Annotated in this window: 54 protein-coding genes, 2 pseudogenes and 1 other annotated feature (1 of these 57 running past the window's edge); of the genes and pseudogenes, 47 read left to right on the top strand and 9 right to left on the bottom strand. The window is 44.0% G+C overall.

Annotation, left to right across the window (positions count from 1 at the left end; all coding sequences use genetic code 11):
- The 9 genes from ABVF09_RS04415 to ABVF09_RS04375 all read left to right on the top strand — a co-directional run.
- Nucleotides 1–709: the 3' portion of a polyprenyl synthetase family protein gene (locus tag ABVF09_RS04415; RefSeq protein WP_026569994.1), read on the top strand. 176 nt of this gene lie to the left of the window's left edge; only the last 709 of its 885 coding nucleotides appear in the window; the start codon falls outside the window, past its left edge; the stop codon is at nt 707–709.
- Nucleotides 710–1,440: 731 nt separating this feature from the next.
- A complete protein-coding gene (locus ABVF09_RS04410; RefSeq protein ID WP_026569995.1) occupies nt 1,441–2,016 on the top strand; it encodes a hypothetical protein in 576 nt (191 codons plus the stop codon).
- A gap of 169 nt (nt 2,017–2,185) precedes the next feature.
- Complete coding sequence (dxs, locus tag ABVF09_RS04405) at nt 2,186–4,078, top strand: 1-deoxy-D-xylulose-5-phosphate synthase (RefSeq protein ID WP_371068695.1); 1,893 nt, start codon at nt 2,186–2,188, stop codon at nt 4,076–4,078.
- Between the two features lie 3 nt (nt 4,079–4,081).
- A complete protein-coding gene (locus ABVF09_RS04400) occupies nt 4,082–4,909 on the top strand; it encodes a TlyA family RNA methyltransferase (RefSeq protein ID WP_035426691.1) in 828 nt (275 codons plus the stop codon).
- Nucleotides 4,910–4,993: 84 nt separating this feature from the next.
- Nucleotides 4,994–5,443: a transcriptional regulator AhrC/ArgR gene (ahrC, locus tag ABVF09_RS04395; RefSeq protein WP_026569998.1), complete on the top strand. Its 450-nt coding sequence runs from the start codon at nt 4,994–4,996 to the stop codon at nt 5,441–5,443.
- Between the two features lie 35 nt (nt 5,444–5,478).
- Nucleotides 5,479–7,212: a DNA repair protein RecN gene (gene recN, locus ABVF09_RS04390; RefSeq protein WP_026569999.1), complete on the top strand. Its 1,734-nt coding sequence runs from the start codon at nt 5,479–5,481 to the stop codon at nt 7,210–7,212.
- Nucleotides 7,213–7,533: 321 nt separating this feature from the next.
- Nucleotides 7,534–8,811, top strand: a complete 1,278-nt coding sequence (spoIVB, locus tag ABVF09_RS04385; RefSeq protein WP_371068694.1) for a SpoIVB peptidase — start codon at nt 7,534–7,536, stop codon at nt 8,809–8,811.
- Between the two features lie 290 nt (nt 8,812–9,101).
- Entirely contained in the window at nt 9,102–9,890 is a 789-nt protein-coding gene (gene spo0A, locus ABVF09_RS04380; protein ID WP_026570001.1) for a sporulation transcription factor Spo0A, read from the top strand.
- 711 nt (nt 9,891–10,601) lie between these two features.
- Nucleotides 10,602–11,954, top strand: coding sequence for an aspartate kinase (locus tag ABVF09_RS04375; RefSeq protein ID WP_153461523.1), 1,353 nt, complete (start codon nt 10,602–10,604; stop codon nt 11,952–11,954).
- A 251-nt stretch (nt 11,955–12,205) separates the two neighbouring features.
- Here the strand turns inward: ABVF09_RS04375 and ABVF09_RS04370 are convergent, their stop codons facing one another.
- Genes ABVF09_RS04370 through ABVF09_RS04360 form a run of 3 tightly spaced genes read right to left on the bottom strand, consistent with a single transcriptional unit; the run spans nt 12,206 to nt 15,121 of the window.
- Nucleotides 12,206–12,940, bottom strand: coding sequence for a 3'-5' exonuclease (locus ABVF09_RS04370; RefSeq protein WP_237648570.1), 735 nt, complete (start codon nt 12,938–12,940; stop codon nt 12,206–12,208).
- A gap of 1 nt (nt 12,941) precedes the next feature.
- Nucleotides 12,942–14,852 carry a DUF294 nucleotidyltransferase-like domain-containing protein gene (locus ABVF09_RS04365; RefSeq protein ID WP_371068693.1) on the bottom strand — a complete coding sequence of 637 codons (1,911 nt, stop codon included), beginning with the start codon at nt 14,850–14,852 and terminating at the stop codon, nt 12,942–12,944.
- A gap of 32 nt (nt 14,853–14,884) precedes the next feature.
- Nucleotides 14,885–15,121, bottom strand: a complete 237-nt coding sequence (locus ABVF09_RS04360) for a DUF2627 family protein (RefSeq protein WP_026570004.1) — start codon at nt 15,119–15,121, stop codon at nt 14,885–14,887.
- 268 nt (nt 15,122–15,389) lie between these two features.
- Between ABVF09_RS04360 and ABVF09_RS04355 the strand changes: the two genes are divergently transcribed.
- From ABVF09_RS04355 to ABVF09_RS04300, 12 genes are all read left to right on the top strand, one after another.
- A complete protein-coding gene (locus tag ABVF09_RS04355) occupies nt 15,390–17,465 on the top strand; it encodes a sigma 54-interacting transcriptional regulator (protein ID WP_371068692.1) in 2,076 nt (691 codons plus the stop codon).
- Nucleotides 17,466–17,507: 42 nt separating this feature from the next.
- Nucleotides 17,508–18,410: a bifunctional enoyl-CoA hydratase/phosphate acetyltransferase gene (locus ABVF09_RS04350; RefSeq protein ID WP_026570006.1), complete on the top strand. Its 903-nt coding sequence runs from the start codon at nt 17,508–17,510 to the stop codon at nt 18,408–18,410.
- A gap of 14 nt (nt 18,411–18,424) precedes the next feature.
- Nucleotides 18,425–19,519, top strand: a complete 1,095-nt coding sequence (gene bcd / locus ABVF09_RS04345; RefSeq protein ID WP_026570007.1) for a branched-chain amino acid dehydrogenase — start codon at nt 18,425–18,427, stop codon at nt 19,517–19,519.
- Nucleotides 19,520–19,550: 31 nt separating this feature from the next.
- Nucleotides 19,551–20,639, top strand: coding sequence for a butyrate kinase (buk, locus tag ABVF09_RS04340; RefSeq protein ID WP_026570008.1), 1,089 nt, complete (start codon nt 19,551–19,553; stop codon nt 20,637–20,639).
- Between the two features lie 15 nt (nt 20,640–20,654).
- Complete coding sequence (lpdA, locus tag ABVF09_RS04335) at nt 20,655–22,079, top strand: dihydrolipoyl dehydrogenase (RefSeq protein ID WP_153461515.1); 1,425 nt, start codon at nt 20,655–20,657, stop codon at nt 22,077–22,079.
- A gap of 19 nt (nt 22,080–22,098) precedes the next feature.
- On the top strand, nt 22,099–23,091 hold the full coding sequence (locus ABVF09_RS04330) for a thiamine pyrophosphate-dependent dehydrogenase E1 component subunit alpha (RefSeq protein WP_026570010.1): 993 nt from the start codon (nt 22,099–22,101) through the stop codon (nt 23,089–23,091).
- 12 nt (nt 23,092–23,103) lie between these two features.
- Complete coding sequence (locus ABVF09_RS04325; RefSeq protein ID WP_153461513.1) at nt 23,104–24,087, top strand: alpha-ketoacid dehydrogenase subunit beta; 984 nt, start codon at nt 23,104–23,106, stop codon at nt 24,085–24,087.
- Between the two features lie 39 nt (nt 24,088–24,126).
- Complete coding sequence (locus ABVF09_RS04320; RefSeq protein ID WP_371068785.1) at nt 24,127–25,377, top strand: dihydrolipoamide acetyltransferase family protein; 1,251 nt, start codon at nt 24,127–24,129, stop codon at nt 25,375–25,377.
- Nucleotides 25,378–25,549: 172 nt separating this feature from the next.
- On the top strand, nt 25,550–25,804 hold the full coding sequence (locus tag ABVF09_RS04315; protein WP_026771195.1) for a hypothetical protein: 255 nt from the start codon (nt 25,550–25,552) through the stop codon (nt 25,802–25,804).
- 82 nt (nt 25,805–25,886) lie between these two features.
- Nucleotides 25,887–26,120 (top strand): hypothetical protein, encoded by a 234-nt coding sequence (locus ABVF09_RS04310; protein WP_371068691.1) that lies wholly within the window; start codon nt 25,887–25,889, stop codon nt 26,118–26,120.
- Between the two features lie 181 nt (nt 26,121–26,301).
- Complete coding sequence (locus tag ABVF09_RS04305; RefSeq protein ID WP_026570015.1) at nt 26,302–26,733, top strand: BrxA/BrxB family bacilliredoxin; 432 nt, start codon at nt 26,302–26,304, stop codon at nt 26,731–26,733.
- Between the two features lie 96 nt (nt 26,734–26,829).
- Nucleotides 26,830–27,780 (top strand): aromatic acid exporter family protein, encoded by a 951-nt coding sequence (locus ABVF09_RS04300; RefSeq protein WP_026570016.1) that lies wholly within the window; start codon nt 26,830–26,832, stop codon nt 27,778–27,780.
- Nucleotides 27,781–27,845: 65 nt separating this feature from the next.
- Here ABVF09_RS04300 and prli42 read toward each other — a convergent pair whose 3' ends face one another.
- Entirely contained in the window at nt 27,846–27,983 is a 138-nt protein-coding gene (gene prli42, locus ABVF09_RS04295; RefSeq protein ID WP_152525507.1) for a stressosome-associated protein Prli42, read from the bottom strand.
- A 327-nt stretch (nt 27,984–28,310) separates the two neighbouring features.
- Between prli42 and mce the strand changes: the two genes are divergently transcribed.
- The 8 genes from mce to ddlA all read left to right on the top strand — a co-directional run bounded on the left by mce (nt 28,311) and on the right by ddlA (nt 36,528).
- A complete protein-coding gene (gene mce / locus ABVF09_RS04290) occupies nt 28,311–29,129 on the top strand; it encodes a methylmalonyl-CoA epimerase (RefSeq protein WP_371068690.1) in 819 nt (272 codons plus the stop codon).
- Entirely contained in the window at nt 29,130–30,677 is a 1,548-nt protein-coding gene (locus ABVF09_RS04285) for an acyl-CoA carboxylase subunit beta (protein WP_371068689.1), read from the top strand. It abuts the gene before it with no gap.
- Nucleotides 30,678–30,776: 99 nt separating this feature from the next.
- Nucleotides 30,777–31,904: a M20/M25/M40 family metallo-hydrolase gene (locus tag ABVF09_RS04280; protein WP_026570019.1), complete on the top strand. Its 1,128-nt coding sequence runs from the start codon at nt 30,777–30,779 to the stop codon at nt 31,902–31,904.
- 228 nt (nt 31,905–32,132) lie between these two features.
- A complete protein-coding gene (locus tag ABVF09_RS04275; RefSeq protein ID WP_026570020.1) occupies nt 32,133–32,558 on the top strand; it encodes an OsmC family protein in 426 nt (141 codons plus the stop codon).
- Nucleotides 32,559–32,745: 187 nt separating this feature from the next.
- Complete coding sequence (locus ABVF09_RS04270) at nt 32,746–33,192, top strand: RrF2 family transcriptional regulator (protein ID WP_371068688.1); 447 nt, start codon at nt 32,746–32,748, stop codon at nt 33,190–33,192.
- A gap of 74 nt (nt 33,193–33,266) precedes the next feature.
- Nucleotides 33,267–33,764, top strand: coding sequence for a Crp/Fnr family transcriptional regulator (locus tag ABVF09_RS04265; protein WP_026771200.1), 498 nt, complete (start codon nt 33,267–33,269; stop codon nt 33,762–33,764).
- A gap of 262 nt (nt 33,765–34,026) precedes the next feature.
- Nucleotides 34,027–35,067, top strand: coding sequence for a DUF2332 domain-containing protein (locus ABVF09_RS04260; protein ID WP_026570022.1), 1,041 nt, complete (start codon nt 34,027–34,029; stop codon nt 35,065–35,067).
- A gap of 360 nt (nt 35,068–35,427) precedes the next feature.
- The gene (gene ddlA, locus ABVF09_RS04255; protein WP_026771202.1) at nt 35,428–36,528 is read left to right on the top strand and encodes a D-alanine--D-alanine ligase; all 1,101 of its coding nucleotides are present in this window, start codon (nt 35,428–35,430) and stop codon (nt 36,526–36,528) included.
- A gap of 56 nt (nt 36,529–36,584) precedes the next feature.
- Here the strand turns inward: ddlA and ABVF09_RS04250 are convergent, their stop codons facing one another.
- Nucleotides 36,585–37,100: a DinB family protein gene (locus tag ABVF09_RS04250; RefSeq protein WP_371068687.1), complete on the bottom strand. Its 516-nt coding sequence runs from the start codon at nt 37,098–37,100 to the stop codon at nt 36,585–36,587.
- Nucleotides 37,101–37,220: 120 nt separating this feature from the next.
- On the opposite strand from ABVF09_RS04250, the gene ABVF09_RS04245 reads away from it, so the two are divergent.
- Nucleotides 37,221–38,072, top strand: coding sequence for an alpha/beta fold hydrolase (locus tag ABVF09_RS04245; RefSeq protein WP_153462841.1), 852 nt, complete (start codon nt 37,221–37,223; stop codon nt 38,070–38,072).
- Nucleotides 38,073–38,170: 98 nt separating this feature from the next.
- The gene (gene coaA / locus ABVF09_RS04240; RefSeq protein ID WP_035426696.1) at nt 38,171–39,112 is read left to right on the top strand and encodes a type I pantothenate kinase; all 942 of its coding nucleotides are present in this window, start codon (nt 38,171–38,173) and stop codon (nt 39,110–39,112) included.
- Between the two features lie 261 nt (nt 39,113–39,373).
- On the opposite strand, the gene ABVF09_RS04235 is transcribed toward coaA, so the two are convergent.
- Nucleotides 39,374–39,523 carry a hypothetical protein gene (locus ABVF09_RS04235; protein WP_153462799.1) on the bottom strand — a complete coding sequence of 50 codons (150 nt, stop codon included), beginning with the start codon at nt 39,521–39,523 and terminating at the stop codon, nt 39,374–39,376.
- A 57-nt stretch (nt 39,524–39,580) separates the two neighbouring features.
- Here ABVF09_RS04235 and ABVF09_RS04230 point away from each other — a divergent pair.
- From ABVF09_RS04230 to ABVF09_RS04165, 14 genes and pseudogenes are all read left to right on the top strand, one after another.
- Nucleotides 39,581–39,979: pseudogene (locus tag ABVF09_RS04230) on the top strand (VOC family protein); the annotation flags it as partial.
- 502 nt (nt 39,980–40,481) lie between these two features.
- Nucleotides 40,482–40,958, top strand: coding sequence for a GNAT family N-acetyltransferase (locus ABVF09_RS04225; RefSeq protein ID WP_026570026.1), 477 nt, complete (start codon nt 40,482–40,484; stop codon nt 40,956–40,958).
- Nucleotides 40,959–41,374: 416 nt separating this feature from the next.
- Complete coding sequence (locus ABVF09_RS04220) at nt 41,375–43,333, top strand: aconitate hydratase (protein WP_371068686.1); 1,959 nt, start codon at nt 41,375–41,377, stop codon at nt 43,331–43,333.
- Between the two features lie 17 nt (nt 43,334–43,350).
- Nucleotides 43,351–43,524: a hypothetical protein gene (locus ABVF09_RS04215; RefSeq protein ID WP_202616121.1), complete on the top strand. Its 174-nt coding sequence runs from the start codon at nt 43,351–43,353 to the stop codon at nt 43,522–43,524.
- Between the two features lie 301 nt (nt 43,525–43,825).
- The gene (locus ABVF09_RS04210; protein WP_268744584.1) at nt 43,826–44,368 is read left to right on the top strand and encodes an RNA polymerase sigma factor; all 543 of its coding nucleotides are present in this window, start codon (nt 43,826–43,828) and stop codon (nt 44,366–44,368) included.
- Nucleotides 44,355–45,389, top strand: a complete 1,035-nt coding sequence (locus tag ABVF09_RS04205; protein WP_371068685.1) for an anti sigma factor C-terminal domain-containing protein — start codon at nt 44,355–44,357, stop codon at nt 45,387–45,389. Before ABVF09_RS04210 ends, ABVF09_RS04205 begins: the two co-directional genes overlap by 14 nt.
- 110 nt (nt 45,390–45,499) lie before the next feature.
- Complete coding sequence (locus ABVF09_RS04200; RefSeq protein ID WP_371068684.1) at nt 45,500–46,471, top strand: glycerophosphodiester phosphodiesterase family protein; 972 nt, start codon at nt 45,500–45,502, stop codon at nt 46,469–46,471.
- 76 nt (nt 46,472–46,547) lie between these two features.
- Nucleotides 46,548–47,012: a DinB family protein gene (locus ABVF09_RS04195; RefSeq protein WP_371068683.1), complete on the top strand. Its 465-nt coding sequence runs from the start codon at nt 46,548–46,550 to the stop codon at nt 47,010–47,012.
- A gap of 174 nt (nt 47,013–47,186) precedes the next feature.
- Nucleotides 47,187–48,005, top strand: coding sequence for a GNAT family N-acetyltransferase (locus ABVF09_RS04190; RefSeq protein ID WP_371068682.1), 819 nt, complete (start codon nt 47,187–47,189; stop codon nt 48,003–48,005).
- An 18-nt stretch (nt 48,006–48,023) separates the two neighbouring features.
- Entirely contained in the window at nt 48,024–48,512 is a 489-nt protein-coding gene (locus ABVF09_RS04185; RefSeq protein WP_237648624.1) for a GNAT family N-acetyltransferase, read from the top strand.
- A gap of 57 nt (nt 48,513–48,569) precedes the next feature.
- Complete coding sequence (locus ABVF09_RS04180; protein ID WP_371068784.1) at nt 48,570–50,033, top strand: carboxylesterase/lipase family protein; 1,464 nt, start codon at nt 48,570–48,572, stop codon at nt 50,031–50,033.
- A 9-nt stretch (nt 50,034–50,042) separates the two neighbouring features.
- Complete coding sequence (locus ABVF09_RS04175) at nt 50,043–50,216, top strand: hypothetical protein (protein ID WP_153462793.1); 174 nt, start codon at nt 50,043–50,045, stop codon at nt 50,214–50,216.
- A 16-nt stretch (nt 50,217–50,232) separates the two neighbouring features.
- Nucleotides 50,233–51,205, top strand: a pseudogene (locus tag ABVF09_RS04170) (quinone oxidoreductase family protein).
- Nucleotides 51,206–51,290: 85 nt separating this feature from the next.
- Nucleotides 51,291–52,148 carry a helix-turn-helix transcriptional regulator gene (locus ABVF09_RS04165; protein ID WP_153462789.1) on the top strand — a complete coding sequence of 286 codons (858 nt, stop codon included), beginning with the start codon at nt 51,291–51,293 and terminating at the stop codon, nt 52,146–52,148.
- Here ABVF09_RS04165 and ABVF09_RS04160 read toward each other — a convergent pair.
- Both ABVF09_RS04160 and ABVF09_RS04155 read right to left on the bottom strand, forming a co-directional pair.
- Nucleotides 52,086–53,324 (bottom strand): MFS transporter, encoded by a 1,239-nt coding sequence (locus ABVF09_RS04160; RefSeq protein WP_153462787.1) that lies wholly within the window; start codon nt 53,322–53,324, stop codon nt 52,086–52,088. The genes ABVF09_RS04165 and ABVF09_RS04160 overlap by 63 nt on opposite strands.
- Nucleotides 53,325–53,573: 249 nt before the next feature.
- Nucleotides 53,574–53,945: a carboxymuconolactone decarboxylase family protein gene (locus ABVF09_RS04155; RefSeq protein WP_026771209.1), complete on the bottom strand. Its 372-nt coding sequence runs from the start codon at nt 53,943–53,945 to the stop codon at nt 53,574–53,576.
- A 140-nt stretch (nt 53,946–54,085) separates the two neighbouring features.
- Nucleotides 54,086–54,336: a binding site (T-box leader), on the top strand.
- An 85-nt stretch (nt 54,337–54,421) separates the two neighbouring features.
- On the opposite strand from ABVF09_RS04155, the gene ABVF09_RS04150 reads away from it, so the two are divergent.
- Nucleotides 54,422–55,651 carry an MFS transporter gene (locus tag ABVF09_RS04150; RefSeq protein ID WP_051382108.1) on the top strand — a complete coding sequence of 410 codons (1,230 nt, stop codon included), beginning with the start codon at nt 54,422–54,424 and terminating at the stop codon, nt 55,649–55,651.
- A 78-nt stretch (nt 55,652–55,729) separates the two neighbouring features.
- Complete coding sequence (locus ABVF09_RS04145; RefSeq protein ID WP_371068681.1) at nt 55,730–56,089, top strand: SpoIIAA family protein; 360 nt, start codon at nt 55,730–55,732, stop codon at nt 56,087–56,089.
- Nucleotides 56,090–56,155: 66 nt separating this feature from the next.
- On the opposite strand, the gene ABVF09_RS04140 is transcribed toward ABVF09_RS04145, so the two are convergent.
- A complete protein-coding gene (locus tag ABVF09_RS04140; protein ID WP_026771210.1) occupies nt 56,156–57,043 on the bottom strand; it encodes a glycine betaine ABC transporter substrate-binding protein in 888 nt (295 codons plus the stop codon).
- Between the last annotated feature and the right edge of the window lie 628 nt (nt 57,044–57,671).

The following is a 57,671-nucleotide window of genomic DNA, read 5'->3' as shown; positions in this document are numbered from 1 at the left end:
CTATGGCGGTGCCTTGGAAACAGTCATACCTGCGGCTGCAGCTCTGGAAATGATTCATACGTACTCACTTATCCATGATGACCTGCCTGCAATGGATAATGATGATATACGCCGGGGAAAACCGACCAACCATATTAAGTTTGATGAAGCTACTGCAATCCTTGCTGGCGATGGACTTTTGACCTATAGTTTCGAAATCATCGCTTCCGACTTGGCCATTTCCGCAGAACAGAGAGTGGAATTGATCAGACAGTTGGCAGAAGCAGCAGGACCGAAGGGTATGGTAGCTGGACAAGTTCTCGATATGCAGGCTGAAGACAAAAAGGCGGACTTGGAGCAACTGGAACAAATCCATACGTTGAAAACAGGACGGCTTCTTCGATATGCAGTTGCCGCTGGCGCCATGATCGGAGGAGCGAGTGCCAACCAAATTGCTTCCCTACAAGAATATGCCTACTATTTGGGTTTGATTTTTCAGGTACAGGATGACATTCTCGATGTCCAAGGAGACCCCGAGTTGATCGGCAAGCCAGTAGGAAGCGATGAATCCAACTTGAAGAGCACCTATCCGAAACTTCTTGGCCTGGACGGCGCCATACAGCAAAAAGAAATGTACGTACAAAAAGCGAAACAAGCCTTGAAAGAAGCGGGTGTAGAAAGTTCAGTCCTAGTCGATATTACCGATTACTTCGGCAACCGTGATCGCTAAAATGTCTGTTTGGCCACTTCGTTGGTCGGGCGGATATGTCCGCTATTTATTAAATTGAGATTTTTTTGGTTTTATGATAAAATAAAAATCAAATGGGAATGGTGCAGTATTCTAGTCGGTCCTCCGTTCCTGAAGGCGGGCCTAAAAATCCGCCAAAGGGCACATCGATGAAGTTCCTTGTGCTGGCTTGAGGCGCCCAGCCTTGGGTCAGTGCTGGGAGTTAAGGTAGCAGGGCGATCCACAAAGGCATGTGGGCGAGGACCCTGCTTCCGCGGAGGCCCATCTCTGTAGCGGCGGCTAAGCCTAGTAGCTGCTATGGAATGGGGTATGAACCTGCGCAATAGGGAAAGGGAATCTCTATTCGCAGCGTAGCCTGCCTTGAGTGGCCCTGAGGGGATAATGGCTCACGGCGTGATAAAAGCGGCCACTTTTATTTCGCTATTTTGCCATTTGAAATCAGTGCTGCAAAAGAGGCTAGGGAACGGCTAAAGACTGTCGAGGAAATCTCCTAGACTGTTCCAATGGACATTTAAAAGGGATTATAGTGCGGACTAAGTGGTAATCCAGTCTAGCTTTTGGTGACAAAGCTAAGGTGGATTTAAAGGGGAACCGCCAGAATGGCAACATTCGGTATCCATCTGGGAAAACCTACTGGACCTAAGCCGCAGTTTTTACCTTTTAAATGACCATTCCTTATACATAATTCTAGAATCTGATTAATGAGGGTAACAATGAAACCACAACTAAAAAAGTCATTACGATTTAGTTTAAGTATTGCCGTTATCACATTCGTGTTAGCGGCTATTTTTTCAGTCATATCTTCTTCCGTACTCAGCGGTGTAGCCTGGATCATCGGTTTGTTGATTGTATTGGTTATTGTGCTGATCGGTATCTTTTTTGATATGCTGGGTATTGCAGCAACTGCCGCAGATGAAACACCTTTCCACGCAATGGCCTCGGAAAAGGTAAGCGGTTCCAAACAGGCGTTGCTGATTGTCCGCAATGCAGACCGTTTCGCCAGTTTTTGCAACGATGTAATCGGCGATATATCGGGGATCGTCAGTGGTACTGCTTCAGCGATTGTCGTCCTGCAGGTAGCTAACGGGTTTGGGTATTCAGAAGGTTCAACCATCCAAATTGTTATCAATGTAGTCTTAACCAGTCTAGTGGCGGCATTGACTGTCGGCGGAAAAGCAGTCGGCAAGTATTTTGCCATCCACGCCTCAACCGATATCATCTTTTTTGTAGGCAAGGTAGTGGCTCTGCTCGAGTCCAAATTCAATGTACAATTGCTTAAAAAAGGGTAATAGTTGTATTGAAAGCCAAATGTCAACAGAATCGTCTATCATACGTTCGTTGAAGATATTTGTTATACTAAGGGAAAGTGTATATTCCGAATGAATACAACTGGAACCGGCAGGTGACTGAAAGTGATAACCGGCCGGAAAATAAAAGGTGAAGGGGAGGAATCCCACCATGGATCTTACAGAAATAAAAGATCCTTCGTTTTTGAAAAATATGTCAAACGAAGAATTAGAGCAGTTTGCAGTGAAAATCCGGCAGTTCCTGATTGAGAAGCTGTCCGTTACGGGCGGGCACCTGGGAGCGAATTTGGGCGTTGTGGAGTTGACCTTGGCACTCCATAAAAATTTTCAAAGTCCGAAAGATAAATTTATTTTTGATGTGGGGCACCAGTCCTATATCCATAAAATCTTGACAGGACGTGCTGGCCAGTTCGATACGCTGCGTCAATATAAAGGGTTATGCGGCTTTCCGAAAGTCCGTGAGAGCGAGCATGATGTGTGGGAAACAGGCCACAGTTCCACCTCGTTGTCTGCTGCAATGGGAATGACAATCGCAAGGGATTTGAAAAAAGAGGACAGCCATATCGTCCCGATAATCGGCGATGGAGCATTGACCGGCGGAATGGCCTTGGAGGCGCTGAATCATATCGGCCATGAAAAAAAAGACATCATCGTCATCCTGAATGATAACGAAATGTCCATTGCCAATAATGTAGGTGCCTTGCATAATGCGCTAGGGCGTATGAGAAGTGCAGGAAAATATAAACGGGTAAAAGACGAAATGGAATGGTTGATGAAAAAAATCCCGGCTGTCGGAGGTCGACTTGCTCAAACGGCAGAACGTGTCAAAGACAGTATGAAATATTTTATGGTACCGGGAATGCTGTTCGAGGAGTTCGGATTCACCTACTACGGGCCGGTAGATGGTCATGATTTTACTGCTTTGCAGGAAAATCTCCAATATGCCAAGAAAACTGGCGGTCCTGTCCTTGTCCATGTCATTACGCAAAAAGGAAAAGGATATCAGCCAGCGGAAACAGACATGAAAGACAGGTGGCATGGTGTCGGTCCGTATAAAATCGATTCAGGTGAGAAAATAAAACCAGTAGATGCACCGCCGGCATGGAGTGAAGTCGTCAGCGGCACTTTGCAAAAAAAAGCAAGAGAAGATGATCGATTGACGGTCATTACCCCTGCAATGATCCTGGGCTCGAAGTTGGAAAAGTTCCAAAAGGAGTTTCCTGAACGGCTTTTCGATGTCGGCATTGCCGAACAGCATGCTGCAACTATGTCAGCAGGACTAGCTACCCAGGGTATGAAGCCATTTTTAGCGATTTATTCGACTTTCCTTCAGCGTGCTTACGACCAATTGGTCCATGATGTTTGTCGTCAAAACTTGAATGTTATATTCGGAATTGACCGCGCGGGTCTCGTGGGAGCAGACGGAGAAACGCATCAGGGGGTCTTTGATATATCCTTTTTGCGGAGCATTCCCAATATGGTCGTGATGATGCCAAAAGACGAAAACGAGTGCCAGCATATGGTCCATACCGCGGTCGAATACGACGATGGCCCGATTGCTGTCCGTTATCCTCGTGGCAATGGACTTGGCGTCGCCATGGACGAAGCGTTCCATTCCCTTGAAATCGGCAGCTGGGAGGTCTTGAAAGAGGGCACTGATGCTGCTATTCTGACTTTTGGAACGACCATACCGATGGCTATGCAGGCAGGTAAGGAATTGCAGGCAAAGGGAATCTCTGTAAAAGTTGTCAACGCGCGGTTCATCAAGCCGCTCGATGAACGGATGCTTCATGAGTTGATGTCCATGAACATGCCGATCCTGACGATTGAAGAAGCTGTATTAAAAGGTGGATTCGGCAGTTCCATTTTGGAGTTTGCCGAGGAAAATGGCTACCAGAACCAGACAATCAATCGGATGGGCATACCGGATCGCTATATTGAACACGGCAAAGTGGAGCAGTTGTTAGAAGAAATCGGGTTGACGAAGGAACAAGCAATACAACACGTACAGCGTATGCTGCCAAGTAAACAGCAAAGGGCATGATCGATTTTGAGTAAAAAAACAAGGCTTGACACTCTGTTGGTTGACAGAGGGTTGATTGAAACACGAGAGAAGGCCAAACGCTCCATCATGGCCGGTCTAGTCTATTCTGAACATACCCGTCTGGACAAGCCTGGAGTGAAAGTGGATGAAGATATACCACTAACCGTGAAGGGTAAGTTGTTTCCGTATGTGGGCAGAGGCGGATTGAAATTAGAAAAAGCCATCAAGCATTTCGGCATTGATCTTCATGGAAAAAAAGTGATCGATATTGGTTCGTCTACAGGTGGTTTTACAGATTGTGCCTTGCAAAATGGGGCCGAATTTAGTTATGCAATAGATGTCGGTTATAACCAGCTGGATTGGAAACTGAGAAATGATGAAAGAGTAGAAGTGATGGAAAGGACGAATTTTCGGTATGTAAAACCGGACATGCTGAAAAAAGGGATACCGGATTTTGCATCCATCGACGTTTCCTTTATCTCTTTGAAGCTGATTCTTCCAGTGCTGGCGAATCTGATCAAAAACAAAGGGGAAATTGTCGCTTTAATCAAGCCGCAATTCGAAGCAGGGCGAGAACAGGTAGGCCGAAAAGGGATTGTCAGGGATGCGGCTGTACATCGCCAAGTTTTGAGGGACATCCTCTCATTTGCCGTGGCAGAGGGGTTTTCAGTTAAAGGACTCACCTTCTCCCCCATTACCGGAGGGGACGGAAATATCGAGTTTTTAGCCTATTTTGTTTATGATGGAGGAGAAGCAGGAAATAACATGCCTGATGTCGAAATGGACCTTGTAGTCAAGGAAGCACACGAGACACATCAGAAACATGTATAAGCAGGGCTACATTTTCTGTAGCCCTTTTCCTTTGTCGATCTAAATATGGAGAATCAAGATTTTTTTAAATGAAGGAGGGGGAAAATGACAAAAGGGCAACGGCATATAAAAATTAGAGAGTTGATAACCGATAACGATATTGAAACCCAGGACGAACTTGTAGAGCAGCTGCGTGACTTGGGATACAATGTCACGCAGGCTACTGTTTCCAGGGATATTAAAGAATTGCACCTTGTCAAAGTGCCGACCGTTGATGGCCAATATAAATACAGTCTTCCTGCCGACCAGCGCTTCAATCCGCTGGAGAAACTTAGACGGTTGATAATGGATGCATTTGTCCGAATCGATACAGCCGGGTATTTTATTGTATTAAAAACCCTTCCTGGGAATGCACAAGCACTCGGGGCGCTGATCGACAACCTTGATTGGACGGAAATCATGGGGACGATATGTGGCGATGATACTTGTTTGATCATCTGCCGTACCGAAAAGGACACACAAAAAATCAAAAACAGACTGTTGGAAATGTTATAACAGGTTTACTTTAAAAAAAATGAGGTGGCTTTTACTTGTTAACTGAATTGTCTATCAAGGATTTCGCGATAATTGATGAAATATCGATCACATTCAATGAAGGCTTGACTGTGTTAACAGGCGAAACCGGGGCAGGCAAATCGATCATTATCGATGCCGTCCAATTATTGACCGGCGGCAGAGGGTCGGTAGAGTTTGTCAGGTATGGTGCAAAGAAAGCCGATATAGAAGGTTTATTCATCATGGATGATCCCCATCATCCTATTTATGAAAAAGGGCGCCATTTTGGGATAGATATCAATGAAGACGGCATGATTGTCCTTCACCGTACGATTACTGCCAATGGGAAAAGTATTTGCAGAGTGAACGGAAAATTAGTCACATTGGCGATATTGAAAGAATTCGGTAAGACGCTTATCGATATACACAGCCAACACGAGACGCAATCATTAATGGAAGTGGACAGGCATATTGAATTGCTGGATCTTTATGTAAGAGACGAGCTGGGACAAGTAAAATCAGATTATCTCCGACTGTTTGACAAATTCCAAGCGTTAAGGAAGCGTTATCGGGAACTAAGTGAAAATGAGCAGGAGATGGTTCAGCGGCTCGATTTACTGGAATTTCAGTTGAATGAAATTCAAGAGGCAGAACTGTCTCCACTGGAAGATGAAACGTTAAGCGAAGAACGCGACAAGCTGAACAATTATGAAAAAATATATCAAGGAATACATGATGCTTACAATGCGCTGTATGGTGAGCAGAAAGGGCTTGATTGGCTTTCGCTTGCATTGAACGGTTTGGAAAGTGCAAGTGAGTATGATGAAGAAGTCGCTTCTAAAAAAGAAGAGTTTTCTAATCACTATTACGTACTCGAGGAATTCACATTTGATTTGCGGAATTTCCTCGACTCCATGGAATTCGACCCGGAACGATTGAATGTCATAGAAAGTCGGTTGAATGAAATCAACCGCTTAAAAAAGAAATATGGCCAAACAGTAACGGAAATACTGGAATACGCAGCCGAAGTCGAAGATGAAATTGATCAAATTACCAATCGTGAATCCCATTTATCCAAGCTGCAAAATCAAATTGCAGAACTTGGGGAAGATGCTCTTTTGGAAGCGAGGCAAATGCATGATATCCGAAAAAAGGCTGCAGAAACCTTGTCTGACTCCATACACCAAGAACTGAAAGATCTTTACTTAGAAAAAGCGGCATTCGGGGTCGATATACAAATGAGACGGGGAAAAGAAGGGGATCCGCAATTAGAAGGAATTCCTGTCAGTATGCAGGCCAATGGGTTTGACCTTGTGAAATTTTTGATCACTACCAATCCAGGGGAGCCGCTCAAAGAAATCAATAAAGTGGCATCAGGTGGAGAGCTATCCAGAATCATGTTAGCCCTGAAAAAAATCTTTTCCAAGCACCAGGGGGTGACCAGTGTCATCTTTGACGAGGTTGATACCGGAGTAAGCGGACGGGTGGCGCAGGCGATTGCGGAAAAAATTCACGGCATCTCGAGCGGCTCCCAGGTTTTATGTATTTCCCATCTCCCACAGGTCGCATCGATGGCAGATACCCATCTTTTAATTGAAAAGCATGTATCAGATGAAAGGACGAGCACTTCTGTCGTGGAACTGGATACGGAATCTTCCGTGGAAGAGATCAGCCGGATGATCACCGGAGCAGAAATGACGGACACGACGAAGGAACATGCCAGAGAATTGATTAAGCTTGCAGAAAAATTCAAAAAAGATCAAGGATGACCCTTGCCGCCGGCAAGGGTTTTCATATGGATTCATTTTAAAAAAATGAAAGTTCCGCCGGTCTTGAGTTTGCCGGAGGCCAGGAATACGGTGTATTTCGCGCGGGCAATGCTGCAGGTCACGGCTAATGTAGCCTTTTAAACAGGCAATTGCGCTTTTCTTTTATATTATCCCTTTTTTTAAACGATTAATTCCAAGCATATAAGGAAATTATCGCCGGCATTTCTCATCTTTACAGTGTTTAAAAAAGCAGCTGTAAGGCCAAATTAGGACTACAGAAATAAAATTATTGGTATGGGTTAGGAACGAGGAGAGTGAAGCATGAAATTTAAAGGATTTCGCAATGGCATAGGAATAACGCTCCTTGTTGCTTTCCTGTGTATTCCTTTTTTACCGGTTAAAGATTTTCTCATGATACCTGGTCATATCACTACATTTATGAACCAGGAAGGAATCCATATGCCAGCTGTCAGCACGCATGTCTCGATGGCCAGCAGTGATGAAGATGTCATAGAGGAAGCAGGTAAAGCGTCCTTTGCTGCAAAAGGGATGGGGACGGCTGACATTGTCTATGAACTGGCTGGATTGCCAATTAAAAAAGTGAATGTCGATGTTTTGGATGATTTTCGTATCATACCGGGTGGACAGTCCATCGGCGTCAATCTTCATACCCTCGGTGTTCTGGTAGTGGGTCACCATCAAATTACAACCGCTGAAGGAAAGGTTTCCCCAGGCGAGGAAGCGGATATTCAGGTGGGCGACATCCTGTTGAAAATAAATGGACAAGAAATAAAGAAGATAGCGGAAGTGGCTCCTTTCGTAGAAAAAGCAGGGAATGATGGGAAACCACTGCAGGTCACCGTAAAGCGTGGCGACAAAACGTTTGATACTGAACTGACACCTTACTTGGATGCCAAAGAGGATGATTACCGGATAGGATTGTATATAAGGGATTCAGCAGCAGGTATCGGAACAATGACCTTTTACGATCCGGTATCCAAAAAGTATGGGGCTTTGGGCCATGTCATTTCCGATATGGATACCCGAAAACCGATAGAAATTCATAAAGGAACAATTGTCCGCTCCAACATTAAAGCTATTGAGAAAGGGAATAATGGGACTCCAGGGGAAAAACGGGCTGAGTTTTCGGCTGATGAAAAAAAGTTAGGCAACATTACGAAAAATACACCATTCGGCGTTTTCGGTAAGTTGGATGAAGACATCAAGAACGGAAAGATGGATAAAGCAATGCCTATTGCGCTTTCGCACGAAGTGAAAGAAGGTCCGGCAAAAATCCTGACAGTCGTCCATGGAGAAAAAGTGGAAGAGTTCGATGTGGAAATTGTCAGTAGCGTACCGCAAAAGTTCCCCGCCACAAAAGGGATGATTATCAAAATTACGGATAAGGAATTACTAAAGCAAACGGGAGGAATTGTCCAGGGAATGAGCGGGAGTCCGATCATTCAGGATGGAAAAGTGATCGGCGCGGTAACCCATGTATTTGTCAACGATCCGACCTCCGGTTATGGAGTGCACATCGAGTGGATGCTGGATGAAGCAGGTATAGATATTTATGGCAGTGAACAAAAAGCAGGCTGAACATCGAAAAATAACTCTTATCTGAAACAAAGATAAGGGTTATTTTTTTGATTAAATCCCCTTCTGCAAAAAGATGTGCTACAATTAAGTAAATAAAGATTTTTCGACAAAAACGCGTTGTAACGACGAAATAATTGTCGTAATAGAGAGAAAAATGAAGTATATAAAAGCTATTAAAAGAAAATAGAAAAAAATCCAATGTTTTTTCCAGAAAAGAAGGAAATATCGCATTTGTGTCGAAATCATAACGAGGAACTCAGGGAGGAATTACTAAAAGGAGGAAATTTGGAGTGGAGAAAATTAAAGTTTGTTTAGTCGACGACAACCGGGAGCTAATTAATTTAATGGAGGAGTATTTCGATGACAAGGAAGACATTGAGGTCATCGGTACTGCCTATAATGGGAAAGACTGTCTGCAGATGTTGGAAGAACTAGACCCGGATGTTTTAGTGTTGGACATCATAATGCCGCATATCGATGGCTTGGCGGTATTGGGGAAAATAAAAGAACTTGAAAAGGAAAAATATCCAAACGTCATCATGCTGACAGCTTTCGGACAAGAAGAAGTAACCAAAAAAGCAGTTGATTTAGGTGCTTCCTATTTTATACTGAAACCTTTTGATTTGGACAGTTTAGCCGACCAAATCAGACAAGTGCATGGAATTGCTCCTTCTTTTGATAATATTAGCACGAACAAGCAAAAAGGAAGACGCGATGACCGGAAAAAAGATTTGGAAACAAGTATCACTCATATCATCCATGAGATCGGGGTGCCAGCCCATATCAAGGGATATATGTATTTGCGTGAAGCTATCACCATGGTGTACAAAGATATCGAGTTACTAGGGTCGATCACAAAGGTACTATACCCGGATATCGCGAAAAAGTACAATACCACAGCATCCCGGGTAGAACGGGCTATACGCCATGCCATTGAAGTCGCGTGGAGCAGAGGGAACATGGAGTCGATTTCATCTCTTTTCGGTTATACGGTGAGCATTTCCAAAGCAAAACCTACCAATTCCGAATTCATTGCGATGGTGGCCGACAGGTTACGGCTGGAGCATCGGGCAAGCTAAGGGGCATTCATCCAACATTTTAGGTAAAGTTGGTCAAAGTGGCTGGGACAAAAGCATGGCCACCAAAGCAAAAACCGGGCGAATTTGAAATGTCAATCAAATTCGTTCGGTTTTTTGTGTTGCTTGGGACTTCTTATCATCCTGTTGTTTGATGCGTGCTTCGTGCCGCTACAGCAATATAATACGCGTTCGATGGAAACACTCTCCGTATCTTGCCATCGCTAGGTTTTCTTGTTCTGATTTCTATATGGTCAAGAAAAATGTATAGAACCGTATTCTTCTATTGGTTGTTAGGTTGGTAAACAGGAACGATGATAAAAATCAGCACGGAAAGTTTTTATTTGGAAATTGGAGCTTGCGGTCAACACCATAAATAAATAAGAAGTGCTCCTGGTTCCATACGACTTAGCTTTCTTCATGTATTGAAGCCGTGATTGCGAAAAGCAAAGTACCTTTCCGGAGTGAAGTGTTGCCGATAATATGAGGAAATAGAACGGAACGGTTTGCTTTTTTCTAACCAAAAAACATGATCGTTCGGTTTATATTTTGCTCACGATCTTTTGCTTTTTAAGCAAAAATGAATGGAGTCCCTGTATAAAGATAGTATCCCCACTAATCCCCGCCTTTTACTTACCAGTAGGAATTTCTGTCGGAAGTGTGTTAATATTTTATACTAGAGACAAAATTTAAAAAATGGAGAGAGTAATTGACATGAAAGTAGCTAAGTTTGGCGGAAGCTCTGTGGCAAGTGCGAAAATGCTCAAAAAAGTGGCTGGTATTATACAAGCTGATTCCGATCGGCGGGTTATCGTCGTTTCAGCACCAGGAAAACGGTACAGTGATGATACAAAAGTCACTGACTTGTTGATCAACTTATGCACCGCTTATGTAAACGGAGAAAGTTATGAAAAAGAGATCGATCTTGTCATTGAAAGATTTAAGGATATTACCGATGAACTTGACCTTCCTGAAGATATTTTGCAGGAAATTCGGAAAGACATCCATTCTGTGATTCATTCCGACTATGAGAATGAGTTGAAAAAGGATGCCTTCAAAGCGGTTGGAGAGGATTCTCTTGCAAAGCTATTAAGTGTTTACTTACAATCCTTGGGTTTGGAAGCTTCTTATTTAAATCCTAAGGAAGCAGGCATCATTGTCAGCGATGAGCCGGGAAGCGCACAAATTTTAGATGAAAGTTTCGATCATCTGTATAAGCTTCATAACCGAAAAGACATCGTAGTGATTCCTGGATTCTTCGGATTTACAAAAGAAGGAAAGTTGATGACATTCCCTAGGGGCGGGTCTGATATCACTGGCTCGATTGTTGCGGCAGGTGTAAAGGCCGACTTATATGAAAACTTTACGGATGTGGACTCCGTTTATTGTGTGAACCCTACCATTGTAGACAACCCACGGGAAATCACTTCATTGACATACAAAGAGATGCGTGAACTTTCCTACGCCGGTTTTTCCGTTTTCCATGATGAAGCGTTGATTCCTGCTTTCAAAGCAAGCATCCCGGTTTGCATTAAAAATACGAACAATCCGGATGGACTGGGGACGATGATCGTTTCGGAAAAGCATATGACCCCTAATCCGGTAGTGGGGATTGCCAGCGATAAAGGGTTCCTCAGTCTCTACGTCAGCAAGTATTTGATGAACCGAGAACTCGGCTTCGGACGCAAGTTGTTAAATATCCTGGAAGACGAGGACATTTCTTTTGAACATACGCCTTCAGGTATCGACGATATGTCTGTCATTATGAGGGAATCACAACTTCCTACAGAGAAAGAAGAGCGTGTCATCCGCAGGATAAAACAAGAACTGGATGCCGACATGGTGTCGATTGATCGTGGCCTGGCATTGGTAATGATCGTAGGAGAAGGAATGCATAGTACGGTTGGACTGGCCCAGAAAGCAACCGAAGCATTTGCTGAAGCCGGTGTTAATTTGGAAATGATCAACCAGGGGTCTTCTGAGGTGGCGATGATGTTCGGGATCAAAGAATCTGGACTGGAAGCATCTGTTCGGGCGCTTTACAAAGCATTTTTCAAAGGTCAGTGACACTTAACATTCATCATATAGCTGCTTCAGAATATGGCAGCCAAATCAAAAACGGAACAAGTTCGAAAGCCCCTGGGCTCCCGAACTCGTTCCGTTTTTATTGATGAATGATAATGATGTTGGACTCTTCCTGTCGATTCATCCAAGAAAGCTGGGTTTATCACCCTCGGCGGCTTGAATGGTATGAAAGGATTGCCTATCAAGCAATGGTTGAAAAAATACCACTGCCACAACAAAGAGAACCACCTCGTTTACTTGTTTTGGATATCCATGAGAATCGGGTGGAGGTCCTGAAATGTAGAAACACCACGCTCCATCGCTTCCGCAAGCAAATATTCAAATAGTTCTGCCGTCATGATAGCATCATTCAATGCATGATGTCGCTCCAATTTTTCTATGCCCAATCTCCGGATTAACGGATCCAACTGGTGATTAACCCCGGGCAACAACCATTTGGCCATTAATTGAGAATCGAGCACGTATGGCTGATACTCCGGGAGCTTCCATCTTTTAGCCATCGTTTGTAAAAATCGGATATCAAACTTTGCCGGATGCGCAACCAGTATGGTGCCCTTGCTGTAATGCAGGAAGTTACTGAAAGCATCTATGAACGGGCTGGCATTCATCAAATCGTGTTTGTCGATACCAGTCAAATTTTTAATCCTTCTCGATACTGGTCGGACTGGTTTGATGAATTGATGAAACTTTTCTGTCCTGCAAAACTTTGTGCCAGTAAGTTGAATGGCGCCAATGGAAATGATTTCGTGGCCGATTTCCGGAATCAAACCTGTGGTTTCCAAATCAAATACCGTAAAAGTCGTGTTAGAGAAATCGGTTGTTTCTATGGCAGGGTCTTTTTCCAAGTTTTCCAGACTTTGTGCCAGGCTTCGATAAGACTGCCAGTTGAAGTATGGCTTGATTTTTTGCTGGAACATCGGTTTTTCGAAAATATAATATTTCAATATTTGTAAGTCAATGGGTAACAAGCTATACCACCCTGTTCCTGTTATAACTCAACTCCACCACTTGCTGCAGCCTCCTTGCGATTGCTAGGGCCTCACGGAGTTTACGTTTTTCTTCTTTATTTAATTGGTGGAGGCTGATATCGTTAGTCAGCGGCTTGTTGTCATCTATCTGTGACAGGTTTTGTTCCAGACGGAAAGTCAGTAATCGATGCAAAGCCATTTTTGCATTTTCAGCATCACGTGGATGAAAGCGTTCATCTTCCGTAAGTCTGTTCAAACGGTGGATAGTGCCGACACTGTCAATTCCATAACGGATGGAATAAATTCTGACTGCATTGACGATTTGCATGATAGCCGATTTTTTCAAGTTAAGATTCCGCTGTTTCCCTACTCCGATGATTCTTCCAAAAGGCTGAAAGGGCACACGGAACCTCAACGTATCCTTCATCAAAAGTTGATGGACGTGCAGTTTTTTCTGCACCTTTGCTGTTAATTGTTCCCGAAGCCGATATGCGAGCGAATAGTCTCCGAAAATCGGACGAAAATCCATGAATATGGTGAAGTCTCGTATTTCCTGTGCGTCCATGGATTTAATCCATTCCTCCAGGTTCAGGGACCACTCTCCGATAGTGTGTCTCCACTTTGATTCTTTTGCCATGATGCCGCCAGTGCATAACGGAAAACCACACTGTTCCAACATAAGATTCACCTTTTGGCTGAACAGGCGGAAATACCGCTCTATTTCCGTTGCATTTTCCATATTGTGATAGTCGGACAGAATGATACCGTTGTCCTGATCGGTGCTGAACCCTTGTTCTTTTCTTCCTTGGGATCCCATCACAATGAAACAATAATTGATATCAGGAGTGCCATAACCCTCGTTTTTCATTTCTTCTTCGGCCAGGTGGATCACCTGCTTATGAATCCGGTCATTCACGCTGGATATCAGCTCGCAGATTTCGTAACCAAAGGTGCCCTGATCAATCAGCTGTCTGATGAAGGTTTGAAATGCTTTGTTGTTAAACGGAGATAAATTCCGCAATTCTTCCACACCGGTTGAGTTGGAAATTCGGTAGGTCAAATCAAAATAAATCGAGTCCTGTATGTTGAAAAAAGAGGATTGACGCAGAAAGCCGACGACATTCTCCTTATGAAAAACGGGAATAATGGAAGTCGGGTGATGCTTCAAGTAAGACAGCGCTTCATAAATGAAATTACTCGACATTACCGCATAAATATCTGTTTTCATATATTTATCCACCTGGTGGTCCTGATCGTTTTGGAAAAAGGCAGTCAAGATTTCCGAGTAGCCGATCATGCCGAGCATTTGTTTACGATCATCGCTGACAATGACGCCTTCCAGTTCTTGTTCCTGCAACACTTTCGCTGCTTCGGCAACAGTAGCGGTTGAATGAATGAAAACGGGCGATTCCATGTATCCATCCACTCTTTTGGTGTACAATTCGGTATCCGATTCCTCATCTGAGTCGGCACTCTTATATTTGACTTCCTGGTATAAACTTTTCATCGTACTGCTGATGCCTTCTAAAACGACATTGGAAAATTGGCGGTTGGAAGACATCAGTGCCATGAATGCCGATTTAGGAAAACAAAGAGTCTGTGTAGCTTCCATTGCCTGCACGGAAAACTTCATTTCGCCGCTGGACATCACTACCATCATCCCTGCCAAATCTCCCGGATAATAATATCGGATGGACAATTGCTTACCGTTTGAACGGTGCATGATACTGTTTGCCAGTCCAGAAATCAAAAAATGGATGTCAATATCGTCTTCGCTTTGATCTTCGTGAATGATGAATTGATGAGCGTTGTAGTCCTTGATTTTTGAATCCTTTGTCAAGAATGCGAATTCCTCGTCAGACAACAAGCTGAACGGGTACTGTGACTGAAACATGTCCAGATATGCTTCCATTGGACCGACCTCCTGTATTTCCTTGATGTAAATTATCGGTTGTTCTTATATTTTCCCTTTGTCAGATTCCTTTTTCTGTCCCGGAACAAAATAAATCCGCCTATAAAGGCCAGTCCGCCCAATAAGAGGATTAAACCAGCAGCAAACTGAATACCCACGTGAAAAAACAGTGGATAAAAATCTCCGAAAAACGCATCCCTCATCAACTTAATTCCAAAAGTGGCTGCCATTCCGGGTAAAATTAAAATTAGCAATGCAATAAGCCTCATCTATTTTCTCCTTTATTCCTTTTCCTTCGTTGATTAAAAAAGCTGATATCTTATTCTTATTAATACAAGCCGAATTGTCGGTTACCTAAATTCCGTTTCTGGTAACAATCCAAGACAGAAAGAATAGCGTCATTATCGGAAACCAATCACTAAACAGATACTTGCACACATGTAGTATAGCAGAGATAAACATGGATGTCTTTCTTGCTAAAATGTGCAGGTTTGTTTATGATGGTAGTGTGCAAAAAAATGCAAGGTGTGATGCTGGATGAAGCGAGTGCTAATCATTGGCGGAGGAAAAGGCGGTACTGCTTTACTGAAACTGCTGATAGCAACCAATCGTATGAAGATTGTTGCATTGGTGGACACGGATAAGCATGCACCAGGGTTAAGGGCTGCCGAAGCAAATCATATAGCGACTGGAAGTAAATGGCAGGACTGGATAGACCGGGGGATTGACATTGTCATAGAAGCCACAGGTTCGGAAGAAGTACTGCAAGAGGTGATCAAGGCACGTCCTCGTGAAACCGTAGTCATTCCTGGCGCAGTTGCCTACATAGCGGCAGAATTGTTGGAAGAAAAAGAAACATTGCTGTCCCAATTGAAAAATGAAGCATATACGCAAGAATTGATCATGAACAATATCCACGAGGGTATGATTGTAATCGATGATTCGGAGTCGGTTGTATTCGTAAACAAACGGGCCGAGCAAATAGTGGATGTACCGAGAAAGAATTTTCTTCATAAACCGATCAGGGAAGTAATCGATCAAACAAGACTTCCTCAAGTATTACGTTCGAGAAAAAAAGAAGTGAATCAGAAACTGATTTTGGAAAACGGAAAAAAAGTAATCACTACACGGATACCGATTATCGATGCGAATCACCGTTTAAAAGGGGCTTTTGCAGTTTTTCGGGATATAACAGAAGTAGTGGAGCTCGCTGAGCAAGTGACCGGCTTAAAAGAAGTGAAAAAAATGCTCGAAGCTATTTTTCACTCTTCCGATGAAGCAATCAGCGTCGTCGATGAGGATGGCCTCGGTATCATGGTCAATCCTGCCTATACAAGGATAACCGGGCTTCCCGAAAAGGATATTATCGGCAAACCTGCCTCCACGGATATAACAGAAGGCGAAAGCATGCATATGAAGGTTTTACAGACGAGACGACCGGTAAGGGGCGTCCGGATGAAAGTGGGTCCCGCTAAAAAAGAAGTACTGGTGAATGTAGCACCGATTATCGTGGACGGCAAACTGAAGGGCAGCGTCGGGGTGCTTCACGATGTGTCCGAAATTACTTCTTTATCCAGCGAACTCCGCAGAGCGAGACAAATCATCCGAAACTTGGAAGCGAAATATACGTTTGACGATATTATCGGTTCCTCCAACGAAATGAAGCTTTCGCTTGAACAGGCACGCGTGGGGGCGAAAACCCCAGCTACCGTTCTGTTGAGAGGGGAATCCGGTACCGGGAAAGAATTGTTCGCCCATGCTATCCACAATGAAAGCAATCGCAGAAATAACAAATTCATCAGGGTCAATTGTGCAGCAATGGAGGAGAAAACACTCGAAGGGGAATTGTTTGGATATGCCGAAGGTGCGCTGCCTCATTCAAAACAAGGGGCAAAAAGCGGGTACTTTGAAGAAGCCAATAATGGCAGCATTTTTTTAGATGAAATCGGCGAATTGAGCCTAACGTTACAGGCAAAACTGCTTCGTGTCCTGCAGGAAAACGAGATTTTCCGGGTAGGGGGAACGAAACCAATACGGGTGGATGTCCGGATTATTACGGCGACAAACGTCAATTTAGAAAAGGCAATCATGAATGGGGAATTTCGCGAGGACTTATACTACCGATTAAACCGGCTGCCGATTTTCATCCCGGCGTTACGGGAACGAATCGGGGATATAGATGAGCTGGCGGATCATTTGATCGATAAGACGAATCAGGATTACGGAAGAAACGTAAGAGAACTAGACAGTGAAGCTTTGAAGTATTTGAAATCATACAATTGGCCAGGGAATATCCGTGAATTGGAAAATGTCATTGGCAGAGCTATGATTAAAATGCAGATAGGAGAAGAGGTCATCACTTCGGATCATCTACCGGAGCTTCCGACAGAACAAACAGAAGAGAATTTAAAAACCGATTTGACGAGCTATCGGGGCCAGCCGTTGCAGGAAGCCGTTGAAGCCTTTGAAAAGCAAGTTATTGCTTCGGCTTTTAAAGAGCAGCGGTTTAATAAAACGAAGACGGCAGAAGCGCTGGGTATTTCGGTCCGGAATTTATATTATAAGATGGAAAAATACAACATTGAAAAAAACAGCATGCAAGATTTTTCATAGTTTGTGTTGGGCTCTTTATTTTGAAATGTCGGGGGTTGCTGGATGAAACAATTAAAAGATCTTCTTCAAACGATGAATGAACAACAGACAGTGCCCAAAGTTGCGGTGGTCCAGGCTGCAGACAAGGAAGTGTTGACAGCTGTCGCGGCTGGATTGGAGAAAAGCCTGTGTCATTTTATCCTTTATGGAGATGGCGGCTTTATCCGTAGCTTTTTGGGAGGGGCTGGAATCGATATCCAAAATGGCCTGCAAATAGTCGAAGCAGGCACACCCGAAACGGCCGCTAAGCAAGCCGTCAAGGATGTGAGCAGCGGCAAAGCCGATGTGGTCATGAAAGGGAACATCGACACCAGTACACTGTTGAAGGCTGTATTGAATAAAGAGGATGGGCTTAGAACCGAAAGTGTTTTGTCCCACGTTGCTCTTTTTGAAGTGCCTGGCCGGAAACATTGTATACTGTTGACTGATGCAGCTATGAACATTGCACCAGATTTAGAAACCAAAGCGAGTATTATTAAAAATGCCGTCCATGTTGCGAAAAGCATTGGCATCGAAGTTCCCAAAGTGGCGGCACTAGCTGCGGTGGAAAAGGTAAATCAAGCCATGCCGGCAACTGTGGATGCGGCCAACCTAGCCCAGATGCAGAGGGATGGAAAAATTACAGGTTGTCTGGTCGATGGGCCGCTAGCTTTTGATGTGGCAGTTTCAGCGGAAGCGGCAGCCCAAAAAAATATCGAATCAGATACGGCTGGATGTGCGGATGTTTTGCTGGTACCTACTATTGAAACGGGAAATGCACTATATAAATCATTTGTTTATTTTGCAGGAGCAAAGGTGGCCGCTGTCATTGCAGGAGCAAAAGCGCCGATTGTACTGACATCCCGATCCGACACGGCCGAGAACAAGTTGTTTTCGTTGGCATTAGCTTTACGCACGTTATCATAAGGAGGAAGAAGATAATGGAAATATTCAAGTACATGGAAAGTTATGATTATGAACAGTTATTATTCTGTCAAGACGAGCAATCGGGGCTGAAAGCAATCGTTGCGATTCACGATACGACTTTAGGGCCTGCTTTGGGCGGAACAAGAATGTGGACATACGATTCAGAAGAAGCAGCCATTACGGACGCATTGCGCCTGGCTAAAGGAATGACATACAAAAACGCTGCAGCGGGACTAAACCTCGGCGGCGGGAAAACAGTCATTATCGGTGACCCGAAAAAGGATAAGAACGAAGCGATGTTCCGTGCTTTCGGAAGGTTCATCCAGGGATTGAATGGCAGATATATCACCGCAGAGGACGTAGGAACTACTGTCAAGGATATGGATTTAATCCACGAAGAAACGGATTTCGTTACTGGAATTTCTCCTGAATTTGGATCTTCGGGAAATCCTTCTCCAGTTACAGCTTACGGTGTATATAAAGGCATCAAGGCTGCAGCAAAGCAAGCTTTCGGGACGGACTCACTGGAAGGCAAAACCATAGCTGTACAGGGTGTGGGAAATGTAGCTTTTAATTTGTGTGGCCATTTGCATGAGGAAGGGGCTCAACTGATCGTCACGGATATCAATAAAGAATCTGTCAATCGTGCAGTGGAAGCATACGGTGCTAAAGCGGTGGATCCAGAGGATATTTATCAGGTTGATTGTGATATATACGCTCCATGTGCATTGGGAGCGACTATTAATGATGAAACGATACCGCAATTGAAAGCGAAAGTTGTTGCCGGAGCGGCTAACAACCAGCTTAAGGATACGAAACATGGCGATATCCTTCATGAAAAAGGAATCGTATATGCTCCTGATTACGTAATAAATGCTGGCGGTGTCATCAATGTGGCAGATGAATTGATCGGTTATAACCAGGACAGGGCCATGAAACGAGTGGAAACCATTTATGACAATTTGGAACGGGTATTTGACATATCCAAACGGGATGGCATTCCGACTTATGCAGCAGCTGATCGGATGGCAGAAGAAAGAATTGAAATGCTTAAACAATCCAGAAGCCAGTTTCTTACCAACGGGCATCACATTATAAGCAGAAGATAATCACTTGGAAGATTAGCGACGGAGGTTCGAAATGGTGTTACAAGTTCATCGTGTGTTAGTAATCAATCCTGGTTCGACTTCAACAAAAATCGGAGTTTTTGACAACCATCAATGTTTGTTTGAAAAAACGATCAGGCATACTGCTGAAGAGATTGGACAATTTCAACGGGTAATCGACCAATATGCATTCCGTAAAGCAGTCATTTTGGAACAGCTTCACCAGGAGGGTATCAATATTTCCAAGTTGAGCGCTGTTTGCGGGAGGGGCGGGCTGCTCCGCCCCATTGAAGGCGGAACCTATCAGGTCAACGAGGAAATGCTGCAGGATTTACGCATGGGGTATAATGGGGAACATGCTTCCAATTTGGGAGGGATTTTGGCATATGAAATAGCAACCGGCTTGAATATCCAGGCTTTTATCGTCGATCCTGTCGTTGTTGACGAGTTGGCGGAAATCGCCAGGTATTCGGGTGTTCCCGATATCCCCAGAAAAAGTATTTTTCATGCATTGAATCAGAAAGCCGTCGCCAGGCGGGCTGCTCTTGAACTGAATCAACCATACAGGCAATTGCGCTTGATTGTTGCACATATGGGGGGCGGTATAACCGTAGGGGCCCACGATAACGGTCGTGTCATCGATGTCAACAATGGTTTGCACGGAGACGGACCGTTCTCGCCAGAAAGAGCGGGTACAGTCCCTGCAGGCGACTTGATTTCCATGTGCTTTTCTGGACAGTATTTCCGTGATGAAGTGATGGATAAAATTGTAGGAAAAGGCGGCTTGGTTGGTTATTTGCAAACCAATGATGCCCAGGAAGTAGAGCGGAGGATCGAAAGTGGTGACGAGCAGGCCCTGGCAGTCTACCAGGCAATGGCTTATCAAGTGGCCAAGGAGATTGGCTCTATGGCTGCCGTGTTAAACGGCAAAGTGGATGGCATTGTACTTACCGGAGGGCTGGCTTATGGGAAAGCATTCGTAGAGATGATAGCAGAGCGGGTTAACTGGATTGCCGATGTCATGGTCTATCCTGGAGAAAATGAGCTGCAGGCGCTTGCGGAAGGAACTATGCGCGTACTGACTGGAGAAGAAGAACCGAAGGAATATCCTAATCCTGCATAAATAAGGAGTGAGTGTATGGCACAAGATTATGATTTAGTGATAATAGGTGGCGGAACTGGTGGTTATGTAGCTGCTATCCGGGCTTCCCAGCTCGGTTTGAAAACCGCTGTCGTAGAAAAAGGGAAACTGGGCGGAACATGTCTTCATCAAGGCTGTATTCCATCGAAAGCACTGCTGCGGAGTGCAGAAGTTTTCCGGCAGACAAAAGAAGCGGATAAGTATGGGGTAAGGGTTTCGGAACCCGTCATCGACTTTTTGAAAATCCAAGAACGCAAACAAAATATTATCGATACATTACATAAAGGTGTTCAGGGATTGATGAAAAAAGGCAAAATCGATGTTTACGAAGGGACGGGCAGGGTGTTGGGACCATCTATTTTTTCTCCTACCGCCGGCACGGTTTCGGTGGAATTCGACAACGGCGACGAAAACGAAATGTTGGTACCGAAGAACCTAATCATCGCCACAGGCTCCAAACCGAAGACATTGCCTGGTTTGGAACTGGATGGAGAACTGGTGATGTCTTCTGACCATGCGTTGCAAATGGAAAAACTGCCTGATTCCATGGTCATAGTCGGCGGTGGAGTCATCGGGATTGAATGGGCCTCGATGCTGGCTGACTTTGGAGTAAAAGTCGATGTAATCGAATACATGGACAGAATCTTACCTACGGAGGATGAAGATGTAGCCAAGGAAATGGCCCGCCAGCTCAAGCAAAAAAATATAACCATCCATACTAGCGCAAAAGTGGCGCCAGAATCACTCCGAAAAGAAGCGGGGATTGAAATCATTGCGGATATCAACGGCAAGCAGGAAACATTCTCTGCTGACAAAATGCTGGTATCGGTGGGCAGAGAAGCCAATATAGCCAATATTGGACTGGAAAATACGGACATTGTCGTAACCGACAGGGGCGTTATTCAAGTTAATGAAGCCTATCAGACCAAAGAATCACACATTTATGCAATAGGGGATGTAATAGGGGGCATGCAGCTTGCCCACGTGGCTTCCCACGAAGGGATAAAGGCTGTTGAACATATGGCTGACCAAAAACCAGAACCGATTCGCTATGAGCAAATACCTTCCTGTGTCTACTCAAGTCCTGAAGCTGCTAGTGTCGGCCTTACGGAATCCGAAGCAAAAGAAAAAGGGTTTCAGGTGAAAACCGGCAAGATGCCATTTACAGCTATCGGCAAAGCACTTGTTCATGGTGAATCAGCGGGTTTTGTCAAGGTTATAGCCGATAAAGCGACCGATGACATTCTCGGTGTCCATATGATCGGCCCACATGTGACGGACATGATTTCAGAGGCAGGATTGGCAAAAGTACTTGATGCCACTCCATGGGAAATCGGAGAAACCATTCATCCACATCCTACTTTATCGGAAGCAATTGGTGAAGCGTCGTTGGCTGTGGATGGAAATCAAATACATGGATAATAGCAAGGAGGGAACAACAATGACGGAGAATAGACATGAGAAACTTGGTTTGAGTGATGAGCAAGTACTTGATATGTACCGCACGATGCTTTTGGCAAGAAGAATTGACGAGCGGATGTGGCTGCTGAACCGGGCGGGGAAAATTCCTTTTGTCATTTCATGTCAGGGACAGGAAGCAGCCCAGGTCGGTGCAGCTTTTGCTTTGGATCGTAACAAAGACTATGCACTTCCTTACTATCGGGATATGGGTGTGGTCCTTGCATTCGGAATGACAGCGAAAGAATTGATGCTGTCCGGATTTGCAAAAGCGGAAGATCCAAATTCCGGCGGCAGACAAATGCCGGGACACTTCGGACAAAAGAAAAACCGCATTGTTACAGGCTCTTCCCCTGTGACCACTCAGGTTCCGCATGCAGTCGGGATAGCTCTTGCCGGGAAAATGGAAGAAAAGGATTTTGTCAGCCTTGTGACCTTTGGCGAAGGTTCGTCCAACCAAGGGGATTTTCACGAAGGAGCAAATTTTGCAGGCGTTCATAAATTGCCGGTCATCTTCATGGTGGAAAACAATAAATATGCCATATCCGTACCGGTAAGCAAACAGCTTGCCTGTGAAAAAGTCTCTGACCGTGCTCAAGGGTATGGCATGCCTGGCATCACTGTCGACGGCAATGATCCACTTGCGGTATATGAAGCTGTCAAACAGGCGGCTGACAGAGGCAGGCAAGGAGAAGGACCTAGCCTGATAGAAGCTGTTTCTTACAGGCTTACGGCCCATTCCAGTGATGACGACGACCGCACTTATCGAGAAAAGGAAGAAGTGGAAGCTGCCCGTCAAGAGGATTCCATTCATACGTTTTCAGCGTATCTGCGTGAACTCGGAATTTTGACCGAGGAAAAAGAGCAGGAAATGCAGGATGAAATCATGAAATTGGTCAATGAAGCGACAGATTATGCCGAAAATGCAGCTTATGCAGAACCGGAAACGATCTTTAATTATGTTTATGCAGAGTGAGGAGGGTTTTTAATGCCAGTTAAGTCTTATATACAAGCTGTAACGCAGGCTTTGTCAGAAGAGATGGAACGGGATCAGAAAGTATTTGTCCTAGGGGAAGATGTCGGAAAAAGAGGCGGCGTATTCCGTGCTACGGACGGACTATATGAAAAATTCGGAGAAGCAAGAGTGCTTGATACGCCACTCGCTGAATCAGCTATCGCCGGTGTAGGAATCGGTGCAGCCATGTACGGTATGAGACCGGTGGCTGAGATGCAGTTTGCCGATTTCATCATGCCTGCGGTTAATCAGATTATATCGGAAGCTGCAAAAATAAGGTACCGGTCAAACAACGATTGGGACTGTCCCATCACGATACGGGCACCTTACGGCGGAGGGGTTCATGGAGCGTTGTACCATTCCCAGTCCATCGAAGCCATTTTTGCCAATCAACCAGGTTTGAAAATTGTCATGCCTTCCACTCCATATGATGTCAAGGGATTGTTAAAAGCCGCCATCCGGGATGATGATCCCGTCTTGTTTTTTGAACATAAACGCGCTTACCGGTTGATCAAAGGGGAAGTGCCGGATGAGGACTATACTCTTCCATTGGGGAAAGCCGACGTAAAAAGAGATGGATCAGATATTACAGTGATAACCTATGGTCTATGTGTCCATTTCGCATTACAGGCAGCAGAAAAGCTGGAGCAGGAAGGTATCGATGCCCACATTTTAGATCTTCGGACCGTGTACCCGCTTGATCGGGAAGCTATTGTGGAAGCAGCATCCAAGACAGGAAAAGTACTATTGCTAACAGAGGATAACAAAGAAGGAAGCATCATAGGGGAAGTAGCAGCAATCATTGCGGAAGAATGTTTATTTGAGTTGGATGCGCCAATTCAGCGGCTTGCAGGACCGGATGTACCTGCTATGCCATATGCTCCGACAATGGAAAAACACTTCATGGTCAATCCGGACAAAGTGGAAAAAGCAATGCGTGAATTGGCGGAATTTTAAAGACGAGGAGGGAACGCTGTGTCAATAGAAAAAATCAATATGCCTCAGCTTGGCGAAAGTGTGACAGAAGGGACAATCAGCCAGTGGCTCGTAAAGCCTGGTGATCATGTCAATAAGTATGATCCTATCGCGGAAGTAATGACAGACAAGGTAAATGCGGAGGTGCCTTCATCATTTACAGGTACACTGACAGAGATTGCAGCTGAAGAAGGCGAAACGGTAGCTGTCGGTGATTTGATGTGTTATATCGAAGTGGCAGGCGGGGAGAGCGGCGAAACCGCTGTTGAAGAAGCGAACACAAATACAACCGGGAACACAGTTGCTCCTGAACCAAAGTCGGAAGAATCATCGATGAAAAAGAGATATTCTCCGGCGGTCATGCGGCTTGCGCAGGAAAACGATATTCAACTCGATGAAGTGGAAGGAAGCGGAAAAGGCGGCAGGATCACACGGAAAGATATCGAAAAGATAATCGCTTCTGGAGGGATGGACAGAAAGCAGGAACAACCCGCTGAAAGCAACGTGCCGGCGGAAAATGCCAGCGGCAATGCCACAATCCCGGAATCAAAGCAGCAAGTACATACAAGTGAAGGAGCGAAGGAAATTCCGGTGACCGGAGTACGCAAGGCAATAGCCAACAATATGGTGAAGGCCAAGACCGAAATACCCCATGCTTGGATGATGGTGGAGGTGGATGTAACGAATCTGGTAAAATACCGAAATTCTGTAAAAGACCGATTTAAACAGGAGGAAGGCTTCGGTCTTACGTTCTTTGCCTTTTTTGTGAAGGCTGTATCGAAAGCGCTGAAGGAATTCCCGCAGCTCAACAGCTCTTGGGCCGGAGACAAGATCATCCAGCATAAAGACGTAAATATTTCCATTGCTGTCGCTAAAGAACAAGAATTGTTTGTACCTGTTATAAAAGCGGCAGATGAGAAAAGCATCAAAGGTATCGCCAAGGATATACACGGTCTGGCCAGTAAAGCGAGAAACGGAAAACTGACTGCCCAAGATATGGAAGGTGGAACATTCACAGTTAATAACACCGGCTCGTTTGGTTCTGTCCAGTCAATGGGAGTTATCAATCATCCGCAGGCCGCTATCTTGCAGGTTGAGTCCATTGTAAAACGCCCCGTGATTATTGATGATATGTTCGCCGCAAGAGATATGGTTAATCTTTGTCTTTCACTGGATCACCGGGTATTGGATGGATTGATCTGTGGCCAATTCCTGGCCCGTTTGAAAGAAATATTAGAAAATACATCGAGTGATAATACACCGATCTATTAATTCATTTGAGTATCCGGCTTACAAAAGTTGAAAGAGGCGGATTATAATTAAGTGATTCATGCTTGTGACGGAGCCCGTCAGGTATATAAGCCTAAGACATCAGCAGACCAAATCGCAACAGATTTGGTCTTGTCTTATTTTATACAGTAAAAAGAGTTGGGAGGGTGGCTGGATGAGAAAGACACTTATTGGCCTCGCTATCTTTGTGTCTGGCGCAATCGTTTATGGGTTCACTTTGATCGCTGCCTCGATCTATGCCCAAGTATTGGCCGATACGAGTTGGGACGGCCGTTATGGTATTTTCGGCACTGCTTTGAGAGAAATAGGAACGGCACCATTAACAGTTGCAATAATTCTAGGTATAACCGGAATATATTTTATGATTCTTTCTGTGAAAAATGATAAGCGAAGAGCAACGGGGGAATAAGAACTGAGACTATTAACAAACAAACCATTTTTTTAGCAGCTGTTGATTTAATAAAAGGGTAGAAAATCAAAGGAGAGAGAAAATGAACGTAGGACGGATTTTATACATATTGGGATTGATTTTTGCTGTTTACAGCATTGCAGTGCTGGTGATGTCCTTCTTCACTGGAGGAGGCAGCATCCTCATGGTTTTTGGTGTTTTGAACGGCTTTATCGCCATGGGTGTAGGGGACATGGTAATAGACATGAATAGAAGGAAAAAGAATACAGCGGGTGGGGATTTGAACGATAACCAAGACAAACATGAAAATGACTAAAGCACAGTGCAGTAACCCCGGAAAAGCGCACGGGACTGGCGGATCAGACACAGGTGCTGCGGGTGAATCTGAAAAGTAGCAGGAAACGGTGCAACTTTTGTCTGAACAGCCTGATTGAAACGCAAGCCTATTCTTGGTACTATGAATTTAGTAATATAAATTTTAAGGAGATGGATATAGAGTGGATTTCAATTTATTCATGGAAGATGTCGTCAATTCGGCGCGTAAAGATATAACAGAAGCAGGCTATGAAGAACTCACCACACCAGAAGAAGTCGACCAGGCTTTAAATCGAAAAGGAACAACGCTCGTTATGGTCAATTCTACGTGTGGGTGTGCTGGAGGTGTCGCACGTCCGGCCGCTGCCAATGCCATCCACTTTGATAAACGTCCGGAACACCTGGTTACCGTTTTTGCGGGACAAGATAAAGAAGCGACCGAAAGGGCCAGGAGTTATTTTGAAGGTTTTCCGCCATCTTCGCCTTCTTTCGCTTTTTTGAAGGACGGAAAAATCGTCACGATGGTTGAACGTCATGATATTGAAGGATTTGGCCCGGTAGACGTTGTAGAAAAACTTCAACATATTTTTGAGGAACATTGCGAAGAAATATAACGGAACCACAGAGAGATTTCATTACCTTGCCACGCCTGTGACAAGGTTTTTTTCTCCCTTCAACCCTGTTCAAATAGCTATTAAGGAGTACACAGCGTGAAAATTGGATATCGAACACTTAAAACAGCTACTGGCACACCGATAGCAATTTGGCTGGCTCAATTACTGCAGCTTCAAAACTTTGTTTCTGCAGGGATCATTGCTTTACTATGCATACAGCCGACACGTAAACGTTCGATGCTCACATCATGGCATCGTTTTGGTGCATGCTTGCTGGCAATGGTTTTTTCTTTTGCCGTTTTCGAGACAATCGGCTTTCATCCATTGGCCATTGGCATCTTGCTTGTTTTATTTATCCCAACAACCGTTTTATTGAAGTTGACCCCGGGAATTGTGACCAGCTCGGTAATTATCTTGCACTTATACAGCTCCGGCGAGATAACCTTTTCTTTATTAGTCAATGAGTTTTTTCTGATCGTCATAGGGATCGGGACAGCTCTGCTTTTGAATTTATATATGCCCAGCCTCGAAAACAACTTGGTTGATTTGCAGGAAAAAGTAGAGAATAATTTCCGCACCATTTTAAAAGAAATAGCCATATACCTGCGGGAAGGTCGAGAAACGTGGACAGGAAAGGAGTTGACCGAGACTGATGAATTGTTGGATAAAGCAGAACGACTGGTTGCCCGGGATATTGAAAACCATTTATTAAGAGATAAACACACCTTTTTTGATTATTTCATTATGCGGAAAAAACAGTTCGAATTACTTCGCCGGATGCTTCCGCTTGTCAGCCAAATGGACAGGCTGTATGAACAAAACTACCGAATGGCAGATTTTTTTGATGAACTAGCTGAAGCAGTGCATCCCGGCAACACTGCAAAGCTTCATTTGGAAACTCTGCGTGAATTGCGTAAAACGTTTGATAAGGATGACTTGCCAAAAACAAGAATCGAGTTCGAAACGAGGGCGAACTTGTTTCGCTTGCTATATGAAATCGAGCAATATCTGGTGTTGAAAAAGACCTTTAAGCCGAGCGATGTATGATTAGTTGCCAAAAGAAAAAGGCTGTCACTGTCCATTTGAAAAGATAATACAGTGCCAGCCTTTTTTTATATAAACATAGACAATCCCATTGTCACGGTTGACAATACCATGGCGATGATCATAATATAAATAACTAATTTTATCCGTCTTTCCCGTTTGGACGGTTTACGCTTCACTGTTTGTTCCGTATTGTTTTTAGCCATTGCATTTCCTCCTTCACCCCTGTAACTACTTGTATTTTACCGCGATTGTGCAAAATGGACAAGTCCCCTGGGAATTAAAAAAGCAAACAATTTCATATATAACAGAATGGAACGTAACATTATGTTAAACCGGCTGTCTACAAATTGCGGGGAGAGACAATGGAAAATCCGTACAGGGAGGAAGAAGCCTTTTCTGCAAATAAATGGGGATGGAAAAAATCGAACATTCTCCCAAGCCTCTTTTTGATCCATACACAATTCAAGCCATGGAGGCACTTTGAGCGGTAGGGGGAAAGGGAAAATCCTAGTATATAGGGGCTGATAAAAGTGAAACAAATTCGAGTGTTATTAGCAAAAGCAGGATCGGATGGAAACAACCAGCATGCTTTGGGAATAGCTCAGCTATGCATGGCCTTTCGTGATCATGGCATGGAAGTAATTTCTACAGGGCTAAGACAGTCGCCAGAACAAATAGCCCAGGCTGCCGTTCAGGAAGATGTCGACGTTGTCGGACTCTCTTCCTTGTCAGGCGAACATCGTTTACTGTTCCCCGAGGTGGTAGAGGCATTGCGGGCAAGAAATGCCGTCGAAATACCGGTTATCGGCGGAGGGATCATACCGGCTGAAGATATATCGTATCTTGAGGAAAAAGGGACTAAAAAAGTATTTACCAGCGATGCTACTGCGGACGCACTGGCGGCTTATATCAAGCGTCTTGTCGGTCCTGAGTACATGGCGCCCAAAAAAATCGCCCATATCGGAATTGCGGTTAGGTCAATAAATAAATCGCTCCCTTTTTACCATGATGTGCTTGGGCTGACAGTGGAGAAAATAGAGGATGTGGACACGGAACAGGTGAAAGTGGCTTTTTTGAAAATAGGGGAAACGCGATTGGAATTGCTCGAACCATTGGATGAACAATCATCCATTCATCGCTTTCTTGATAAAAAAGGAGAAGGGCTGCATCATCTTGCTTTTGAAGTGGATGATTTGGATGAGCGATTGTCTGTTTATCGACTGCAAGGCATACGATTACTGAACAAAACGCCGGTAGCAGGTGCTGATAACAGTCGTATCGCTTTTTTTCATCCCGATGCTTCCGGACGCGTGTTGATTGAATTATGTCAGCATGAGGAGGGAGGGTGAATGGATATTTTCGGAAAAATAAACGAACTCTATGATAAAAGAAGACAAGTAGAATTGGGCGGGGGAGATAAGCGAATAGAAAAGCAGCATGAGAAGGGGAAAATGACAGCTCGTGAAAGAATTCATCATCTGTTGGATGATGAATCGTTTGTCGAGTTGAATCCTTTTGTCGAGCACCGTGTGACTGACTTCGGAATGGCTGATAAAGGTAATCCGGGCGAAGGAGTCGTCACAGGTTATGGAGAAATCGATGGCAGGCCAATCTATTTATTCGCCCAGGATTTCACTGTGTATGGTGGTGCTCTGGGGGAAATGCATGCGAAAAAAATTGCAGCCGTGATGGATCTTGCCGCCAAGAACGGAACCCCTTTCGTCGGGTTGAGTGATTCCGGCGGCGCGCGGATTCAAGAAGGGGTAGCTTCACTGGACGGGTATGGTCAAGTGTTTTACCGCAATGTAATTTATTCCGGCGTGATTCCCCAAATATCTATTATCATGGGTCCCTGTGCCGGTGGCGCAGTATATTCTCCCGCGCTCACCGATTTTGTCATTATGGTCGAGGAGACATCGCACATGTTCATCACCGGTCCGAAAGTAATCGAAACAGTCACAGGTGAAAGTCTGAATGTGGACGGTTTAGGTGGTGCTTCCATACATAATCAAGTAAGCGGCAATGCTCATTTGAAGGCAGCGACAGAAGAGGAAGCATTGAATCAAGTCCGTCGACTTGTCGGTTATCTTCCCTCCAGCAATAAAGAAAAACCGCCTAAGCAAAGTTGCCAGGAAGGAGAGGATTACCGCCCGGATTTATTGGAAATAGTGCCGTTTGACACAATACGGCCCTATGATGTAAGAAAAGTCATCGAGCAGATTGTCGATTCTGAATCTTTTCTGGAAATCCATCCGCAATTCGCCAAAAATATTGTGGTCGGGTTTGCCAGGATGCATGGCGAGTCAATAGGACTGGTGTGCAACCAGCCCAAACATTTAGCCGGAAGCCTTGACATTGACAGTAGCGACAAGGCTGCACGCTTCATCCGCTTTTGTGACAGCTTTCAGATCCCATTGATTACTGTAGAAGATGTAAGCGGGTTTTTTCCTGGTGTCAAACAGGAGCATGGCGGGATTATCCGGCATGGGGCCAAAATATTATATGCTTATTCGGAGGCTACTGTTCCGAAGATCACGGTGATAACCAGGAAGGCTTATGGCGGAGCGTACGTGGCCCTGAATAGTAAATCGATTGGAGCGGACCTTGTTTTCGCTTGGCCGAATGCAGAAATAGCAGTAATGGGCCCGGAAGGTGCTGCCAATATCATATTTGCACGGGAAATCGCTGAGAGTGAAAATCCGGAAAAAACAAGACAAGAAAAAATCGCCGCCTATAGAGAAAAATTCGCCAACCCTTATATTGCGGCCGGTCTGGGGATGATCGATGATATCATAGATCCAAGGGAAACCAGGCTTGTACTGTTGAAGGGTCTGAAAATGCTGAAAAACAAACAAGAAGAACGACCGGTCAAAAAACATGGCAACATTCCTTTGTGAATGGTTACCGGATGAAAAAATTGACAGGGGTCCTCGATTTTCAGTAACGTAATAAGTAGACAGAGATGTCCTTTTAAACGACGAGGAGGTACATGAAACATGCCAGAAGTGAATCAGGAACGTATCGTAGAAGAATTCCTGGAACTTGTCCAGGTGAATTCGGAAACAGAGCATGAAGAAGAAATAGCAAAGGTTTTGAAAAAAAAATTCACAGAGCTAGGGCTGGAAGTAGTGGAAGATGACAGCAAAACGAAGACCGGACATGGTGCCAACAATTTGGTATGTACGCTGAAAGGTAACAAACCGGAAGTTGATACGATATACTTCACATCCCATATGGATACCGTCGTCCCCGGTAACAATATCAAACCTTCTTTAAAAGAAGGCTATGTCGTCTCCGATGGTACAACGATTTTGGGAGCTGATGACAAAGCCGGACTGGCAGCCATGCTGGAAGCAATCAAACTTCTCAAAGAAAATGAGATCAATCATGGTGACATCCAGTTTGTTATCACTGCTGGAGAGGAATCTGGCCTTGTCGGTGCAAAAGAACTGGATATTTCATTGGTGGACGCTTCCTATGGATATGCTGTAGACAGTAATGGAACTGTGGGAGATATTATCGTAGCTGCTCCCACCCAAGCTAAGATCAATGCAGTAGTAAAAGGGAAAACGGCACATGCAGGAGTGGCTCCGGAAAATGGCATTTCAGCAATCACTTTGGCAGCAAAGGCTATATCGAAAATGCCGCTTGGCAGAATCGACGAAGAGACGACTGCCAATATCGGACGATTCGAAGGTGGATCGAAAACCAATATCGTCTGTGATCATGTGGAAATATTGGCAGAGGCGCGTTCCCTTGTCCCGGAAAAGATGGAAGCCCAAGTCAAGAAGATGAAGCAGGCATTCGAAGAAACTGCCGAAGAATTTGGAGGCAGTGTCGATTTAGATATCAAAGTCATGTACCCTGGTTATAAACAGAAAGCTGGAGACCATGTGGTAGAAGTTGCACGCAGAGCTGCCAAGTCTATCGGACGTGACAGTCAGTTGCTTGAAAGTGGAGGCGGAAGCGACGCTAATGTGATAGCGGGTCACGGTATCCCTACTGTTAATTTAGCTGTTGGGTATGAAGATATCCACACAACAAATGAACGTATGCCGGTGGGCGAGCTGGTGAAAATAGCGGAACTGATTACAGCCATCGCAGGAGAGGCTGCAAAATCGTAAAGGCAAGGGTTGTCCCTCACATGGGGCAGCCCTTCCTAAGCACATAAGAAGAGTATTTCAATGATCAACTGCTCTGCTTTTGAACCAGCTCAGGGAGTCTGTTCTCTGATAGTGAACCGAGCTTGCCGGATGAAGGACGGAAGGCCATCGTCGGATCTTTCAAGTGAAACGTATATATAATTAAAATCAGATAATAGTAGTAAAACACTGTTCGAAAGGAGCTTGAGGATGAAAAACAGCATAAAATGGAATGATAAAATGTCATTTACCGGCTTTACGCCCTCCGGTCATCAGATACATATGGATGCATCCGAAGAAGTCGGAGGGGAAAATAGCGGGGCACGGCCAACTGAATTACTGTTAAATGCTATAGCCGGATGCACTTCAATTGATATTATTTCCATTTTGAAAAAAATGCGTCTGCACCCTGAGTCATTTGAAGTGGAAATTGATGGAGCACGAGCAGAAGAGCATCCCAAAAGGTTCACAGCCATTCATATTCACTACGTTTTGACAGGAGAACTTCCAGAAGAAAAAGTAGTAAGAGCCATTCAGTTGTCAAAGGACACCTATTGTTCCGTAGCGCACTCTGTAAATGCAGAAATCACCGTCAGTTATGCGATAAACGGGGTGGATGGTTCACAGGGAATTTAATAGATAAGCCGGAGGTCCTCAAGCGTCTAACGCTTGGGGCCTTGTCTGTCTGTAGGGGGAAGCCAATGTTTCCTCTGTTTTCTGGATTTCTTTCCAGGTAGAACAGTTGACACGATGAACTGAAATGAATATGATTACAGTTATACACCAAAGCAACTTATATCATGATCTTATAGGAGGCATCCTAGTGAACAGCGAATTTACGTTGGCCGTACACAGTTTAACTTATCTGGCATTGCATCCTGGCCGGATGGCTACAAGCAATGCAATTGCAGAAAGCACTGCTGTTCATCCCGTCAGGGTGCGGAAGGTATTGGGATTGCTTCGTAAACAAGGATACATTGCAGCGAAAGAAGGATGTGCAGGAGGTTTTATTTTGCAGGTGGATCCAGGGGAACTGGGCCTTCATGATATTTATAAAATCACTTCCAAAGGGACTTTGCTCCCTAAATGTTCATCCGCAAATCCTGACTGTGTGGTGGGAGCTAATATGAAGACTACATTGACCACGATTTTCGGGAATGCAGAAAAACAGTTAGAAACTTTCTTGGCTGGTTATAGTATAAAAGATGTAGCGCTGATGGTGAGACAACACCCGTCTAAACAAATCACAGAAATAGTAACCGGGTTTTAGTTTCTAACCGGAAAACCAGGCAATACGTATGCCTTAAATGTAATAGAAATAATTACAGTTAAAGGAGGCACAATATGCAATTAAAAAAACGCAAGTATTTAGAAAATAAATGGAAATACGATTATCAAACTTTATCAGTTTATGGTGAAATCGGAAGGACTGGGGAAAGTCAGTTAATCTATTCCTTTGAAAAGCCTGCAGATGCTGTGTTTTTTGTTACTTCCGGATTTGTACGTTTATTCAACAAGGAGACGTGCAGAACGAAAATTGTAGGGGCTGGAGAATTTTTCGGTGACCGCTCGGTGTTTTTTACAAAGCATATCTATGTAGAGGCTGTTACTCCTGTTGAATATGTGAGGATCGATGAGAAGGCATACAGCAGGTTGATGAGACATGAACCGAAGCTGGCCGTTGAACTGATAACCAATATTTCAAAGAATCAGCTTTATTTAACCGAAAAACAATCCTTGCTTTCGGAAACTAAAGAAATGTTTAGTCAGATGAAGAAAGGTTATAGCAAAGTCCATCGTTTGAAAAAGAATGACCATCAGCTCTGTTGTCATTGTTCCTAATTCGAAAAGTGACCGGAATAAGAAATACCGAACGGATTCAAAAGCTAATCGAATTCGTTCGGTTTATTTTGTCAGTAATCATTTATCCCAGTCCTTCTATCTGTCTTCTTATTTATGAGATGAATGATAATCGCTTTCGTGCAAATCCCTAACTCCGTTTTCCGTATCGGTGCACCTACCATTAGCTTCATTGGGAAGGAGAAAAATTTATTGGAACGAAGGTATACATACAGCAGCATTATCAGAAAAAGGATGGGGTAGAATGACAGTGGATTCTTTATCAGAACGCTTTCGATCGTTTTCCCTCAACGAATGCAGAGGTTCCAGCAGGTTGTATGAGTGCCTGGCAGAGGAAATTGCAAATGACGCCGAGGTGCTGGTTATGAGTGAGCATGCAAATCCTGGACAGCCAATACCAAACTTGTTGCTTGGTGCTGTACACTATCTTTTACAAGATAGTCAACATCCATTGAAACAGTTTTATCCTAGTCTGACTGCTAATCCCGCTATGCCGGAAAAGGCGTTTCCTTGGTTCAAGGACTTTTGTCGAATCCATGAAAAAGGAATAAAGCAGCTGATCACAAAAAAATTGGTGCAAACGAATGAAGTTAGACGCTGTGCCTATCTCTATCCAGTCTTTTGTCATATTTACCAGCAATCGGGCCGCCCGCTGTCTCTCATTGAACTTGGGTGCAGCGCGGGTTTGCAATTGTTGTGGGACAAATATGCTTACCGGTATGGAAATGGTTTGATGGTTGGTAATGCAAATGCCCGATTGGTGCTCAGTTCAGAAGTAAGGGGGGACAGGCTTCCGTTGTTGCGAAAGAGTCCACCAGTTGCAGAAAGGATAGGGATCGACTTACATATCAGTAATCTTGATGATCCGGTCGATTATGCATGGCTGAAGGCATTGATTTGGCCAGAACATCAAACCAGAAGAACCGCATTTGAACGTGCCGCTTATCAGTATGAGAACGAAGCGGCCCATCTGGAACTGATCGAAGGGAATGGTGTGGAGCTGCTGGAACACGTTGCGGCTGGGATATCGTATGAATCCACTATTTGTGTTTTTCATACCCATGTCGCAAATCAAATCCCTGCTGAAGAAAAACGGAAGCTGTTGAATAGGATCAAGCATATCAGTGAGAAACGGGAAATTTTCCATATATACAATAATATGTATGACCGGCTGCTTCACCTAGACCGGCATTCAGCCGGAAAAGAGACTCATGGAACAGTGGGAAGCACAGATGGGCATGGCAGCTGGTTCGAATGGCGGCTGGGTCAACAGGAGAAGCATTGAAATGGATACGGCTTCTTAATCATCGGAAACCGGAAGCAGATTATATAAACAGATATACAGCCCTGGATGTCCCTCGTTGGTTACAAAACAAGACCTGACTGAACCTCTGATGAAAATCGCAGCATCAGTGACCTGTTGAATGCGAATCCTGCCGTCAGGTATCTTGTCTTTGCCTTGATAAGGATAGGAAGAGAAGGTGTTAAGTAGTGGACTCGGCTTAATCTTATTCGAGCAGGTTTTTGAAAAACAGAAAGGGAATATGGGCTGAAAAGCGTAAAGCAAATGAAAAAAATGAGACCAAGTCCGGTTTGATTTGATATGATATAGAAGAAAACTATTTGTATGCAATAGGAGGCAGCCATGGAGAAAAAAACAAGGGTAGGTTTGATTTTTGGCGGTAAATCTGCGGAGCATGAGGTTTCCTTGCAATCGGCCAAAAACATTGTTGATGCGATAGATAAAGAGAAGTATGAAGTAACATTGATCGGAATTGACAAAGAAGGCAAATGGCATTTAAATAATCAGTCACACTTTCTCATGAATGAGGAAAATCCGAAATTGATCGAGTTGAACAAATCCAACCAGCATATTGCTATCATCCCAGGAGAAGATGAGCAGCAAATGATGAATTTAAAAGAGACTGTCAAGCTGGAGCAGCTTGACGTAATTTTTCCGATCCTGCATGGAACGCTAGGCGAAGATGGCAGTATTCAGGGCATGATGCGTCTGGCGAATCTGCCGTATGTCGGATCAAATGTGCTGGGTTCGGCGGTATGTATGGACAAAGATATAACGAAAAAATTATTGCAGCAGGCAGGTATCGAAGTAGCAAAGTCCGTCACGTTGAAAAAGCATCAAAAAGAAACAGTATCTTTTGCCGATGTAAAAGAACAGTTGGGGCTGCCTGTCTTTATAAAACCTGCCAGCCAGGGGTCTTCTGTAGGCGTTAGCAAGGTGAACGATGAAGCAGCTTTCCGAAAAGCAATCGAGACGGCTTTCGGTTATGATCATAAAGTATTGATTGAAGAAAGCGTGGAGGGCCGCGAAGTGGAATGTGCCGTCTTGGGAAATGAGGAACCAAAGGCTTCATTGCCAGGTGAAATTCTTCCGCAAGGAGACTTTTATTCCTATGAAACAAAATATATTGATGAAAACGGAGCAGTCTTAGAGATTCCAGCGCAGTTGTCCAAAGAAGAGGTACAAACCATTCAAGATACGTCCAACAAAGCATTCCGCGTGCTTGAATGTGAAGGGCTGGCAAGGGTGGACTTTTTCCTGAAAGCGGATGGCACGCTTGTGCTGAATGAGGTAAACACATTGCCGGGTTTTACGAAAATCAGTATGTACCCTCAGCTTTGGGGAGTGAGCGGATTATCCTATCCTGATTTGATTGATCAGTTGATTCAGTTGGCCCTCGCCAGACACGAAAGGGATAAGGTGTTGAAAAATACGGTAGAATAAAAGAATGTCCTGCCCCGATTTCGCCAGTAACCGAACTTGCGAAATCGGGGCGTTTTTTATATCTGCTTGCAGTCTGTCTTGGAAAGCTGTTGCCTGATATCCATCACTCTTTGTATATGCATTCCTTCATGGAAAATGGTACGGACTAATACCTGTTCAATCGTATGCATTCCCATTTCTGTCGCTGGGAACGTTTCGTCCATTCGTTCACCATACCGTTCTTTTATATCCCCGGGTTGCCTCGTGAGCAATCTTTTTATCGTCTCTAGACTGGGTGTTTCCGCGGTGAAATCTGCCGGTGAACTACCGAAGCCAAACCAGCTATGATATTCAGGAGGGACGTTCTGCTTTTCTTTTGTTAAAGTTTCCAGCCACAAAAATTGATCAAGGTAAACATGGCCGAGATTCCAACGTATGTTATTGTTGAATCCCGGAGGAACAAAGTCTGCCTCTTCTTCAGTAACAGGAAGAACAGCGTCCAGAAGTTCCGTACGGTATGTTTCCATTTGGCGGAACAATATTCGATGACGAGTTTCCATTCCTACTTCCCTCATTTCATTCGTATTTTCCATAACTAATTCGCTTTTCAGCTGGATATTCCTTCCCGTTTGATCGGATGGATGTCACCAAAAGGTTATTTCTGGTAGAATTGTGAAAGGGGTTACACCATTGGGGCGAAAAGGGGAGTGTTCATCTTGGAATGGGAAAGAAATTTAGTAACAACAGAAAGAGGGAGTTTCGAGTTCTTCATCAAAGGGCAAGGGAAACCAATCTGTATCACTCACCTTTATTCAGCATTTAATGAAAGCGGCGACAACTTTGCCGACACCTTTACAAGCAATAACATGGTTTATTTGATCAATCTCCGGGAGACAGGATCCTCAGCGAGGGCAGAGCAATTTCATCAGCTCAGCATGCTGGAAACCGTAATGGATTTGGAAGCAATCAGACAATCGCTCGGCTTAAAAACTTGGTACTTTGCCGGTCATTCGACAGGAGGAATGTTGGGACTGGTGTATGGCATTTATTTTCCGGACAGCTTGGCTGGATTGATCGTTGTCGGAACTGCCGCAAGAGATTATACCGTCTCGTCTTCCTCTATTTATCATCCTGATCATCCCGATTTCCACCGAATGCAAGAATTGCTTGAATTGTTGAAGAAATCGAACCTCGGGGCTGTTCAGAGAGAAGCATTGACAAAGGAAAGGACGAAACTGTCCCTCTATAATCCGGAAGAATATGAACAACTTTTTTCCAGACAAATAAAGAAAGCATTGTCCAAGGAGAGAATCGAGTTTTTCAGCCGTGAACTGGCTATCTTTGATTTAACAAGCAAGCTTCCTGGCTGTCAGCCGAATCTTTTGATTCTTTGCGGTAAATATGATGTCCAGTGCCCATGGGAGTTTTCAAAGGAAATAAATGAACTTGTTCCCGGTTCCCGTTTCATCACCTACGATAAAAGTAATCATTACCCGTTTCTGGAACAAAAACAAGCTTTTTTACGAGATATACATCACTTCTTGGAAGGGAAACCTCCTTATTAGCACACCAATGCGAAAAAATAAAGCACGTCTCTTCTCAAATGACAGGTGACATAGTATGATGTAGAAGTATGTCAATTAACTAGCAGAGGTAGATATTCATGGTTTCTGAAAAAATTTCCCCTTATATTTCTTTTACAAGGGAAGAGTGGGCAAAACTCCGTTTCAATACACCGATGACACTCACGAAGGCAGAAATAAAGGAACTACAGGGGATCAATGAACGATTATCAGTGGAAGAAGTAGAAAAAATTTATTTGCCGTTGACCCGGTTGCTGAATTTATACATCAACGCATCCCAGCAGCTTCATTCTGTGACAGATCAGTTTTTTGGACAAGCTACACGTAAGGTTCCGTATATCATAGGGGTTGCCGGCAGTGTTGCCGTAGGAAAAAGTACTACATCAAGAATCCTTCAGTCCCTTTTATCCAGGCTGCCAGAGCATCCGAAGGTGCAAATCGTCACGACTGACGGTTTTTTGTTCCCCAATGCCACCTTGGAAAAGGAAGGCTTAATGGACAAAAAAGGCTTTCCGGAAAGCTATGACATCAAAAAGCTCATCCACTTTTTGAGCGATTTGAAATCTGGCAAGGAAAAAGTGCGGGCCCCCGTATATTCCCATTTCACATATGATATCGTACCGGATGAATATGTCGAAGTGGATGGTGCAGATATTGTGATCATTGAAGGCATCAATGTTCTGCAGACACCGGTGACAAATGAGATGCTATCCAGGTTATACGTATCTGATTTTTTTGATATGTCATTATTTGTGGATGCAGATGAAGTGGATATCAAACGATGGTACATAGAGCGATTCAAGATTTTAAAAGAGTCAGCCTTTAAAGATCCAAATGCTTATTTTAATCGATATGCGAATCTCAGCGATGCAGAAGCCGAACAAGTCGCTGTTGATATTTGGAACCGGATAAACAAGAAAAATCTGGAACTGAATATATCCCCCACCAAGTACCGGTCGACCATCATATTCAAAAAAGGGAAAGACCACCTAACGGAAAAGATCAGCTTAAGAAAAGTCTAACAAAACGGAATGCTCTTGGAGGGCATTCCGAGGACCTTTTAATGAAAAATATCAGTCATTGTCTGGAGCCTTGCCATATTTTATGGGAAGGGTTTTTTTTCGTTATGGAATTAGTAAAAGGAACGTCCGTGGATTTTAAAGCGGCCCAGTAAAGTACATCCGGTCAATGCTCTTTTTCTTCTTCGTTATGGACATATAAATCGGGGGCATCAAGTTGGTCCACTGAATAAAAGAAGGAAATTTGCTAGTTTTGTAGTATTCCTATTTTATCGGGTTTTCTGTGTCCATCAGCAGCTGGAGTAACTTTATCCAATTTATGCAAAGCGACTCTACAAGTAGTATCTGTACAGGGGTTTGTCTGAATTCCTGCCATAATGAGTGGAGACCGATAATCAGTTTGGCGGTTCTCATGATTGAGTCCTCCTGTTTTTCAAAAGTTTATCAAAATGGTGCAAAGGGGTGTTGGATATGAGCGAAAAATTAATCAGGGTAGGCACAACTTATTTACCGGTAACAGATGTGAACAGAGCTTCTGACTGGTATGTTACCAAGCTGGATGCTGCCTTGTCCTACCGGGATGATGAAAAAGCGATCATCAACTTTGCCGGCCAAAGCTTTTTTCTAGTAAAAGCAGAGAAGGACCAAACGGCAAATTTCCGGAACTGCATGGGGAAGGATCATTTTTCTGTCACGTTTGAGGTGGACGGACAGGAGGCACTTCATGCTGCTAGATCAGAGCTGGATGGGAAAGGGGTGAAGGTCGGGCCGATTGAAGATAGAGGGCATCCAGGTGAAAATTTTATTTTTTATGATATAGACGGCAATATATTCGACGTATGGAGCGAATTAAGCCCCAGTTATAAACAGTTGCACGGCATGCGCCGAACAAGACGTGTTTTGGATAACGAAGGGATGGATTTCGATCACTGGTTGGAAAACTACCTTGAGGCTTGGAGAAAATTTTCATTGGACGATTTAAAACGGTATATTGCAAACGATTATCAAGCGCGGGAGTCAAGGGATTCCGAGATTGTCGATTTTGGTTACCAACAATCCCTTGAAGGCTGGGAGCAGGCATTTACACAATTAGAAGGCTCGGCTGAATGGTTGTTGTCTGTCCATGATAGAATAACAACCGGTGAAAATGAAGCAATTGCTATTATTTCCGCTACACTGGAAATCGAAGGAAAACCTCTTGATACTGCAAATTTGTTTTTTGATGTTTTTAAAAGAAGCAATAAACATGGTGAATGGAAAATGGTTAGAAGTTATATAGAAGCTGGAATTCCTTGTGACCAACTCCGGTTTTCTGGAGCGCTAAACGAAATGATTGCACTCGAACAAGGTAGAGGATGAAAGTGGGGAAGAAATGGAATATGTAAAAATAGACCAATTAGATAAACAACGAATAACTGCCTTTTTTAACGAACACTGGGGCAGTACGGAAATGGTCGTCACGAGTGGAAGGTACCATTGCGATAGACTTCCTGGGTTTGCGGCAATTGCTGATGGTGGAAAAATTGGCGGGATGATCACCTATTCAATAGCTGGGAAAACTTGTGAAATAATCTCGTTGGACAGCTTGCTGGAGGAACGGGGTATCGGCACAACTCTTGTAAAGATGGTGGAAGATATGGCCAAAAAAACAAAATGTACTAGTGTAAAATTGGTTACCAGCAATGATAATATCCATGCTATTGGATTTTATCAGCGTAGAGGTTATCGTATAACCACGATCCACCGGAATGCCATCGATCGAGCCAGACAGGTGAAACCTCAAATCCCTTTTGTGGCAGAAAATGGGATACCCATCCGGGATGAGCTGCTATTGATAAAACAACTGTAATAAGGGAAAATGAATTTACATAACATGAATATCGGAAATAGATATAATTCACAAAACAGCTGAACGGGGACCCATTCAGCTGTTTTGTTTTTGTATAGGAAAATGGCTGAAACAGCCACATCCAGCTCCAGCGTCTACCCCCTCGAGGTCTTAAACCCATCCTCTGTGTGGCAGATAGCGCCACGCCGAGGCTGTTCTTAAGCTTGTCGGAGGCCTTAAACGATGTGGGTCATGCAGACGTTGCCACAGGACGTGGCGGCTTTAGCCTGTACTCCTTTAAACAGATGCTTGCGCTTTTGTCCATCCAGTTACAATTTGGTTATGAAAGATAATTCGTACTTTACCGCCTCCTGGAAGCATAGTTTTTTGCATTAGAAACAAAATGATACTAGCAAGTAATTTGAGGAGGTTGGTTTATGCCTTTGAATGTCACACAAAAACTGATCAAGGACCATTTGATGTCCGGTGAAATGATAGCGGGTACCGAAATCGGGCTCCGTATCGATCAGACGCTGACGCAGGATGCCACTGGTACAATGGTGATGCTCGAGTTGGAAGCTATGGGACTTGATTATGCAAAAACGGAGGCTTCCGCTCAATATGTCGATCACAATCTTATTCAGGTAGACAGTAAAAATCCTGATGATCATTTGTTTTTGCAAAGTGCTACAAGACGTTTCGGGTTATATTACAGTCGTCCCGGTAATGGTGTCAGCCATCCGGTGCATATGCAGCGATTGGCCAAACCGGGTAAAACGTTGCTTGGTTCGGACAGCCACACTTGTGCAAATGGTTGTATGGGAATGCTCGCAATGGGGGCGGGCGGCATCGATGTGGCAATGGCGATTGCCGGTGAGCCGTTTTATGTGAAAATGCCGAAAGTATGGGGAGTGAAACTGACCGGCGAGTTACCGGAATGGGTGAGCGCCAAGGATGTTATTTTTGAATTGCTGAAACGCCATGATGTAAAAGGGGGCGTAGGCAAAGTCATTGAATACCACGGGGAAGGCTTGAAAAGCTTGAGTGCCATGGACCGTCATGTGATCGCGAATATGGGAGCGGAACTGGGGGCGACCGGCACTGTCTTTCCGTCAGACGGAGAAATAAAGCGGTTTTTGAAAGAACAGGATCGCGAAAAAGACTGGGTAGAAATAAAAGCGGATCGCGGAGCAGCTTATGACGTGGAGGAAGAAATCAATCTCTCTGAACTAGAGCCGTTAATAGCCAAACCATCCAGCCCCGGCAACGTAGTGCCAGTCAGGGAAATCGCCGGCGAACCCATTTATCAGTCATATGTCGGATCTTCTGCAAATCCGGGTTATCGGGACTTTGCCATCGCTGCAGAAATTGTGAAAGGGAAACAGGTTGCAGACGGTATTTCTTTTGATATCAACCCTACTTCTAGACAAATGCTTACAGACTTAGTCAATGAAGGGCATATTGCAAATCTATTACAGTCCGGAGCCCGTCTCCATCAGGCAGGGTGTAACGGCTGTATCGGTATGGGACAAGCTCCGGCTACCGGAAGAAACAGTCTCCGGACTACACCCCGGAACTTTCCTGGGCGTTCCGGGACCAAAGAGGACAGTGTGTTTCTTTGCAGTCCGGAAACGGCAGCTGCATCAGCGTTAACAGGAGTTATCACGGACCCCAGGACATTGAACGTGGATTATCCGAAAATAAAAGATCCAAGAAAACCTACTATTGATATGAATTTGTTGGATTCCCCGCTAGATCCAGAGCAAGCAAGGCAGGTGGAACTTTATAAAGGACCGAATATCGCATCCATCCCTGAGATGGATGAATTGCCGGATCAGCTTGAGCTTCCGGTCCTGTTGAAGATGGGGGACAATATTTCAACAGATGAAATTTTGGCAGGAGGTGCTCGTGTACTGCCTTTCAGGAGCAATCTCCCGGAAATAAGCAAATTCACCTTTGAGATAGTGGATGAATCCTACTATGAAAGGAGCATGGCAGTCAGGGGACAGGGAGGACATGCGATCATCGGCGGATTTAACTATGGACAAGGTTCGAGCCGGGAGCATGCAGCCCTCGCTCCGAGATTTCTCGGTATGCGGGTAGCCTTAGTGAAGGATTTTGCGAGGATTCATTGGCAAAACCTGGTCAATTTCGGAATTTTGCCCTTGACCTTCAGAGACGAGGATGACTATTCGAAATTGAAGCAAGGCGATGTGCTGGAACTTACGGACTTGCGAAACAAGATTCAACAAGGTAACGAATTCAACATTTCGATAAAAGGAAAAAATAAATCCATTGCTGTCCAGCATGCATTGTCCGGCCGGCAGGTTGAGATGATGCTCAAAGGCGGATTAATCAATTGGGTAAGAGAACGACAGAACGCTGCCAAATCATGAGAAAGGAGAGAAAAATAGTGGATAGAAGGAATGTTTGTAAAGCTTGTGAAGGCACTGGGATGCTGTCCGATGACGAGGAATGGCAATACACCTGTACGGTATGCGGAGGAGACGGGGAATTTTTTCCTGGTGATCGAGCAGAACCAGCCAGACCGATTAATGTAGATGAAAATAACCGACTTTTGGATTAGTTTGCAGAAGCTGGCGTCACAATATTTATGCAAGTCACAGCCGAGTTGGAATTTTTAGGGGTTCGAACTCGGTATTTTTATTTGATGGATACATCCCCTTATGCAACCAGGCATTTCGTTTACCGGAGATACGCTTCTTCTTACTTGGTAAACGCAAGAAAGGCAAGGGAGTTTTTCCAGCTGTCTAGCCGTTCTATTAAAAAAGGGACAATATATCCAGTATATTATAGTAGAATGAGAACGGAGATTTCCGTTCTTTTTTAAATTTATGTAACAAATACAAAAGAATTTCGTTTTTATAGTGGAGGGGGGAGCGGAATTGAAAAAATATTTGTTTGCAGAGCTTTTCGAGAAATACCGCCTGCCGCTCTTCCGCTATTTGATGCAAATGAGCAGAAACCGGGAAACTGCAGAAGAACTGCTGCAGGAAACCTTTTATCGGGCAATGATTTCCTTGAAGGTGAAAAACATGGTCCAAGCTAAGGCATGGTTATTTAAAGTGGCTCGGAATCTCTACATAGACCAGGCGAGAAAATCGGAATCAGAGAACAAAATGATTGAAAAGTTAAAAAAGGACTACCAGCCGTCCAGTAAATTAGGGAATCCACAACAACAACTGGAGAGCAAGAATCGTCAGGAGGAACTGGAACACATTTTAGCGAAGCTGCCAGAACGGATGCAGACGATCATTTATTTACGGGAAATTCAGGGCTTCTCCTATAAAGAGCTTGCCACAGCTATGGACCTTTCGGATAGCCAGGTGAAGACTACCTTACACCGGGCCCGACAAAAATTTCAGCAGTATGAGCAGGAGAGAAGGGAGTTAGAGAATGAAAAAAGATGAGGTATTATCGGAGTGGGATGAATCGCAAACCAAGTTGGAGGATCGGAAACAAGCGAAAAAATTGATATGGCGTACCAGGTTTTCCATTGGCTTCACAGTGATTAGGACACTTTTACTGCTTTTATTGGCATATGTATTGTATGTGTTCACGCTTGAAGTTTTTTACAGTATGTCAGGAAAACAGGCTGCATTTGACAGGATGGCAACAACGTTGGTTGAGACGAGAACACCAGGTATAACCATAGAAAAACTAGGAATTGCCCGAGATGCTGCCATCACCCCTTTCCTCACGCAGCAATCTACCTATAGCGTTTACCGGCAGGTTGGGGATTGGAAAGTTTCCGCAGGTGAAGTAACTGTCAAAAAGCGGTTGTTTGGAAAGGTACAGTACCACTTGGATGAACAAAAAAAATATCTTGATGATGAATTCACCGACAATTTCCCCGTCTCTCCTGATTTGCTTGGGAAGACATCTGACGCTAAAGAGCAATCGGGTTTCAGTCTGACCGAGCAATTAGCGAATGTGGAGGACGGTTTTGTAGCACAGGTAAAAGTAGGAGTCAAAAACGGAATGACTCCAGAAAAACTCCGACAGCTTCTTACCAAATATGATTTGGAAATCAATCAAATGGCTGTTTATAGTGGAGAAATAACCAATTATGACGTTTCTTATTCCCAAGCTGGCCAGTTTACCTTCATCTCTCCTCTGATTTTACGGCCAGCACATGAGTATGATGAGGAGAACAGACTGAGTTCCTGGCGATTCTCCTTGACGGATAAACAGTCTTTGGCAGAAGCTGAAAAGCAATTGGTTCAGGACTTGGATTGGCTGACCGGACACGGAAGCTACTATGGGAGAGAAGTTGATCAGAAACGGATGGAATATTTGGAAGAAAACGGGATTCAGGTAATCGGCGCTGTGGTGACAGGTCCGGTCCGGGAAATGGAGAAACTGGAACAAGAGGAACAGCTTTATCAATTTCAATTGGGCGGTATTGAAGTATGGAATTGGAGCAAATAGTTGGAAAGGAATGCTAGAACTTTGCTGCTTCACAAGGAGTAACCAGTGACTGTTCTTTCTTCTCGATCATGTTTTTGGAGACGGTTTTCTATATCATCGGAGGGATAAAAGTGAAGGTTAACAAACCAACGAAAATAATAGGAATGGCCATTTTTTTATTGACGATATTTATCTTTTTGAATAATAGTTCGTTTTTAACGAAAAACCGGACCGCTCAGCCTTTTATTCTCGCTCACCGGGGTTTGGCACAGACGTTTTCGATGGAAAATTTAACAGGGGAGACTTGTACGGCGAGGCGTATTTATCAACCAGAGCATGCTTATCTTGAGAACACGATTCCATCTATGAAAGCTGCATTCGATTTTGGGGCGGATATGGTCGAAATAGATATACGTCCCACAAAGGACGGGCAATTCGCTGTTTTTCATGATTGGACACTGGATTGCCGGACGAATGTGAGCGGAGAGCCTTCCGAATATACGATGGAAGAGTTGAAAAAAATCGATATTGGTTATGGTTATACTGCTGATAATGGCCTAAGCTTTCCATTCCGTGGAAAAGGGATTGGAATGATGCCCTCTTTAACAGAAGTTTTGGCCACCTTTCCTGACCATTCATTTTTAATACATATAAAAAGCAATGATCGTGCTGAAGGGGAACAATTGGCTGATTTTCTTGGAAGTATAGACGATAATCAAAGACATAAACTGACGGTTTACGGAGGTAATGAACCTATCGCAAGAATAAAGGAAATACTTCCAGATCAGCGGGTGATGTCGATGGCGACGTTGAAAAATTGTCTGGTTCCTTATATTGCCGGCGGTTGGACAGGCATGGTTCCTGATGCTTGCAAGCATACCCAACTGCATATCCCCGAAAAATATGCGAAATGGCTGTGGGGCTGGCCGGATAAATTTTTGAACAGGATGGACAAAGTCGATACCAGGGTTATTCTCGTAGCAGGAAATGGCAAATGGTCAGAGGGCTTTGACTCCAAAGCAGATATTAATAGATTGCCGGAAAATTATTCTGGAGGAGTGTGGACGAATCGTATTGACAACATAAGTGAGCCATTTAAATAAAACGAAGTCATTTAGCAGGAAAATAGTAAACTTAAATGGAAATTGTCCTTTATCAGACGTTAAAAGGAGAGGGAAGATGCACATAAAAACACTTTTAACAGACCAATTTAATGCCTGCTACGGGAAGGACACATGGTTTGTTTCCATTAAAACTGCAATAAATGGGGTGAACACGGAAGAGGCTTTATGGAAAAACAAGGAGACAATGCATTCCATTTGGGAAATAGTCAATCATTTAATCTATTATAATGATCTGTATTTGAAAAAATTCAAAGGAGAATCAGGAGGAGAAGCAGTTTTGGATAACGATGCAACATTCACTGTAAGCATCAAGCCTGGATGGGAAGAAACCACTCATGTATTGGATCAATTGATGGCAGAATGGATTGAAAACATCGAAGCAAGCTCGGATGCACATATGGAAAAATGGGTAACCGAGCTGAACTTTTTGGCGTTGCATCATACGTACCATGTAGGACAGATAGTAAATATACGCAAATCCATCGGTACTTGGGACTCTGCAAGCGGTGTCCTAGGTTAATGATTGATGCTTTAAGAAGGAGGAGGATTGATGAAAAAGTGCCCGGCGATACGGCATTTCAATTCATAGAAAGAAGAGGTATAGCACTTTCCAGGTGAGCTTCAAGAACACCAATTCGGTATGAACATTTGAATAGAGCATGCATGGACGAAAGGAAAGGAGGATAGAACGAACATGATAATGACAAAAGAGCTTGCCGACAGAATTGAGCAAGCAGAAATTTCGTGTCTACATTCCAGATTGTCAGCAATCAAAAGAATAGAAGGAAATCCGATGGAGATTGAGTTGAAATGCTTTGGCCATGCAACTTGTTTTTCGGCGGCCGGCATTCCTGGTCCGTCTTTTAATACAGTGAAGGGGCTGGAGGATAGCGATGTTAGGCTACTTGACCAAATAATCGAATTTTATGAACAGCGGGGTATTCCCGTACGTTGGGAACTAACACCTGCACATGTGTCCCGGCAATTGCTGACTCCTTTAAGTGAAAAGGGATACTATCATTCGGATTTCCATACTTCCCTCTATGTGTCTGTTTCTTCGGTGGTAACGGATGAAAAGGAAGATGGAGACGTGGTCGTACGTCGACTGAAAAGTGATGAATTTGATATCTTCGCCTCCATATATGCCGATTCGTTTGATATGCCAGAGGCTCTAAAACCTGCTATTAAAGCAAATAATCAAGTATTAGAGATAGATAGTAATTGGTTGTTCTATCTGGCAACTGTTGATGAGAAACCTGCCGGCATTGCTGTATTGTACATCGAAGAAGCTATCGCTGTTCTTGCTGCAGCAGCAACCCTCCCGGAATTCAGGCGAAAAGGAATCCATAAAGCCATGATAAATAAACGCGCCATTGCAGCAAAATCAAGAAACTGCCGGCTTCTTGTCGGACAAGCGGGTTTTGGAAGTGCAAGCATGCGCAATATGGAAAGGGCCGGAATGAAAGTCGCATTTACGAAAGCAATTTGGAGCCTTCGAAAACAGACACTGTAAAAGTGGGAGACCGTGGCTATGATTGAATTTACCCGAAACAATCCAGATAGACTGGGAGTTGAAAAGAGGATAATCAATTCTCAGCAAGAATATAACTTGATTGCCTATGGGAAACGAATACTGGATGACAACGATCTTTTCATCCAATATAGAGAAGCTCAAAAATTAAAACTAAGCCGATATCTCGTCAGGTATGAAAAGAGTTATATCGGGATTTTGGATTTTGGAATGACGAGTCCTCGCCACCAAAAACCTTGGATCAGTTTATTCTTAATTGAGAAGAATTTTCAAAGCACAGGAATTGCTGAAAAAACGTACCGGGCATTTGAAGAAAGGCTGAGAGAAAAGCAAGCTGGTTGTATTCAAATTGCGGTCCATGCAGATAATAAACGGGCACTGCAATTTTGGAATAAGATGGGTTTTACCCCCTTCGATAAAAGGATATATGAAGGGAAGAGGATGTACAGCATGGAAAAGCAACTCAAAGAACCTGGCAGCAGGAAATAATGATAAACAAGATGACCTTTGAATTGGTTATGCAACATAGAGACGGAGGAATACATGATGGATAAAATCCTGGCAGAGACGAAACAGGGACAATTAAAAGGAAAGATCGAAGGAAAAAGCATAAGCTGGAAGGGGATTCCTTATGCTAAGGCCCCTGTAGAAAATTTGCGTTTCGAACCGCCACAGCAACCGGATAATTGGCAAGGTGTCCGGGAAGCTTTTGATTTTGGGCCGGTGTGTCCCCAACCCCCAGAAGCTGCAGCGATGCAGGGAATCAATCCGGAGGAAATGTCAGAGGACTGCCTCTATTTAAATGTGTGGACACCAAACACATCGAAGAACGATTTACCGGTAATGGTTTGGATCCATGGCGGAGCCTTTACTTCCGGAGCGGGAAGCAGTTACTTGTACAATGGAGCCCGGCTTGCAGGACAAGGAGAGGTTGTGGTCGTTACATTGAACTACCGTCTGGGTGCCTTAGGGTTTCTGCATCTTGCCGGATTAGACGATCGTTTTACAGCCAATCTCGGGCTGCTTGACCAAGTTGCGGCCTTGCGTTGGGTGAAAAACAATATCGCCGCTTTCGGTGGAGATCCCCAGCAGGTAACCATCTTTGGAGAGTCGGCAGGTTCGATGAGTATTGCTTCTCTCCTGGCCATGCCTGCTGCAAAGGGTTTGTTTCACCGGGCAATCATGGAAAGTGGTGCATCGCAGGTGGTCCCTTCTGGTCAAGCTGTCCATATTGCAAGAGACTTTACCGGTTTTCTCGATATCGAACCTGCTCGCTTGTCCGTAATAAAGGAAAAACCGCTGGAATTTATCATGAAAGCAAGCGAAAAAGTGTATAAGGAAAACGGAGGAGATGAGTCGGTTCTTCTTTTTCAACCAGCACTAGACGACAAGACGCTGCCACAGTATCCTACTGATGCTATCTCAGAAGGATCGGCGGCAGGTATCCCATTGATCATCGGAACCAATCACGATGAAGGCGCGTTTTTTGTCAGGCCGGATGCGGAAGAGATGGCGGAAGGAAAAATGGAGGAAATCGTGGACCGAATGGCAGGCAGGGAGAATGCCAGATCGATAAAAGATTTTTACCCGCCTAGTGCTGTGGGACAGGCTGGATTGATTACCGATTTTGTTTTTTGGAAACCGGCTTTGGAATTGGCTGAAGCTCAAATTGGTCATGCGCCTGTCTGGATGTATCGCTTCGACTGGCATGTACCTGGTCATCCTTATGCGGGAAAAGCTGTTCATGCTTTGGAAATTCCGTTTGTTTTTCAAAACCTCGATTATTTCCGGAAACTGGAGATTCCGATAGACAATACGATGGAAAACTTATCTTCTCGAATGCAGAATGCCTGGGTTTCCTTTGCAAAGACAGAAGAGCCGGGAACGGATTGGCCTGCATACGAGCTGGAAAATAGGTATACAAAGATTTATCACGAATCGGATGCCGTTGTTTCCGATCCCCACGGAGAAAAACGAAGGATGATTCAGGAAAACGAACTAAGAAAGTGAGAAGAAGCGATGGGGGATAAAGAACAACGATCTATCCATTTCAAAATGATGAAGCAAACATTCCAAGATTGTGAAAATATGTTTTTGCCTTTGGCTTTTCTTGTTGAATCCTTTTTGCCTGGGCTAAAACTAGATTGGAAACTTGGCAGGAAAAGAATTGCAGAGAAAGAAACAACTATGTGAGTTTGGGGGAGAAGAGATGAAGGGGATAGTAGTGAATGAATTTGGCGGACCTGAAGTACTAGAGCATGTTGAAATGCAGATTCCAAAAATAAAGAAAAACGAAGTGCTTATCGAGGTGATTCATACAAGTGTGAATTATGCCGATATTAAAAACCGGTCAGGGCGGAAATGGAAAGGCTCTATGCCATTTGTACCTGGGCTGGATGCTGCAGGAAAAATAGTGGAAGTCGGGGAAAAAGTACAGCAGTTCAGACCGGGAGACAGGGTTATCTGTTTTCCACGGCTCGGATCTTATGCAGAATATGCAGTGGCGAACGAAAAGCTGACCTTCTCCATACCAGAACAATTGGACTTTACGAGTGCTGCTGCTTGTCCTACTGTCGGTTTTTTGAGTTATCATTTATTGAAATCGATTGCACGGATAAATGATGGGGATTCGGTGCTTATTCATGGCAGCAGCTGGCGGTGTAGGGAACACGGCTGTCCAACTTGCTAAAATTTTCGGAGCTGGTTCGGTGATTGGGACAGTCAGCAGGGAGGAGAAACGGCAAGTGGTAAAAGAAGCAGGGGCTGACCATGTCATCGGATACGAGAATTTTGCTGACAGAGTAAAGGAGATTACGGAAGGAAAAGGTGTTGATATCGTTCTCGATTCTGTTTCTGGAAGGATTTTTGAAGAAAGTCTCGACTGTTTATCCCACTTTGGAAGGCTTGTCCACTTCGGGAATACTAGTGGAAGCACAGGTACCGTCGAAGCAAAACAGCTGCATGCAAGTTGCCGTTCTGTACTCGGATTTAGCTTAGGTACGACCAGGAAAGAACGGCCGGAAATGCTGCAAGACACAGCAGCAGGCGTTTTACAATACATGACAACCGGACAGTTAGATATAAAGGTCGGGAAAAAGCTGCCGTTGAGGCATGCCAGAGAAGCGCACCAGCTGATGGAATCCAGGAAAAGTGTCGGAAAGATAATTCTGGAAGTCAACTAAATATTACCCGTTATACAATCTTTCTGAGGCTGCAATCCTGCTGGATCGGTTTGTGTTGTCTTAAAACTTCAAAGGAAATGATATAATGTCAGCAAGAAGGGCCGAAGGGGCCAACATAGAGAGGTTGTCGGCTATGATTTACCAGGATGAAAACGGACTGCTGCTACTGCGTTCTGATAAGTTAGGAGAACGTGACTGGCGGAGCGACCATACATATAAGCTGATATTTGGATCAAAAGGCGGAGGAACGTATCAAACACATTGCCGGGACTTGACGATTGGGCAACGGGAATTTGTCATTTTCAATCCTTTGCAGGAACATAGACAACTCCATATGTCGGAAGAAAAGTTTCTGATCGAATTGGATCAGGACTTGTTAAAAAATGCTGCCGTGGGACTGGGGGTCACTTGCCGTGAAATGGAATTTGCTGCAGTCTCTTATTATCATCCCCAAATTGATCGGTGGGCATGTTTTGTACGGGAGTTTATCGGCTGGAATAGCGAAAAACCAGATGAAGTCAATCAACTGTTGGTGGAAAACAGTTTTACCCAGCTTGCTATTCTGATGGTTCAGTATGGATTGGGAAAGCATCAGGAAACAATGCCTGAAGTGGTTCAAGATGAAGTGTTAAAGCAGGTGATCGATGCTATCAAACAAAGCTATGAGCAAGATTGGACATTGGACGGTATGGCAGAAGTGGCGCGTTTGAACAAATACCAGTTTGCCCATCTGTTTAAAGAGCGGACAGGTATATCTCCGTATTCATGGCTACAGTTATACCGGCTGATACGTAGTCAGCCGGATTTGTTTCATACCGATCGAACCATACTGGAAATTGCGATGGCCCATGGTTTTAAAAACGTCTCCGCATATATCCGATTACTTAAGAAAGTTTACGGGACGACCCCGTCTGACTTTCGAACAACCAGCCGTTTTGATTAGTAAAAAAGTAATGCTGGTGACCAAGATGGAGGCTCCGCTTCCAATCATTAAAAATCGGATGGGAATGTAGGAAGAAAGGATTCCAAATAACGCAAGAGAGATCGTATTGGCTAAGTATAGAAGAACTGCATTGAAACTGAATGCTCTGCCTAATTTTTCTTCCGGAACAAGTGACTGTAATAAAAATACACGGGCCAGTCCGGCTAAAGGCAGCCCTATACCCACAATGGCACAGCCGACATAAAAATGTTTGACGTCGTACAAAATGCCGTAGTAGGTGATGCCGCTTCCCCAAATTGCTGCTCCGAGTAAATAAGTACGCAAGGACATTTTTTTGAGGAAGTAAGGCAGGATTAAATTCGTGACAATCACTACACCTCCGAACATTCCCTGTAGAAGACTATATATGGATTGTTCGTTAGATGTCAGCTCAGCAAGTCCCAGCAGTAACCCAACTTCCCAAACCCAAGTATTGAAAAATACAGTCATAAAGGTAAAAAAGAACAATTGACGGATGGTTACATGCTTTTTTGCCCACACGAAAAAAGCAAGAATGGCTGAAAAAAGCTGCCGGGCCGACTTCCTGTTATCTTTTTTTGTTTCTTGAATATATACGTGGAAGAGACATAGGATGCTGATCAAGTAGGTAACGGCATCGATGGTGAAAAAATGAACCACTCCGAATGTTTGAATCAAAAAGACGGTGATCAGCGGACTCAGGACAGTTATGCCTCTCGTTATGCTGTCTTGCAAGCTGTTTGCAGCCGTCAGTTCATCCTTACTTGCGATTAACGGAAGAATGGCCCGGTGTGCCGGGTTGAAGAAGCAGCCAACTGTTTGAATCAAAAAGCTGACAGCTAACAAATAGGGATATGAAAGGCTTCCGCTTGTATCCAATAAAACAACCGATAGAATAAGAGGAAACCGAATTGCTTCTAAACAAATCAACAACTTTTTGCGAGGGAGCCAGTCAGCAATCACTCCACCGACGAGTCCGAAAAAAAGGTAAGGCAATGTTTCTGCAATGGCCATCCCGGTAGTATGGATACCAGATCCGGTCAAATCGTGAGCTAAAAACAAAAAGGCAAGACCGGAAAGGACATCACCCAGCCTGGAGATGCCCCCTCCAATTACATAAAACCGGAAATTTTTATTTTGCTTTAATAATGTATACATGAAATCACCTCCCCACCATGTTACAAGCATCTTGACAGGGAGGCTTCTAAAATATTGTTTCTTGTTTTACCAATTTTTTGATTGGAAAGGATCGCATTTTGCAGACTTATAAAAAGGAGGTTTATCATATTGACTCACTGATTCATCGTTTTTGTTTATGCGATATTTTCCTGAGAAAGCATAAAACCAAGCAAAAATGGCAGAAAATAACGCTTGGCCATGTTGCCTGGTTTTACAGTATATAGGGACTCAATGTTTTACTTCATGGTAGTGGTCGAATGTTTCCATCGCTAAGGTCACACCTTGCGAAAAGGCCGCACCGCCACCGAGAGCTGCACTGACAGCAATCGTTTCCATCATTTCCTTTTCCGTTGCTCCGTGTTCTACGGCTCCCTTTGTATGGTACATAATGCAATATTCATCCTGGGCATAAATACTGATGCCAAGGGCGATCAACTGTTTTTGTTTTGCGTCTATTGCGCCGTCTTGAAAGCAGGATTCTGTAAAATCAAAATAACTTTTCGTAACCTCGGGAAGACCTTTCTCCAATCGGTTGCTTCCTTCTTTATAATCAAGAATCGCCTGGTCGAAAAAGTTTCCCTCTTCTTCATACATATCCATCGTTCCAACTCCATTTCCGAAAAATTCATTACACTGATAGCGTGATATTCCTCGATAAATATGATACATGGTATAAAGTGGAAGGGTTGAAAATAGTTGTTTACAATGGAGAATTAGCATGATAGGATAAGTGAAATTATATTTGAGCGATGATGAGAAGAGTAGATATACGTGAAGCTTCACAGAGAACCCCGGCAGCTGGGAAGGGGAAAGCGGCACTTATCGAAGCAAGCCTCAGAGCTTTACATCGGAACCGGAGATAGAGGGGATGATGTAACGGGAGCTCCCGTTACAGAGCTAGGGTATAAGCTTTTTAGCCGTACCTGATAAGGTCGATATGGCAACATGTTGGCGAACTGGGGTGGCACCGCGGTCTTTAATCGCCCCCAAGATATGAAATCTTGGGGGTGATTTTTTATTCTCTTGAAAAATTAATTGGTTAAATATCAGGAGGGATCGTGGTGCGAAAAGATAAGATGTACCGAATACCGGGCATTTCATTACTTTTCCTATTGGGAATTGGTATTTCCAATATAGGTGATTGGATTTATTTGATTGCCTACAATTTGATTATTCTTAACAAGACAGGAGATCCTTTAGCTGTAGCAGCGCTCTATATGTTGAAACCAGTTGCAGTGCTTGTCACCAATGGCTGGGCAGGCAGTATGGTTGATCGAATGAACAAGAAGAAGTTGATGATTGTTCTTGACAGCTTCAGAGGACTATTGCTAATGGTGTTACCAATATTTACATCTTTGGCGGGAATTTATTTTACCGTGCTGTTGATCAACATGGCGAGTGCCATTTTTTATCCGGCTTCGCTTGCCTATATCACAAAGTTGATTCCAGAAGGGGACCGGCATCGCTTTAATGCGCTCCGCAGCTTGATGGATTCAGGTGCCTTTCTGATCGGACCAGCATTGGCAGGTTTATTGTTAATGACAGGACCACCGCTTATTGCTGTCTACTTAAATGGGATAACCTTTATTTTCTCTGCCGTGATCACGCTTCTCTTGCCTGATTTGGAAAATAAACAAACGATCCCTCAAAGGGAGAAGCGCATCGGATTTTCTGAATTAAAGGCCGATTGGAAGCTTGTCCGTTATTTTAGCACTAAAAGAAAGTTTGTCTTTCGGATATATATGATATTTAGCAGCGTCATCGTGATGACAGCTGCCATTGACTCATTGGAAGCTGCTTTTGCTACACAGGAGTTGCTTTTATCTGATTTTTGGTACGGAGTACTTGTCAGTGTCGCTGGGGGAGGGATAATCGTCGGAGCAATCATCAATACCTTACTGGCTGATTGGATGAAACCTTTGGGATTGATTGGCGCGGGCTCCGTATCTTTAGGTGCTGGTTATTTGGTCTATGCTTTTTCTTCTGATTTCTTGTTTGCTGGAATCGGCTTTTTCATTCTATCGTTTTCTTTAGCGTTTGCCGATACAGGTTTCACTTCATTTATTCAAAAAGAGGTTCCAGTGGAGTTACTGGGAAGGATAAGCAGTATTTATGGTTTAGCGGAATCCTTACTCATCCTGTTCTTTACCGGTGCATTTGGTCTTTTTGGACAAGTTTTATCAGTAAGATCGATAGTGGTTACCGGTTCAGTAATACTATTCATATTATCGCTTGTATTGTTCATTCAAACCTTCAAATCTCCCATAGGTAAAAACGTAAGGGCAAAGAGGACTGCAAGCTCATAAGTACCTGTGATTCATCGTTTGAAAGTTCTTTTCAATGGGTAAATCAAATAAAAAGCACGAAAAGAAGGGTGGGTTTCCATGTTATCAATTCTGCCGAGCCAGGATGAAAAGACGATCGCTGTTCAGTTCTCGGGAGAGGCAACGAAAGAGGATGCGAAACGTTTGGAAGAACATGTGAAAGAGGAATTTCCTGAAGGCGATTCGTTTAACGTTTTGGCCGTGATTCACGATATAGAAGGCTCTTCCCTGAAAGGTATGGCAGAAGGGATGAAATTTGACGCAAAACATTGGGAACAGTTCGATAAATTCGCCGTGGTGACAGCTAAAGACGCCGTAGAGTCATTTGCAAAAATCGGAAAGTATTTACCGGGTATTTCCGTAAGGCAATTTGACAAGGATCAACTTTCCGAAGCATGGGATTGGCTACAGGAACAATGAGGTCGTAGAAGCAAGAGCAAGAAACCGTGACACGCTGAAAAAGATGTGCCGCGGTTTCTTGTCTTTTTATTCCGTCCATTTATCTATTAACTCTTGATGTTGGTCGATCCAGGCTTGTGCTCCGTCTTCTTCTGATTCAGCCTCCTTTATTGTAGCCATCAGGCTTCCTAATTGTTGATCATTGAGTTCGAATTGATCGAACCATTTAACTACCTCTGGCTGATCTTCTTCAAGTCCTTTTCTGGCAGCATAGGAAATGTTTTCTGCTTCTCCATATACATTTTGCGGATCCTCGAGTATTTTTAAATCCATCTCGGAAAAAGCCCAATGTGGTTTCCAAAGGGTAACTACTACGGGGTTTTCATTTTCAATGTTGTTTTGCAGTTCGGTCAGCATAGTAGGCTCGGAGGAACTTGCAAGTTCATAATCTAGACCGTACGTATCGATTACTTCCTCAGTCAACGACATAATGCTTGCTCCGGCGTCAATGCCTACTATTTGGGAATCGAATTCTTCTTTGTGATTATTCAGATCTTCGATGCTGTTGACGTCTTCCATATATTTCGGCACGACGAGTGCTAAATCAGTACCTTCGTACCAATTTTCCCGCCAATCAATTTCATCCTTGTACTTGTTATAGTATGCCTGATCTGTATTTGGCAGCCAAATCTCCATTCCAATGTCCAAATCACCGGCAGAAAGGGCTTCATAGAGAAACGCTTTTTCAACAGAGGTCAACTCGACGTTGTACCCTTTGTCTTCCAGGATGATTTTCCACATGTTGGAGACCGCCACGTTCTCTGCCCAGTTATTCATCCCGATGGAAATGGTGCCCTTGTCCCCTTGTGATTCATCGTTTGTTTGTTGTTCTGTATTCTCGTCCGAACCTTCTTCCCCACAAGCTGCTAAGAACAAGGTGACTCCTAATAAAATAGTGATAAACGATTTCTTCATCTATCCATCATCCTCCTTTATTTTTCAGGTTGTCTTAACGGCAGGTTAAGCATGTTTAACTTTATTGTAGGCATTTTGAGGAAAATCATCCTCTTGCCTGCAGGAGAAATTGAAAGATTGTACAAATAAGAGGAAAGAGCATTTTATGTGTGACAAGATAAATTGTTTTGGCTTATTAGCTGCTTGACATCTGTTTAAAAACGAACGTGGCTACGGCTTTTGCAAAACCAGCTAAACAGCCATGCAGTTAAAGTATTAACAGATACAAATGAAGGTGTTCTGCTATGAAAAAGCGACGTGAAAGAAGGGGAGGGGAGAATGTTGCGATGAAGGTAGGTTCTCTGTCACATGTGGTGGTGTGATTTTACTTCCACCCTCTCTTTATCGAAAACCTCCTTCTAAAAACAGCTATTTTACTCAGACCGCAGAGGAAATAAACTCGCTTTCCGCGGACGAACGCCCGAGCCTCCTCGCAAAGCCCGCTGTGGGGTCTCGGCCGCCCGTTTTTCCGCAGGAGTCTATGTACCTTGTCTCCATGGAATGAAGATCGTTTCTCTTCTGGCGTGATTTCCGCTTTGCCTATTGCCGTTACAGGTAGAAAGCTGAGTTGCAAGGAAACCGCCTTTTT

The sequence above is a fragment of the Sediminibacillus sp. JSM 1682029 genome, assembly GCF_041366435.1.
GTDB classification, from domain to species: domain Bacteria; phylum Bacillota; class Bacilli; order Bacillales; family Amphibacillaceae; genus Sediminibacillus; species Sediminibacillus terrae.
The sequence above is the reverse complement of the archived record's forward strand: the minus strand, read 5'-3'. Positions and strand labels throughout refer to the sequence as shown.

Excerpts from the sequence above, each read along its gene's own strand:
- ABVF09_RS04410 (WP_026569995.1), top strand. The coding sequence starts at position 1,441 with ATGAAACCACAACTAAAAAAGTCATTACGATTTAGTTTAAGTATTGCC.
- dxs (WP_371068695.1), top strand. The coding sequence starts at position 2,186 with ATGGATCTTACAGAAATAAAAGATCCTTCGTTTTTGAAAAATATGTCA.
- ahrC (WP_026569998.1), top strand. The coding sequence starts at position 4,994 with ATGACAAAAGGGCAACGGCATATAAAAATTAGAGAGTTGATAACCGAT.
- spoIVB (WP_371068694.1), top strand. The coding sequence starts at position 7,534 with ATGAAATTTAAAGGATTTCGCAATGGCATAGGAATAACGCTCCTTGTT.
- ABVF09_RS04375 (WP_153461523.1), top strand. The coding sequence starts at position 10,602 with ATGAAAGTAGCTAAGTTTGGCGGAAGCTCTGTGGCAAGTGCGAAAATG.
- ABVF09_RS04365 (WP_371068693.1), bottom strand. The coding sequence starts at position 14,852 with ATGGAAGCATATCTGGACATGTTTCAGTCACAGTACCCGTTCAGCTTG.
- ABVF09_RS04360 (WP_026570004.1), bottom strand. The coding sequence starts at position 15,121 with ATGAGGCTTATTGCATTGCTAATTTTAATTTTACCCGGAATGGCAGCC.
- ABVF09_RS04355 (WP_371068692.1), top strand. The coding sequence starts at position 15,390 with ATGAAGCGAGTGCTAATCATTGGCGGAGGAAAAGGCGGTACTGCTTTA.
- ABVF09_RS04350 (WP_026570006.1), top strand. The coding sequence starts at position 17,508 with ATGAAACAATTAAAAGATCTTCTTCAAACGATGAATGAACAACAGACA.
- bcd (WP_026570007.1), top strand. The coding sequence starts at position 18,425 with ATGGAAATATTCAAGTACATGGAAAGTTATGATTATGAACAGTTATTA.
- buk (WP_026570008.1), top strand. The coding sequence starts at position 19,551 with ATGGTGTTACAAGTTCATCGTGTGTTAGTAATCAATCCTGGTTCGACT.
- lpdA (WP_153461515.1), top strand. The coding sequence starts at position 20,655 with ATGGCACAAGATTATGATTTAGTGATAATAGGTGGCGGAACTGGTGGT.
- ABVF09_RS04330 (WP_026570010.1), top strand. The coding sequence starts at position 22,099 with ATGACGGAGAATAGACATGAGAAACTTGGTTTGAGTGATGAGCAAGTA.
- ABVF09_RS04325 (WP_153461513.1), top strand. The coding sequence starts at position 23,104 with ATGCCAGTTAAGTCTTATATACAAGCTGTAACGCAGGCTTTGTCAGAA.
- ABVF09_RS04320 (WP_371068785.1), top strand. The coding sequence starts at position 24,127 with ATGCCTCAGCTTGGCGAAAGTGTGACAGAAGGGACAATCAGCCAGTGG.
- ABVF09_RS04315 (WP_026771195.1), top strand. The coding sequence starts at position 25,550 with ATGAGAAAGACACTTATTGGCCTCGCTATCTTTGTGTCTGGCGCAATC.
- ABVF09_RS04310 (WP_371068691.1), top strand. The coding sequence starts at position 25,887 with ATGAACGTAGGACGGATTTTATACATATTGGGATTGATTTTTGCTGTT.
- prli42 (WP_152525507.1), bottom strand. The coding sequence starts at position 27,983 with ATGGCTAAAAACAATACGGAACAAACAGTGAAGCGTAAACCGTCCAAA.
- ABVF09_RS04285 (WP_371068689.1), top strand. The coding sequence starts at position 29,130 with ATGGATATTTTCGGAAAAATAAACGAACTCTATGATAAAAGAAGACAA.
- ABVF09_RS04280 (WP_026570019.1), top strand. The coding sequence starts at position 30,777 with ATGCCAGAAGTGAATCAGGAACGTATCGTAGAAGAATTCCTGGAACTT.
- ABVF09_RS04275 (WP_026570020.1), top strand. The coding sequence starts at position 32,133 with ATGAAAAACAGCATAAAATGGAATGATAAAATGTCATTTACCGGCTTT.
- ABVF09_RS04265 (WP_026771200.1), top strand. The coding sequence starts at position 33,267 with ATGCAATTAAAAAAACGCAAGTATTTAGAAAATAAATGGAAATACGAT.
- ABVF09_RS04260 (WP_026570022.1), top strand. The coding sequence starts at position 34,027 with ATGACAGTGGATTCTTTATCAGAACGCTTTCGATCGTTTTCCCTCAAC.
- ddlA (WP_026771202.1), top strand. The coding sequence starts at position 35,428 with ATGGAGAAAAAAACAAGGGTAGGTTTGATTTTTGGCGGTAAATCTGCG.
- ABVF09_RS04250 (WP_371068687.1), bottom strand. The coding sequence starts at position 37,100 with ATGGAAAATACGAATGAAATGAGGGAAGTAGGAATGGAAACTCGTCAT.
- coaA (WP_035426696.1), top strand. The coding sequence starts at position 38,171 with ATGGTTTCTGAAAAAATTTCCCCTTATATTTCTTTTACAAGGGAAGAG.
- ABVF09_RS04235 (WP_153462799.1), bottom strand. The coding sequence starts at position 39,523 with ATGAGAACCGCCAAACTGATTATCGGTCTCCACTCATTATGGCAGGAA.
- ABVF09_RS04225 (WP_026570026.1), top strand. The coding sequence starts at position 40,482 with ATGGAATATGTAAAAATAGACCAATTAGATAAACAACGAATAACTGCC.
- ABVF09_RS04220 (WP_371068686.1), top strand. The coding sequence starts at position 41,375 with ATGCCTTTGAATGTCACACAAAAACTGATCAAGGACCATTTGATGTCC.
- ABVF09_RS04205 (WP_371068685.1), top strand. The coding sequence starts at position 44,355 with ATGAAAAAAGATGAGGTATTATCGGAGTGGGATGAATCGCAAACCAAG.
- ABVF09_RS04195 (WP_371068683.1), top strand. The coding sequence starts at position 46,548 with ATGCACATAAAAACACTTTTAACAGACCAATTTAATGCCTGCTACGGG.
- ABVF09_RS04190 (WP_371068682.1), top strand. The coding sequence starts at position 47,187 with ATGATAATGACAAAAGAGCTTGCCGACAGAATTGAGCAAGCAGAAATT.
- ABVF09_RS04185 (WP_237648624.1), top strand. The coding sequence starts at position 48,024 with ATGATTGAATTTACCCGAAACAATCCAGATAGACTGGGAGTTGAAAAG.
- ABVF09_RS04180 (WP_371068784.1), top strand. The coding sequence starts at position 48,570 with ATGGATAAAATCCTGGCAGAGACGAAACAGGGACAATTAAAAGGAAAG.
- ABVF09_RS04175 (WP_153462793.1), top strand. The coding sequence starts at position 50,043 with ATGGGGGATAAAGAACAACGATCTATCCATTTCAAAATGATGAAGCAA.
- ABVF09_RS04165 (WP_153462789.1), top strand. The coding sequence starts at position 51,291 with ATGTCAGCAAGAAGGGCCGAAGGGGCCAACATAGAGAGGTTGTCGGCT.
- ABVF09_RS04160 (WP_153462787.1), bottom strand. The coding sequence starts at position 53,324 with ATGTATACATTATTAAAGCAAAATAAAAATTTCCGGTTTTATGTAATT.
- ABVF09_RS04155 (WP_026771209.1), bottom strand. The coding sequence starts at position 53,945 with ATGGATATGTATGAAGAAGAGGGAAACTTTTTCGACCAGGCGATTCTT.
- ABVF09_RS04150 (WP_051382108.1), top strand. The coding sequence starts at position 54,422 with ATGTACCGAATACCGGGCATTTCATTACTTTTCCTATTGGGAATTGGT.
- ABVF09_RS04145 (WP_371068681.1), top strand. The coding sequence starts at position 55,730 with ATGTTATCAATTCTGCCGAGCCAGGATGAAAAGACGATCGCTGTTCAG.
- ABVF09_RS04140 (WP_026771210.1), bottom strand. The coding sequence starts at position 57,043 with ATGAAGAAATCGTTTATCACTATTTTATTAGGAGTCACCTTGTTCTTA.